51 protein-coding genes, 1 tRNA gene, 1 riboswitch and 1 other annotated feature (1 of these 54 running past the window's edge) are annotated in these 51177 nt (G+C 41.8%); of the genes, 42 read left to right on the top strand and 10 right to left on the bottom strand.

The annotated features are described in order from the left end of the window. Positions 1–125: 125 nt before the first annotated feature. The 3 genes from YK48G_RS13450 to YK48G_RS13440 all read right to left on the bottom strand — a co-directional run bounded on the left by YK48G_RS13450 (position 126) and on the right by YK48G_RS13440 (position 3315). Positions 126–1277: a tyrosine-type recombinase/integrase gene (locus YK48G_RS13450; protein ID WP_203631214.1), complete on the bottom strand. Its 1152-nt coding sequence runs from the start codon at positions 1275–1277 to the stop codon at positions 126–128. A gap of 162 nt (positions 1278–1439) precedes the next feature. Next, on the bottom strand, positions 1440–2201 hold the full coding sequence (locus YK48G_RS13445) for an FxLYD domain-containing protein (protein ID WP_203631213.1): 762 nt from the start codon (positions 2199–2201) through the stop codon (positions 1440–1442). Positions 2202–2445: 244 nt separating this feature from the next. Continuing rightward, positions 2446–3315, bottom strand: coding sequence for a DUF3800 domain-containing protein (locus YK48G_RS13440; RefSeq protein ID WP_203631212.1), 870 nt, complete (start codon positions 3313–3315; stop codon positions 2446–2448). Between the two features lie 1021 nt (positions 3316–4336). On the opposite strand from YK48G_RS13440, the gene YK48G_RS13435 reads away from it, so the two are divergent. The 6 genes from YK48G_RS13435 (at position 4337) to YK48G_RS13410 (ending at position 7901) form a co-directional block, all read left to right on the top strand. After that, positions 4337–4489 carry a hypothetical protein gene (locus YK48G_RS13435; RefSeq protein WP_232365388.1) on the top strand — a complete coding sequence of 51 codons (153 nt, stop codon included), beginning with the start codon at positions 4337–4339 and terminating at the stop codon, positions 4487–4489. Further along, entirely contained in the window at positions 4482–4622 is a 141-nt protein-coding gene (locus tag YK48G_RS13430; protein ID WP_203631211.1) for a hypothetical protein, read from the top strand. Before YK48G_RS13435 ends, YK48G_RS13430 begins: the two co-directional genes overlap by 8 nt. A 178-nt stretch (positions 4623–4800) precedes the next feature. Further along, positions 4801–5016, top strand: coding sequence for a hypothetical protein (locus YK48G_RS13425; protein ID WP_203631210.1), 216 nt, complete (start codon positions 4801–4803; stop codon positions 5014–5016). Between the two features lie 277 nt (positions 5017–5293). After that, positions 5294–6751: a zinc ribbon domain-containing protein gene (locus YK48G_RS13420; RefSeq protein ID WP_203631209.1), complete on the top strand. Its 1458-nt coding sequence runs from the start codon at positions 5294–5296 to the stop codon at positions 6749–6751. A 22-nt stretch (positions 6752–6773) separates the two neighbouring features. Beyond that, positions 6774–7424, top strand: a complete 651-nt coding sequence (locus tag YK48G_RS13415) for a zinc-ribbon domain-containing protein (protein ID WP_203631208.1) — start codon at positions 6774–6776, stop codon at positions 7422–7424. Positions 7425–7445: 21 nt separating this feature from the next. After that, entirely contained in the window at positions 7446–7901 is a 456-nt protein-coding gene (locus tag YK48G_RS13410) for a zinc ribbon domain-containing protein (RefSeq protein WP_203631207.1), read from the top strand. A 146-nt stretch (positions 7902–8047) separates the two neighbouring features. Here YK48G_RS13410 and YK48G_RS13405 read toward each other — a convergent pair whose 3' ends face one another. Next, on the bottom strand, positions 8048–8647 hold the full coding sequence (locus YK48G_RS13405) for a YkoF family thiamine/hydroxymethylpyrimidine-binding protein (RefSeq protein WP_203631206.1): 600 nt from the start codon (positions 8645–8647) through the stop codon (positions 8048–8050). Between the two features lie 15 nt (positions 8648–8662). Next, positions 8663–9235: an ECF transporter S component gene (locus YK48G_RS13400; RefSeq protein ID WP_203631205.1), complete on the bottom strand. Its 573-nt coding sequence runs from the start codon at positions 9233–9235 to the stop codon at positions 8663–8665. 421 nt (positions 9236–9656) lie between these two features. After that, positions 9657–9746: riboswitch (TPP riboswitch) on the bottom strand. A 421-nt stretch (positions 9747–10167) separates the two neighbouring features. Between YK48G_RS13400 and proC the strand changes: the two genes are divergently transcribed. Next, positions 10168–10968 (top strand): pyrroline-5-carboxylate reductase, encoded by an 801-nt coding sequence (gene proC, locus YK48G_RS13395; protein ID WP_203631204.1) that lies wholly within the window; start codon positions 10168–10170, stop codon positions 10966–10968. Between the two features lie 153 nt (positions 10969–11121). After that, complete coding sequence (locus YK48G_RS13390; protein WP_203631203.1) at positions 11122–11826, top strand: GntR family transcriptional regulator; 705 nt, start codon at positions 11122–11124, stop codon at positions 11824–11826. 105 nt (positions 11827–11931) lie between these two features. Here YK48G_RS13390 and YK48G_RS13385 read toward each other — a convergent pair whose 3' ends face one another. Continuing rightward, positions 11932–12267 (bottom strand): hypothetical protein, encoded by a 336-nt coding sequence (locus YK48G_RS13385; RefSeq protein WP_232365387.1) that lies wholly within the window; start codon positions 12265–12267, stop codon positions 11932–11934. 15 nt (positions 12268–12282) lie between these two features. After that, positions 12283–13026 (bottom strand): WecB/TagA/CpsF family glycosyltransferase, encoded by a 744-nt coding sequence (locus YK48G_RS13380; protein WP_203631202.1) that lies wholly within the window; start codon positions 13024–13026, stop codon positions 12283–12285. Positions 13027–13155: 129 nt separating this feature from the next. Here YK48G_RS13380 and YK48G_RS13375 point away from each other — a divergent pair, with 129 nt between their 5' ends. From YK48G_RS13375 to YK48G_RS13325, 11 genes are all read left to right on the top strand, one after another. Beyond that, entirely contained in the window at positions 13156–14613 is a 1458-nt protein-coding gene (locus YK48G_RS13375) for a nicotinate phosphoribosyltransferase (RefSeq protein ID WP_203631201.1), read from the top strand. A gap of 12 nt (positions 14614–14625) precedes the next feature. Then, positions 14626–15453, top strand: coding sequence for an NAD(+) synthase (gene nadE / locus YK48G_RS13370; RefSeq protein WP_203631200.1), 828 nt, complete (start codon positions 14626–14628; stop codon positions 15451–15453). A 426-nt stretch (positions 15454–15879) separates the two neighbouring features. After that, positions 15880–18549, top strand: coding sequence for a calcium-translocating P-type ATPase, PMCA-type (locus YK48G_RS13365; protein WP_203631199.1), 2670 nt, complete (start codon positions 15880–15882; stop codon positions 18547–18549). A gap of 20 nt (positions 18550–18569) precedes the next feature. Further along, on the top strand, positions 18570–18998 hold the full coding sequence (locus YK48G_RS13360) for a hypothetical protein (RefSeq protein WP_203631198.1): 429 nt from the start codon (positions 18570–18572) through the stop codon (positions 18996–18998). Positions 18999–19181: 183 nt separating this feature from the next. Continuing rightward, on the top strand, positions 19182–21353 hold the full coding sequence (locus tag YK48G_RS13355) for a Tex family protein (RefSeq protein ID WP_203631197.1): 2172 nt from the start codon (positions 19182–19184) through the stop codon (positions 21351–21353). 13 nt (positions 21354–21366) lie between these two features. Then, positions 21367–21834: a SprT family protein gene (locus YK48G_RS13350; protein ID WP_203631196.1), complete on the top strand. Its 468-nt coding sequence runs from the start codon at positions 21367–21369 to the stop codon at positions 21832–21834. Between the two features lie 27 nt (positions 21835–21861). Continuing rightward, positions 21862–22740 carry a homoserine kinase gene (gene thrB / locus YK48G_RS13345; protein ID WP_203631195.1) on the top strand — a complete coding sequence of 293 codons (879 nt, stop codon included), beginning with the start codon at positions 21862–21864 and terminating at the stop codon, positions 22738–22740. A gap of 50 nt (positions 22741–22790) precedes the next feature. Continuing rightward, positions 22791–22876, top strand: a tRNA-Leu gene (locus YK48G_RS13340). Between the two features lie 151 nt (positions 22877–23027). Beyond that, entirely contained in the window at positions 23028–23642 is a 615-nt protein-coding gene (locus YK48G_RS13335) for an HAD family hydrolase (protein WP_203631194.1), read from the top strand. Positions 23643–23725: 83 nt separating this feature from the next. Further along, positions 23726–24127, top strand: coding sequence for a PTS sugar transporter subunit IIA (locus YK48G_RS13330; protein WP_203631193.1), 402 nt, complete (start codon positions 23726–23728; stop codon positions 24125–24127). A gap of 73 nt (positions 24128–24200) precedes the next feature. Continuing rightward, on the top strand, positions 24201–24521 hold the full coding sequence (locus tag YK48G_RS13325; RefSeq protein WP_203631192.1) for a hypothetical protein: 321 nt from the start codon (positions 24201–24203) through the stop codon (positions 24519–24521). A 71-nt stretch (positions 24522–24592) separates the two neighbouring features. On the opposite strand, the gene YK48G_RS13320 is transcribed toward YK48G_RS13325, so the two are convergent. Beyond that, positions 24593–25708, bottom strand: coding sequence for an LCP family glycopolymer transferase (locus tag YK48G_RS13320; protein ID WP_203631191.1), 1116 nt, complete (start codon positions 25706–25708; stop codon positions 24593–24595). A 201-nt stretch (positions 25709–25909) separates the two neighbouring features. On the opposite strand from YK48G_RS13320, the gene YK48G_RS13315 reads away from it, so the two are divergent. Together YK48G_RS13315 and YK48G_RS13310 are read left to right on the top strand one after the other, a co-directional pair. Next, positions 25910–26854: an AEC family transporter gene (locus tag YK48G_RS13315; RefSeq protein ID WP_203631190.1), complete on the top strand. Its 945-nt coding sequence runs from the start codon at positions 25910–25912 to the stop codon at positions 26852–26854. Between the two features lie 129 nt (positions 26855–26983). Beyond that, on the top strand, positions 26984–27640 hold the full coding sequence (locus YK48G_RS13310) for a 2,3-bisphosphoglycerate-dependent phosphoglycerate mutase (RefSeq protein ID WP_203631226.1): 657 nt from the start codon (positions 26984–26986) through the stop codon (positions 27638–27640). Between the two features lie 356 nt (positions 27641–27996). On the opposite strand, the gene YK48G_RS13305 is transcribed toward YK48G_RS13310, so the two are convergent. Together YK48G_RS13305 and rpiA are read right to left on the bottom strand one after the other, a co-directional pair. Continuing rightward, positions 27997–29331: a C1 family peptidase gene (locus YK48G_RS13305; protein WP_203631189.1), complete on the bottom strand. Its 1335-nt coding sequence runs from the start codon at positions 29329–29331 to the stop codon at positions 27997–27999. A 234-nt stretch (positions 29332–29565) separates the two neighbouring features. Further along, entirely contained in the window at positions 29566–30252 is a 687-nt protein-coding gene (rpiA, locus tag YK48G_RS13300) for a ribose-5-phosphate isomerase RpiA (RefSeq protein WP_203631188.1), read from the bottom strand. 146 nt (positions 30253–30398) lie between these two features. Here rpiA and YK48G_RS13295 point away from each other — a divergent pair, with 146 nt between their 5' ends. From YK48G_RS13295 to YK48G_RS13195, 21 genes are all read left to right on the top strand, one after another. Next, on the top strand, positions 30399–30938 hold the full coding sequence (locus YK48G_RS13295) for a dCTP deaminase/dUTPase family protein (RefSeq protein WP_203631225.1): 540 nt from the start codon (positions 30399–30401) through the stop codon (positions 30936–30938). 98 nt (positions 30939–31036) lie between these two features. After that, positions 31037–32410, top strand: a complete 1374-nt coding sequence (gene radA, locus YK48G_RS13290; RefSeq protein WP_203631187.1) for a DNA repair protein RadA — start codon at positions 31037–31039, stop codon at positions 32408–32410. Positions 32411–32434: 24 nt separating this feature from the next. Continuing rightward, positions 32435–33610, top strand: coding sequence for a PIN/TRAM domain-containing protein (locus tag YK48G_RS13285; protein WP_373300233.1), 1176 nt, complete (start codon positions 32435–32437; stop codon positions 33608–33610). A 159-nt stretch (positions 33611–33769) separates the two neighbouring features. Beyond that, complete coding sequence (gene gltX / locus YK48G_RS13280; RefSeq protein ID WP_203631185.1) at positions 33770–35263, top strand: glutamate--tRNA ligase; 1494 nt, start codon at positions 33770–33772, stop codon at positions 35261–35263. 160 nt (positions 35264–35423) lie between these two features. Beyond that, positions 35424–36833, top strand: a complete 1410-nt coding sequence (gene cysS / locus YK48G_RS13275) for a cysteine--tRNA ligase (RefSeq protein ID WP_203631184.1) — start codon at positions 35424–35426, stop codon at positions 36831–36833. Between the two features lie 5 nt (positions 36834–36838). Continuing rightward, positions 36839–37249, top strand: coding sequence for a Mini-ribonuclease 3 (locus YK48G_RS13270; RefSeq protein WP_203631183.1), 411 nt, complete (start codon positions 36839–36841; stop codon positions 37247–37249). Then, entirely contained in the window at positions 37239–38012 is a 774-nt protein-coding gene (rlmB, locus tag YK48G_RS13265) for a 23S rRNA (guanosine(2251)-2'-O)-methyltransferase RlmB (protein WP_203631182.1), read from the top strand. The genes YK48G_RS13270 and rlmB overlap by 11 nt, the downstream gene beginning before the upstream one ends. A 20-nt stretch (positions 38013–38032) precedes the next feature. Further along, positions 38033–38578 carry an NYN domain-containing protein gene (locus YK48G_RS13260; RefSeq protein ID WP_203631181.1) on the top strand — a complete coding sequence of 182 codons (546 nt, stop codon included), beginning with the start codon at positions 38033–38035 and terminating at the stop codon, positions 38576–38578. Positions 38579–38776: 198 nt separating this feature from the next. Then, positions 38777–39331, top strand: coding sequence for a sigma-70 family RNA polymerase sigma factor (locus tag YK48G_RS13255; protein ID WP_203631180.1), 555 nt, complete (start codon positions 38777–38779; stop codon positions 39329–39331). Between the two features lie 51 nt (positions 39332–39382). Beyond that, complete coding sequence (rpmG, locus tag YK48G_RS13250) at positions 39383–39532, top strand: 50S ribosomal protein L33 (protein WP_203631179.1); 150 nt, start codon at positions 39383–39385, stop codon at positions 39530–39532. Positions 39533–39558: 26 nt separating this feature from the next. Continuing rightward, positions 39559–39735, top strand: a complete 177-nt coding sequence (gene secE, locus YK48G_RS13245) for a preprotein translocase subunit SecE (protein WP_203631178.1) — start codon at positions 39559–39561, stop codon at positions 39733–39735. Between the two features lie 95 nt (positions 39736–39830). Next, positions 39831–40379, top strand: coding sequence for a transcription termination/antitermination protein NusG (gene nusG / locus YK48G_RS13240; RefSeq protein ID WP_203631177.1), 549 nt, complete (start codon positions 39831–39833; stop codon positions 40377–40379). 23 nt (positions 40380–40402) lie between these two features. Further along, a complete protein-coding gene (locus YK48G_RS13235) occupies positions 40403–41260 on the top strand; it encodes an alpha/beta hydrolase (RefSeq protein WP_232365385.1) in 858 nt (285 codons plus the stop codon). A gap of 119 nt (positions 41261–41379) precedes the next feature. Continuing rightward, positions 41380–41805 carry a 50S ribosomal protein L11 gene (gene rplK / locus YK48G_RS13230; protein WP_013728260.1) on the top strand — a complete coding sequence of 142 codons (426 nt, stop codon included), beginning with the start codon at positions 41380–41382 and terminating at the stop codon, positions 41803–41805. Positions 41806–41906: 101 nt separating this feature from the next. Further along, the gene (rplA, locus tag YK48G_RS13225) at positions 41907–42614 is read left to right on the top strand and encodes a 50S ribosomal protein L1 (RefSeq protein WP_203631175.1); all 708 of its coding nucleotides are present in this window, start codon (positions 41907–41909) and stop codon (positions 42612–42614) included. Positions 42615–42674: 60 nt separating this feature from the next. Further along, positions 42675–42783, top strand: a sequence feature (ribosomal protein L10 leader region). Positions 42784–42809: 26 nt separating this feature from the next. Next, positions 42810–43322 carry a 50S ribosomal protein L10 gene (gene rplJ / locus YK48G_RS13220; protein ID WP_203631174.1) on the top strand — a complete coding sequence of 171 codons (513 nt, stop codon included), beginning with the start codon at positions 42810–42812 and terminating at the stop codon, positions 43320–43322. A gap of 41 nt (positions 43323–43363) precedes the next feature. Beyond that, entirely contained in the window at positions 43364–43729 is a 366-nt protein-coding gene (gene rplL, locus YK48G_RS13215) for a 50S ribosomal protein L7/L12 (RefSeq protein ID WP_203631173.1), read from the top strand. A gap of 256 nt (positions 43730–43985) precedes the next feature. After that, positions 43986–46547: a bifunctional lysylphosphatidylglycerol flippase/synthetase MprF gene (gene mprF, locus YK48G_RS13210; RefSeq protein WP_203631224.1), complete on the top strand. Its 2562-nt coding sequence runs from the start codon at positions 43986–43988 to the stop codon at positions 46545–46547. Between the two features lie 829 nt (positions 46548–47376). Beyond that, positions 47377–48543 carry a galactokinase gene (locus YK48G_RS13205; protein ID WP_203631172.1) on the top strand — a complete coding sequence of 389 codons (1167 nt, stop codon included), beginning with the start codon at positions 47377–47379 and terminating at the stop codon, positions 48541–48543. Positions 48544–48937: 394 nt separating this feature from the next. Further along, entirely contained in the window at positions 48938–49942 is a 1005-nt protein-coding gene (gene galE, locus YK48G_RS13200; RefSeq protein ID WP_203631171.1) for a UDP-glucose 4-epimerase GalE, read from the top strand. Positions 49943–49944: 2 nt separating this feature from the next. Continuing rightward, positions 49945–51177, top strand: the 5' portion of a protein-coding gene (locus YK48G_RS13195) for a UDP-glucose--hexose-1-phosphate uridylyltransferase (protein WP_203631170.1). The gene runs 234 nt beyond the window's last position; the window shows 1233 of its 1467 coding nt (coding positions 1–1233); it begins with the start codon at positions 49945–49947; its stop codon lies beyond the right edge, outside the window.

Genomic DNA, 51177 nt, shown 5'->3' with positions numbered 1-51177 from the left:
ATTTTCTTTGCTTTCGATTGTTATCAGTTGTCACTGATTGTCACCTCAGGGGGAGCCAGCGGGGGAGCCAAAATATCAGTGGCAGCAATGATTGATAGAATTTGACCGAATTGGTATACCCGTAATTAAAATTTTAAATACGCTGCTAACTTTTTTGTGGCTTCATTAGATTCCTTGTGGGTAGTGGCGGTATAGACGTCAAAAGTAGTCTTTAGTGACGAGTGACCTAGTTGTTCCTTTACGGCAATTGGATTGGCACCCGCTTCATAGGATAAAGTAGCGTAAGTATGGCGGAAAGCATGGACAGTAACTTTCTTCAAATCATAGTTATCAATAACATACTTTAACCATACTTGTGGTTTGACGGGTTGAAACATTTCATTCTGTTCGTTAGAGAAAACTAAATTGTCACCAAGCGGGAAACCTAGTGCTTGCAAATACTTTGCCTGCTTCTTTTTCCACTGTCGCAAAATTTGGGTGGTTTTAGGCTCTATGAACACGGTTCGATAGCTCCGTGGTGTCTTGGGCGACTGGACTACCAAACGGTTATTTTCGCCACGAGATTGTGTTTTATTGACACTAATCGCATCATGCTCAAAGTCAACGTCACTCCACTTCAAAGCTAGCATTTCTGATTTCCGCATACCGGAAAAGGCGGCCAATCGGAAGAAGACATATGCTTGTGGATTTATGTCAGCATCTTTTAAGCATTCAAAAAAGTGTTCCAGTTCTTCACTGTCATAATAATTTTCAATATTATGGCGAACCGCATCGTTATTTTTTTTCCGTGGTAAAATTATCTGTTTAGCTGGGTTCACGGTAATCAACTGCATGGAAATAGCATAATCAAGCACTTTAGCAGTGTAATTAATAAACCGTGGGTATTGTGCCAAGCCAGCATTAAACCATTGATTAACCGCTTTTTGGCATTCCATCACGGTTATTTGGTCAACCAGATAACTGCCAAAAATTGGGATGATGTGTAATCTAAAAATTCGTTGTGTAGTCGCCCACGAAGATTCCTTGACGGTATTTTTATATTGAATAAACCACAACTTAAAAAGGTCTTCAAAAGTTTGTTTCTTTTTCTGTGGTTCAAACTCTCCGTCAGCAACTTGGATTTCTAACCTGGCTAGTTGTAAAAGAGCCTCTTTTTCTGATTTGAACCCACGGCGGCGAGTTTTGCGTTTTTTACCGGTTAAAGGGTCGATCCCGATGTACAACTGGAATTCATAAAAAGTTTCATTGTTTTTCTTATACGATTTTATTTTTGTCATAATATTCCTCTTTCTACCCTGGGACGGATTAGTTAAAGGAACCTTTGACGGCATCACCTCCTTTCCTGTATGATATGACTTAGAAGGGTATAGTAATCCCTTGTATATGTATTGTTGGCACATCCTGTACTTTGGTCGGTGGGGGATGTGTTTTTTAGTTGCTTAATCAACTAAATCTTTGACAACATGATAACTGGTAAATTTCTTATCAGTGGTAAATTCAAAACGGTTAGTCTGTCCGTTGTCCCAGTCGTTGATAAAAATAGGTTGAATATCAATGACCGTTTTATTAGCATTTAGCAATTTGACATTTACACTAAATGATTTAAACGAAAAGTCCGTGGTATTTTTAACATTGGCTGAATATGTTTTATAGCTATAGTCATTTTTTGTCTGTTTGAATTTAATTGTTTTTATTAATGAATCGACTTGTTCGTTTTTATTATCCTGGTTAATTGCCTTATCACCATTTCTGGTTAGTTCTGTCAAATCGGATTGGTATTTGGAATCGACTTTCAATTCGTGAATCTTGTTAATATTTAAAATTGCTTTAGTCCGTTTGTTGTATGCCTCGTTCCACAAAGTAATAAATGAATTAGTGTCATACTTTTTGATGCTATTTTTTTGTTCCTTGATGGCGTTGAGGTAGGCTAAAGCTTGCTCATGAAGTTTATTGCTTTTGAACTTTTTGTTATCATAGCCTTTAACTTGCTTGAGTTCAGCATTGACCATCTTGGTAGCCTCATCCTTGCTAATATTGTTTGGATCTTTGATATTATCTGAAATTGCCCAGCGATTTTGTAACCCTCGTTGTAATGCAGAAATGAAATCAGAATCATAATATCTCGTTTCTTTCTTGCCACACCCTCCCAAGACTAATAGCGGAACTAGCAAAAGTAAAACTAAGTATTTCGCCCTCTTCATAGTTAATCCTCCAATAATTCCAGCTTTTAGTGACTTCAGTGTTTGGTCATTCAGAAAACAGAAAAAGCGCAGTATGTTTTTAGAAAACATACCACGCTATATCTCTGGTGGACTAGAATCCACAAAACTCTTATAGAAGATTCCGAACAAAAAGTTCTGAGTAACGCTCGATCTCAAAGAATCCCCTTTAAAGCTCTCGAATAATGATAGCATGTTTTCTAAAAAATAGTCAATTATTTGTTGCTCAATTTCTTAATGAGCTTTTAGCAGATTCGGATGGAATCTGTTTAATACCAAATCGGTTTGGTTGTCCAACTTTACCATCATATCTGCGATTTAATAAGGTTCTTCCCAGTTGATTAGTTTTTTTATTTGCCATTTTTCTAGCAAAATTATTAGGAACAAAATCTGCAATTTGAAGGCAAGGAGAGTTAGATTCCTTTCCAACAAAGTTAATAGTGCCCAAATGCTTTTGAATTACGTAATCCGGCAAAAACATAGTACCTCTGGCTTTAATGTAGTAGAACTTTGATTGAACAAGTAAATCAGCTTTATTCGTATTATTATCTTTTCGACTCTCCAATACGATGTCACCATAACCATCATGTTGAATTAAAAATTGAACATAGTTTTCAATTAAAATTTGAATAGCCATCTCATAACCATAGTTAAGTGGGGGTAGCACACCGTATAACTCTTTAATTCGCATAAAGTCAAATACTGCTCCAGTAATTGGAACGTTATTCGAATTAATGATGTCGGCTAATCCTTTGTACAAATGGTCAACAACTCGGTGTTCTCTGAAAATGATGTATTCTTCACCATACTTGGCCAACAAACGTGGAATTTCTTTGGTCTTTGCGGCTGACTGCACTTTGTGGGCTACCATTTCGTGAAGTACAAATTCTTTTTTACTATTGTCTGGGTAGTAGGTAACGGGGTAATGATCAGAAAAATATTTTGGATAATTTTTTGGCCCCCATAAAGCTACCTTAAGACGGTTTAAATCCGATTTTACGTGCTTACGTTGTGATTTATTAAGAATGATACCAGCTACTGCAAAGAATCGCTCATCAACCATGCTTTCGTCTAAGAAAAGGGTGTAATGTTCCATTGGGACTCCTTTGTATATTTTCAGCTTTTAATGTCGATCAGTGTTTGGACAACCATCAAATGGCAAGATTGTTTCTTACATAATCATGAAGTTCCCGATCAATTACATTGCAAAGATGGCTGAAAAGATCGAAGTAATCGATGAAAACTTGAACAATAATATCTTCTATTTTGGTACCGCTTACAAAATGTGTATTAACATTTGGGTGGCTTGCGTATCAACAGCTAATTCATCCTTTGGATCAGAAGAAATAGAAGGAAACGCAAAAATGTGCATATTAGTATCGTGATATTGAATATGTGCAACATCGTGGCAGATTGTAGCGGTATTTGTCGTGGCCGATACCATTTTAAGTTAATGACGATTTTATTTTGTTTGGTATCAGCAAGTGGGGGAGTGTTCGGAATAGCTTGTCACTAAGTTTTATTGAAATCCCTTCATCAAAAGCAGAGTTCGGTAATTTAGTTATCAATTCATTCATAAAAAACCATTTCCCCAATAATCTTTTTATTATCTCCACATTCTCTTCAGGAATCGGCTTGCCATCAAAAGTTAAGATGGCACCATCTTTGTTTAAATCTACAACAGGCTTCTCCTTATAGTCTCTGTTGTCTGTTTCCCCTGACAAATATTTTAGCGAAACGTTTAAAACATCCGCAATTGCAATAAGTGTAGATTTTTATGGCTGGACTCTCTGGTTGTAACGATAAATAGCAGTACTAAATTATGTGAATAAGTTTTTTGATTTTTGAATATTTAAGAAAGAAGTGAGTTTAAGCGTAGGATAATCCAAATTCCAGTGATATTTGGTTGCCGATTATCATTTCAATTTTCGTTACCTTAATCTTTGAGGCGTTAATCAATTAAAAATTAGATTGGTAATAATCGAAGGAATGATCGGTGTTTCATTGCTTAAAACAAATTATAGCAGAAAGAAGCCGGTCAAATGACCGAAGAAATGGTAATTCATGCAGCAAATTAGATTAAGAAGAAAATCAAAGTTGTGTTACTTGAGCGAGACATGACACAAGTTGAACCAGCCGAATCACTTAACGTAAAACCACAGGTGTTAAATCGAGCGATTCATGAAGACATGTCGCCACGTTCAATTCAGATTCGACAAGAAGTTCATAAAGTTTTGGAAATTAAACAAAGGAGGAAGCGACGTGGCTAAACCAAGATTAGTTTTATACAAAGAAAAGGAAGTCAAAAATACTCGGTTAGTAAACATCGATGCTGACTCACGTGCTCAATTACTGAATTTGAAGCCTGATACCGGATTATCTATTAATTACGAAGATCGTTGAACATTTTATTGCATATGGCATTAAAGACATTGAAATTGAGAGACGTCGTGATGATTAAGGGTTGATCACTGTGGAGCAGTAACTGAACCATGCTACCTGAATTATAAGCAGGACATGGCTTATATCGGCATTGGTAGCTACAATATCTATAGACGCAAACGAAGGTGAGGTAACCACGGTGAAAATTAACCAGCTATTGAATGCAAAAGAGTTAAAAGTGGTGCATAAATATTTACCTAACTTAGATCTTACAGTTGATCTAACAGATGATGGCTTAGCCGATTTTGAAGAACAGCTTGATAATGCTTATATTAATCATGAATTCACAAATGAAGAAATTAACGATATTGGAAGGCAGTTAGAACCAATTGTTGATAAATTGGCTGAATCATAAGAAGGGGAAATTTATAGCGAAAGATGATTGCTTTGTCCTCAGTTCGCACACGTCTTTTGGCGTAATTATCAGCTTTCAAATTTCAGGTTCAAGTTAAAAAAGTAAGCATTATTTCTATAAATCGCCAGCATCCCTGTCCTTTGGGATACCATACATAAGACCCAACTTACTGTATAAATTGTTTCTGTGTTTTTTAGTCATAGCACTGTCGGCAAACAATCTTTATGGTACAATTAGACAATAGTTAAGTTTTTATTATAATTTGGAGGGTATGTGTATGGATTCACAGCATTCTGATGGTGGGGAAGTTCTTTTATTTTGCCCAAATTGCGGGTTTAAGGTTGCACCGACTGATGAGTTTTGTCCTAACTGTGGCTTTAACTTGAAAGCTTATCGGCAAGGCACTCCTCAAAAAACAGCTTCCGTGAACGTTCAAACAAAGACTAAAAAAGGGTTTAGCCGGACAAAAAAGAAGCAGCGCACGAAGCAGCAAAAACGCCGAAATCTTTTGTTGACGGCGGGGGCTGTTGTGCTGCTCTTAATTGTCGGGACGATTGTTTATGGTGAGCATTATTATTCAAAGGCCAGCACACTGAATAGAATTGTTAAAGCAACCAAAAATAACCAGGCTGATTTGCATACATACTTTACTACGAACGACCCGACGTTAAACATCAGCAATTCGACTTTACAACCATTAGTGAAGTATTTGCGTGATCGCCCAGAGGCATTAGCGTCATTTAAGTCACAAATGAGCACTGTCGGCAAGTATGACAATAATCGGCTGGTATATAAACAGAGCGGTCGAAATTTTTTGATTTTTCCAAAGTATAAAATCCAGGTAAAGCCAATTTATGTCTCACTGACTGTCAACAAGAAGAATGCCAGGCTTAAGCAAAATGGCAAGCTGATTGCCACGTCTAATTCAACTCGGTTCACTAAAAAAATTGGTCCACTTGTCCCTGGAACGTATCATCTGGCTAGTTCCGCTAATATTAACGGTCATAAGCTATCAAATAATAATACGTATTATCTTAATAAGAATAATCAACAAATCCCCCTCACATTGAAAACGGTTTCGTTTAGTGTTCATGGTCCGCAGGGGACTGAAGTGGTCATTAACTCTAAGGATCAAGGAAAGATTGGTACGAGTGGCGTCATGGCATTTAAGGATTTCCCTTGGACAGATGAGATTAGGGTACAAGGCGTTTATCAAAACGGCAAGAAGTCCATTTCATCACAAACCCGTGTGATTAGCGACCAAAATAACGATACAGATATCACTTTGCCATTCAAGGGGCTAGTGAGTTATGACGATGCCGATACGTTGTTAAATAATGTTTGCGATGCGGCTACCGGATTAAGTAATGACGGGGATATTGATGACGCGACCGATGATGATGGTGATGATTTGTCTTCGTTCTTTGTGGATGGTGATTCCGATCCCAACTATCTGGGATTTGTAAAAATGGGTAAGGGTTATTATAACGATGATGACATTGACGGCACTGAAATCGAGGCAACTGTTGATTCGATTAAGTTGAGTTCTGATGATAGTAGTGACGTTACCTATGATTTAAAGTATCAATTTGATACGGGGGGCCATTATCACGTTCAGGTTTTCCGATATACGGCTAATCTCGTTAAGAATGGCGATGACAGCGATCAGCCATTACAGATCAGTTCAATATCATCCGGAATTCAAAAAATTAGTGATTATGATAAGGACTATTAATCATAGGTTAGGAGGGTAACCAATGGATAATGAGTTTAAATTTTGCCCTCATTGTGGGGCAAAGGTTAAAGCTGGGGCAAAGTTTTGCCCTAAGTGTGGGCATCGGTTTGTGGAGATGACAACCAATCAATCGAACAATCAAGCTGACGCTGAGCCTACAAATGATGCGCGTAAAAAAAGTAGTCATGGTAATAAATTTTTCAAACATCGAAACTGGATTATTGGGGGCATTCTAGCGGTTGTTTTAATTATTGTAACAATTGCGGTTGCCAGTTCAATTATCACCAAACAACAGGTTCAGGCCAAAAAAGAAGCGATGATTCAGTCTTCTCAGCTTAAAGAAAGCATTAAAAAGAAACGGCAGGCTAAGACCGATGCTACCGAAAAGGAGCTGTCGCACGACGCGGTGGATGTGGTAACGGATTTAATTCAAAATGACTGGGATCTGGATGCGGAATGTGATAGCGTCACCCTGACATCTAGTTATGGTGGCAACCAATATGGTGGGTATGCTGATATTTCGGATGATGATGGCGACCACACTACGGTTGACGTGACTGTGACGGATGTTAAGTATAATGATCATGTTTCCGTTGAAATTGACGGGGACGGTCATGAACAACTAGATGATACATTCAATACGTATGATGACGATGATTATGATTATTATTAAACTCATTTGGAGGACGTAAATATGTTGCGTGAAGTATACCGGATATGTTCGAAGTGTGGCACCAGCAACGATGTTAACGCTAATTTTTGTTTAAAGTGCGGCAACAAGTTAACTTTAGCTGATGAGAAGCCATTATTAAAGCATGGTGGCCGGTTCAGCACAGCGCTTGACCAATTAGCGCTGACAGATGATGAACGCGCGCTGACGGCTGGTATTTTAATCACTAAGGGCGACATTCCTGTGGGAAGTAGGTATGAGGATGCTGTATATGCTGAGACGGCCGTAAAAGTTTCTCAGGGAATTCAAGCAGGTTTTGAAACGTTAGCGAAGCATTTATATAGTACGCTAGCTAGTTTAGAGTTTGATGGGGTTGCCAATTTAACAATTAATGCATCCTTTGTCCCAGAAGCGGATGAAACGATGCTGTATTTGTTGGCCTATGGCGATGGCTTCAAGAAGGTAAAGCAAGATGAGTAGTAACCAAAAAACTGATGAAGCTGGGCGAAAACATTTAATCCCAGTTTCATCAGTTTTTTGGCATTTTGCTAGTGGTAAAAACTTTGTGAGAGTTTGTTAAATTAGGACTGATAATCAGCGCAAATAGCGTTAAATATCATATCGGACTATTTGGTTGAAGGGCTATTCACTGAAATGGTCACTTCCATTACATAATGGCGGATGTGTTCATGGGCATAACTAAGTGCCTGATTGAAATAATCAAACAGGTCGTCAATTGAACCGGACAGCTTAGTTGCATAGTGCATGCCTTGTGGATTGAGCCCTTTTTCTTCGGCCAGATTGACAATTTTTTCAATGTCTTGCATGTAGTCGGCCTCGCCAAATGCATAAAAAGAGTATTTGCAGGCAACCGGTATATTTGGTAATTCACGGTCAAATTTAATCGGCGTGATTTCTTCGTTTAGGTAATGATCAGCATCGGTATCACCGGGGCAGCCCTTTGAAAAAGTAAGTTCGTAAACGGTGTGGACAGAATCTTTATAGGCAAGCTGACAAGCTGCCTTGACAATGTTAACGACATTTTCTTGGCGACCACGGTATGTGGTGCTAAACATGTCCGTTTTTTGCCAAACAGGTAGCTTCAAAGTGGCCAGTTGTTGGATGGCATCAGTGATGATCCCGCTAAACTGATCACTCATGGGATAGATGCTAAGTTTGCAGCCAGTGACGTCAACTGAACCGTCAATATTACAATCAATGTTCATTTTGAGACCTCCGAGTTATGATTTTCGTGTTTCAAAAAGTTGTGCCCGAACAACTAATTTATTAATTAAGCTAACCAGACCGACGGAAAAGATTAAATTCGAGCATAGCCGAGTTAAAAACAATGCCAACATCATGCCAAGTTTCAGCTTGATATAACCGTGAATAAAGAGTGCCGAGCCAAAGGTGATGACGGTCGAAAAGACCGCTGCAAGCAAAAGCGACTTTATATCAAAGCGTTTGTACTTAAAACTAGCAAATCCCAGTTCGCTGCCAAGACCTTGGAAAAAGCCAGCAAATAGTGCTGTAACACCAAATTGGCCACCCAGGCCGCTTTCTAAAAAGGCACCTAAAATCTCGCTAATTAGCGACGAGCCGGGTAATCTAACCACCATAAAGGCAATTGGGCCGCCCATACACCAAAGGCCAAACAAGCCTTCGCCAACAAACGGGCCGAGCCCTAGTGGTGAGAGAATACTATAAACAAGTGTGTACAACCAATCCGAAAAAACAAAAATAAAACCAAATAGAACTGAGATAATGGCAATCGTAATGATATCCTTTAAATGCCATTTTGCAATGATTCCCAAGATTAAACCCTCCTAAATAAAAATGAGCGAAGCGGCTAGAAAGTACCAGGTAGGCTAGGCGTTTCACGGTCATCAGAGTCTAAGCCGACTCAACCAAAAATCCCGGATTTAGATTTCGGGTTGAATCGACTTAAGCGCATACGTAGCTATCCGAAAAGGTGAACGAAGCAAAGCGCCTAGGAAGCGAAGAGTAAGGCTCTTTGGCCACAAATTCCCGGGCTTGGAATTTGTGATCAAAGTGGCTTTACACCCAGCTTTCTGCCTGACGCAGCGACCCTAAAAAGTAATCGGCGCTAAGTGAGGTTCTTATACACCGATTTTGGCTTTGCCTAGCTGACCTCACAAAAAAAGCCCTCAATTCAAATAGAATTGGGGGCCGCCATGTTAAGGACATTAACATTTTTAGCTGGCTTAATCATCATTGCGATGATGTCGAAATCCCTTCGCTGATGTTAATCAGATCAGGTTCAATGGGTATATTCTCAGCACGTTGGCACCCCAATTCTCATCTGCTAAGATTACCGAGTTTTTAAGAGTTTGTCAACTGAACTAATCAATTGCCTGCAATGTTTGAAACAATCAGAGCTGATTCATTAAGCGACGGGCTTTGATCCCAAATTTTCGTTGCTTTTTTCTCTGCAATCAGCTATTGTCAACTTATGTATAGAGCGGAAAGGACAGCTGCACAAAGCAGAAAGCTCCGTGTAAGCATCTTGGCGAAAAATCCCAAGCCCGGGGATTTCCCGCCAAGGAGCCTTACACTCCGCTTTCTAACCGCTTTGCTTCGCTCACTATTTTAGGACAGCTGTGCAAAGCAGAAAGCTGCACCTAAGTCAATTTGCCCAAAAATCCAAGCCCGGGATTTTCGGCCAAGTCGCCTTAGGCTTCGCTTTCTAAGCGCTTTGCTTCGCTCACTTATAAGGAGGATTACCATGAAAATTGGGTTTATTGGTGTTGGGTCAATGGCTCAGGCGATTATTCAGGGATTGCTTAAAGCGAAATTTGTCCCCGCCAAAAATATTTTAGTTCACAGTGCTCACAAAGCTCATTATGAAGATTATGCGCAACAATATGGATTGACCGCCGAAAGGTCCAATCAAGAAGTTGTTGCTAACAGTGATTATGTTATTTTAGCAGTGGTGCCGGCTGTTGTAAAAGCAGTTTTGGCAGAGATTCGTGCCGGGCTTTCTCGGGAAAAAGTCCTGGTGTCAATTGTTTCTGGTATTTCATTGGATCAATTGGCTGAATTGACGCAGGCAGATTTACCAATTTTACGTAGTTTGCCTAACATCAACTCTGAGTTTGGCAGAGGTATGACGGCCGTTGCGGTTAACGAAAACCTTACGGGTGATCAAAAGGACAATGCCCTCGGGATTTTTAGTGCGACTGGTGAACTGAGTGAACTGCCGGAAGCAGCATTTCCAGTATTTAGTGCTATTTCCGGAAGTGCAGTTGCTTATATTGACTTTTTCATCGACGCATTGAGTCGCGCGGGCGTTAAATATGGCCTGAGTAAGGATGTTGCGACTCAAATTGCAGCCCAAACAACTTTTGGTTCCGCAGATGCGCTCATGAAATCCGGGCACACTCCGGCCGAAATGATTGATAAAGTTTGTTCACCCGGTGGCGATACAATTGCCGGGCTCTTGGCAATGGAAGAAGCTGGCTTATTAACTTCAGTTGTGAAGGGGATTGACGCAACTATTGAAAAGTCTACCGGCAAAACAAATTAAGTGACGCCAATGTGACATCTTGGTGTTCAAGGCGGTTGAAATTTTTGTTAGTGATCAAAATGGTCCGGATAAATTGCCTTGGCTATTAACTCGACCTCATAGATTTAATTATTATGTTAGAATAAAGGATAAAGACTAAAGGAGTTGGTACTGGTGGGTTTGCCAATTTATATTCAGATTCATAATGATATAAAGCGAAAAATTGAGGCCGATAAATGGAAAATTGGTGACCGAATCCCTTCTGAACGCGAGCTGTCTACGGAGTTTGGGGTTAGTCGGATGACGTTAAGACAAGCGATTCAAACGCTGGTTGATGAAGGAATCTTGGAGCGCCGGGTTGGTTCTGGCACTTTTGTGGCTAATCAAAAGGTTCAAGAAAAAATGTCAGGCGTCACTGGTTTTACAGATTTGATGTTGGCCCAAGGCAAGCAGCCTTCTAGTAAGACGATTTCTTATCACACGATGGAACCATCCTTAAGTGAAATGGAGAAGCTTCATATCACCCAAGATCAACTGGTGCTTCGAATGGAGCGAATTCGATATGGCGATGAAGTACCAATTTGTTTTGAAGTCGCAACGGTTCCAGAAAACATTGTTGAAGGCTTGGAAAAGTCAGAGGTAACAAGCTCGTTGTACCGAACTTTGGAACAAAAAAAGGACCTGCAAATTGGCAAGGCCCAGCAGACCGTTTCAGCAATGCTGGCTTCAGAGCGAATTGCTGAGTATTTGAATATTAAACGTGGGGATGCGATCTTACGGTTACGTCAGATTACATATTTACAAGATGGGCGCCCGTTTGAGTATGTCCGCACGCAATATGTTGGCGATCGGTTTGAATTTTATTTGGAAAAAGAATAAAGATAGGTCGTAAGGGCGACAATGACCTACTTTAAAACTTGGAAGAGGCTACGGTCGCTTCTATTTTTTTATCCTGATTGCCATTTAAAGCTTCTAAACTATAACCTATTTTCGTGTGGGCTGACTGAAGGCCCGTCGCAACAAATTAGTGACCCAGCTAACTAGAGTTGCCACGAGTGTTAATAAAATCCAAGAGGTCCAATTGTAATAGCCACCGACTAGTCTAAACACGAATAAATACAAAATGAAGTAGCCGGTGTAAAAATAGCCAGGCTTTAAGTTAATAAAGCTAGAAACATAAGCTAGCGCAATGATTCCTAATAGTCCATATGGAAACTGGTTCAAGATTGGTCGATGGGTTATAAAATTATGAACCAGCGGGATCAAAATTGCTGCCAGGACAACGATGATGGTTGCTCGAATAACGTTTTGCCGATTCAACCTCATTACCTCTTTCTAGCGTTTTTTAGTGTATTTTTGTCGAACAATTTGCCACAGGTACTTTGGTAGGACCATTAAGCGACTAATCCGGGTCGGTTCCTTAATGACTCGATATAACCACTCGAGGTGCAATTGCTGCCAAGTAGCCGGCGCTCGTTTAACGGTACCGGTTAAGACGTCAAATGAGCCACCAATCCCCATCCACAAGCCACTCGTGGCAGTCCGATGACGTTGAATAAATTGTTCCTGTTTTGGATAACCGGTGGCGACAAATACCATGTTCGGATCTGTTCGCTTAATGTCTTTGATAATTTCGGTCTCATCAGTGAAATAACCGTCGTGAGTGCCAGAAATAACCAAGCCGGGATAGCGCTTTTTGACAACGTCACGTAGCTTTTGAATGACTTGAGGTTTTGCGCCGACAAAGTACGCGGATTTTTGATGCTGGCTGCCCCAGTCCAATAAGTCCTCAAATAGATCATAACCAGTAATTCGCTCCTTAATTGGCGTCTTTAATAATCGGGCGCCGATGACAATTCCGATACCATCGGCGACCACGTAATCGGCTGATTGAATGAGGGCCGCATAGTCTGGATGGGCATGTGCGTACATCACAATCTCTGGGTTTGCGGTGACGACAAACGTATTTTGCCGCTGAGTAATCCGATTGATAATGGTTGTTTCAAAATCAGATCGAGTGCAATTAATGAAGGGGATTCCTAAGATGGTAACGGCTTTTTGATCAGTTTGACTAGACATAATGACTCCTTATGTGATTGAATTTAAATTGAAAATCCTTCATTTCTCTGGTCAATAGAAAGATAAATGATAGAATTAACATGATTACTTAATTATATAACATCTCACAGGGAAGGATATTGAAACTGTATGTCAGAAAATGATAATTTGACACTCCACACCGACTTTTACGAAATTAATATGATGGCGACTTATTTTGAACGGCACATGGAAAATCGCCATGCGGTCTTTGAGGTGTTTTTTAGGAAGTTACCTTTTGGAAATGGGTATGCCGTTTTTGCCGGACTGGAACACGTGATTCAATACATTGAAAACCTGCACTTTACGGATTCAGACATTGATTATTTAAAGGACGTGACTGATTATCCGGATAGCTTTTTAACTTACCTACGCCATTTCAAGTTTCAAGGGACGATTCGCTCAGTGTATGAAGGCGACGTCGTGTTTGCCAATGAGCCAATTTTTCAAGTTGAAGGAACGCTTTGTGAATGCCAGTTGGTCGAAACGGCCATTTTAAATATGATTAACTACCAAACATTAATTGCCACTAAGGCTTCGCGGATTCGAACCGTTGTCGGCGATGATCCGCTAATGGAATTTGGTAGTCGGCGGGCTCAAGAAGTTTCAGCAGCACTTTGGGGAACTCGAGCAGCGATTATCGGTGGCTTTAACGCAACCTCGAACGTGTTAGCTGGTAAGAAGTTCGGGATTCCAATCAGCGGGACCCACGCCCACTCATTAGTTGAATCATTTGGCAATGACTACGATGCGTTTAAAGCTTACGCGCAAACGCATCGTGACTGTGTCTTCTTGGTGGACACTTATGATACGTTGAAGAGTGGAGTTCCCAGTGCGATTAGGGTTGCCAATGAGATGGGTGATCAGATTCATTTTGCTGGTGTTCGATTAGATTCCGGTGACATGGCCTACTTATCCAAGCGGGTCCGTGAATTACTTGATCATGCGGGTTATCCGGATACTAAGATTTATGCGTCCAATGATTTGGATGAAACGACCATTGCCAGCTTGAAGATGCAACACGCCAAAATCGATGTTTGGGGTGTTGGCACTAAGGTAATTACGGCCTTTGACCAACCGGCATTAGGTGCCGTTTACAAAATGGTGTCGGTTGAAGATAAGCAGGGGAAATTGGTCGATACCATTAAAATTTCCGGTAACGCAGAAAAAGTTTCCACACCGGGCCGCAAGCAGGTTTGGCGGATTACCGATACGAAAGATGGCAAGTCCGAGGGGGATTACATCACGCTGTCAGATGAGGATCCGCGCCAGGAAAAATCAATTTATATGTTCCATCCAAACTATACGTATATTAACAAGACAGTCGAAAATTTTGATGCCGAACCTTTACTAAAAACTATTTACAGTAACGGTAAATTGGTTTATGATCGTCCTAATTTATCCCAGATTAGTGTTTATGCGAAAAAAGAGTTGGCGGCACTTTGGCCGGAGTATCGACGAGAACTCAATCCGCAGAATTATCCGGTTGATTTATCACAAAAGTGCTGGGATAATAAACGGGATATTATTGAAAAGGTTCGCAACTACGTTAAACAAATTAACTATTAACGAGGGATGCACATGAGAGCAAAACAGCAAGAAATTATTAACACTTTAAAGGTCAAGCCAGAAATTGACGCCAATGATGAAATTCGGCGAAGTGTGGAATTCCTAAAGCGTTATCTCAAAAAATATCCATTCTTAAAAACACTCGTCCTGGGCATTTCTGGTGGTCAGGATTCAACATTAGCCGGCAAGCTCTCCCAAATGGCCATTGCAGAACTGCGCGAAGAAACTGGCGATGATCGTTATCAGTTTATTGCGGTTCGGCTTCCATATGGCGTTCAAGCCGATGAATCCGATGCTTTAGCCGCCATTAAGTTCATGAACGCTGATAAGGTCTTTCGGGTTGACATTGAAGCCGCAGTTGACGAAGCAGTTAAATCCGTTGAAGCAAACGGCATTCAAGTAAGCGATTTTAATAAGGGTAACGTCAAAGCCCGGCAGCGAATGATTGCCCAGTATGCCATTGCTGGTGAAATGCACGGCGCAGTTGTCGGGACGGATCACGCTGCCGAAGCGGTGACTGGCTTTTATACCAAATATGGTGATGGTGCCGCCGACATTACGCCACTTTGGCGATTGGACAAACGGCAGGGCAAACAGTTGTTAAACAAACTAGGCGCACCAAAACACCTTTATGAAAAAACACCAACGGCCGATTTGGAAGATAATCGTCCTGCGTTGCCCGATGAGGTTGCGTTAGGGGTGACTTATCAAGATATTGATAACTATCTTGAGGGAAAAGCGGTTTCTCAAAAGGCGGCCGAAACGATTGAAAGTTGGTATGACAAGACAGAGCATAAACGGCATACACCAATTAATGTGTATGATACTTTTTGGCAGTAATTAATAAGTGACATTTTATTAGTAGTTATGTATAATAATGATAATAAAGGGAGTAACCAGCAATTTTTATTGCGATTATCTCGTCAACGTGGAATAGAAATATTTCCGGGATAACTCTTAAATGGTGAGACTTGTGAATTCTTCAGGTGAAGGATCCACAGGTCTCTTTTGTTTATTAGGCGGTGATAAAAAGTTATAAGTGCCTCTGGGAAACATTCCAAACCCGTGAGTTTTCTTCAGAGGAGGCTTACACTCTGATCCCTAAGCGCTTTGCTCCGCTCACTATTTTAGGACAGCTGCGCAAAGCAGAAAGCTCCGTGTAAGCACCTTGGCGAAAAATCCCAAGCCCGGGGATTTCCCGCCAAGGAGCCTTACACTCCGCTTTCTAACCGCTTTGCTCTGCTCACTTATATAAGGAGGAATTCAATGAAAACTAATCAAAAAGCACCATATCAGCAATCCGTTACCGATACGATGCAGCAAATGAAGTCTCAAAAGACGGGGTTAACTACTCAAGAAGTTCGTGAACGTCGAGATCAATTTGGTCTGAATAAATTGCAGGCAAAACGGCGGACAACGCTGTTGGAGAAGTTTATTGCCCAATTTAAGGATTTAATGATTATCATATTGATCGTCGCAGCCATTATTGCTGGCATTGCTGGTGAGCATGTTGATGCCATTATTATTTTGGCCGTGGTAATTTTGAATGCCATTTTTGGTGTTTTTCAAGAATCAAAGGCGGAAAATGCGATTGATTCTCTAAAACAGATGTCAGCGGCAATGGCGACCGTTTTACGAAACGGTGAATCGACCTCCGTCAAAAGTGAAGACATTGTCCCCGGCGATATTGTCGTATTAGAGGCCGGTGACGTGGTGCCAGCCGACTTGCGACTGATTGAGGCTAACTCACTTAAAATCGAAGAGGCGGCCTTAACTGGTGAATCTGTGCCAGTTAACAAGCAAGTAGAGACGATAACCGATAGTGACTTACCCTTAGGCGACCGTAAAAACTTGGGCTTTATGAACAGTAACGTCACTTCTGGCCGGGGAGTCGGAGTTGTGATTGGTACCGGTATGAACACGGAAGTTGGCAAAATTGCTCATATGCTCAATACTACCGAAGAATCGACAACGCCGCTACAAGAGAACTTAAAGTCTTTGGGTAAGATGCTAACAGTTTTAATTTTGGTGATTGCCGTGATTGTCTTTGGCATGGGGCTATTTCGTGGGCAAGAAACCGTCATTAATATGTTGCTAACGGCAATTTCATTGGCCGTTGCGGCTATTCCAGAAGGCTTACCAGCAATCGTGACGGTGACGCTAGCACTTGGTACCCAGCAAATGGCGAAACATCGAGCCTTGATTCGTAAATTACCGGCAGTTGAAACCCTTGGAAGCACCGACATCATTTGCTCGGATAAGACCGGGACGTTGACTCAAAACAAGATGACCGTCGAAAAGGTATTTTTAAATGAGAAGCTACAAGATTCTGCCGATGCCAACCTGGGGTTAAATGACCGCATTGCCCAATTAATGGTGCTGAATAATGACACCAAGTTTCAAGAAGACCAACTAGCTGGCGATCCAACTGAAACAGCACTTGTATCATTTTATTTAACCAAAGATCAGCCAGTTCAGAATTTTGTTGACGCCCATAAGCGGCTTGCTGAAATTCCGTTTGATTCAGAACGAAAGCTCATGTCAACATTTAACCAAATGGAAAATGGCCAGATCATGATGACAATGAAAGGGGCGCCTGATCAGTTAATGCAACGGGTGACGCACATACAAGATGGCGATGACGTGCGTGATATAACCGATCAGGACCGCCAGTTAATCAGTCAAACCAATCACGATTTGGCTACTCAGGCACTGCGGGTACTTGCTTTTGCTTACCGAATGGTCGATGAAGTCCCCAAAGACCTCACCTCAGCCGCCCAAGAGCGCGATATGACCTTTGTTGGGTTGATTGGGATGATCGACCCTGAACGGCCGGAAGTCGCCCAGGCGGTCGCTGAAGCCAAATCTGCTGGAATTAAATCAGTTATGATTACCGGTGATCACCAAGATACCGCCCAAGCGATTGCCAAGCGGTTAGGAATTATTGGCCGTGGAAAGGACCAATCTCAAGATCAAGTGATTAATGGCGCTCAATTAGATGAGATGTCCGATCCGCAATTCGATGATCAAGTTGAGGATATTGCGGTTTATGCTCGAGTTGCCCCTGAACACAAAGTCCGAATTGTAAAGGCTTGGCAGAAAAAAGGGAAGGTTGTTGCGATGACCGGTGACGGTGTTAACGACGCACCTGCTTTAAAGACTGCTGATATTGGTATTGGTATGGGCATTACGGGCACGGAAGTATCCAAGGAAGCCAGTGACATGGTTTTAGCTGACGATAACTTTGCGACGATTGTAACGGCAGTGCGGGCTGGTCGAAAAGTCTTCTCAAATATTCAAAAATCATTACAATATCTGTTGTCTGCCAACTTGGGCGAAGTGATGACCCTCTTTATTATGACCATGATGGGCTGGGAAATTTTGGCACCGGTTCAAATCTTGTGGATTAATTTAGTGACGGATACGTTCCCAGCAATTGCGCTAGGGGTTGAACCAGCTGAACCGGGGATTATGAAGCGAAAACCCCGCGGGCGGTCATCAAACTTCCTGTCTGGTGGGATAATGAGTAATATTTTGTATCAAGGATTCTTTGAAGGCTTAATTACGCTGGCCGTTTATGCCTTTGCAATCATGAATCCGGTGCATTCCAGCGACGCGCTGATTCACGCCGACGCCTTAACGATGGCTTACGCAACGCTTGGGTTGATTCAACTATTCCACGCCTTTAATTCGAAAACCATTCACCAATCGATCTTCAGGGTAGGCTTGTTCAAAAACAAGTTCTTTAATTGGGCACTTTTAGGATCAACGATTTTATTGATTGCAACGATCGCAGTTCCCGGGTTTAACGAAATGTTCCACGTAACTAACCTAAATGTCTCACAGTGGCTAGTCGTTGTATTCGGTGGCTTTATGATCGTTGTGATAACAGAAGTAGTAAAATACATTCAGAGACACTTTTTCCATAAACAATAATGAGCTGGAGGAATGATGATTTGAAACCACAAGATATGACGCGTTACGCTAAAGTTGTTTCTGACGTTATTGATTCAACGTCTGCAAACGGCGAAGACTTGAACGGTGATTTTGAGGTGCTGCGAAAAGCAATTGATAACGATACAGTGAGTGGGTTGACGAGTGATGAGTTAGCCAAGATCAAAGCGCACTTTCAATCAGGGACTGACAAATACCAAGATAATGTTAACAAACTGCAGCAGGCACCAGTCCCAGTTAAAGTTTTGGGCAAACACAAGATGTTGGTTCGACACTACGAAGACTATGCCAATGCTTGTCAAGCAATGACCGACAGTATTAATCCAGATGCCCAAACGGTTAATGTTGATCAATTCAATCAAGCCGAAAAAGATCAAGAAAGCAGTATTGAAAAGGTGTCGAAAATTACAACCAGAATCATGAGCCTTTAACACTGTTTCAGGGATTGATGATAGGCGTCTAAAACAATCAGTCTAATTTATTTTTATTAACAATTTTGGCCACTGGGACATTTCTGTCTTGGTGGCTTTGTTATTGGCTTTTGGCACCCTTATTTTTTGAATGAATTGAACATGATATAATAAAGCTTGACATTATTTGATGAGGTGAAAAAAATGAACGAGACGTTGGCCGAAAAGATCCAACACGAGTTACCAAAAATACGGACCAAACAGATTGTTGAAACCCTTAAACTATTCGATGAAGGCGACACCGTTCCTTTTATTGCCAGATACCGAAAGGAGCGAACCAGCAACCTTGATGAGGTCCAGATCAGAGATATAGAGGCCGCGGCTCATCGCATCGAGACGCTTGACAAACGAAAAGAGGATGTCCTTAAGCTAATTGCTGAGCAGGGCAAATTATCTGATCAATTAGCTGCACAAATTAACGCAACCACGGTTTTGCAGCAGGTTGAAGATCTTTACCTGCCATATAAGCAAAAGCGCCGTACTAAGGCGACAATTGCCAAAGAACGGGGATTATCGCCAGTCGCTGACGCGGCGCTTCAGTTTCAAGCTAATTTGGCGCAATTGGTTCGTCAAGCCGTTAATCCGGATAAGGAGTTGCCGGATGACCAAGCGGTATTAGCCGGTGTTCATGAAATTTTAGCCGAAATGTTTGGCGACCGAGCGGATTTTCGGCATTGGATTCGGCGTAATACGAATCGATACGGGACAATTGTGACCAAGCTTAAACGAGGCGGCCAAGCGCTTGACGAGGCGGGGGTTTATCAACAATATTATGATTTCTCCGAATCGATTCAATCAATTCCGTCGTTTCGCATTCTCGCTATCAATCGTGGTGAAAAAGAAGGCGTTTTATCTGTCAAGATTGATGTTAACGAAGCACCGATTATTTGGCACCTAAAGGCCAATACCGTTGGCAGCCACACCGGCTTGGCAGCTGAAGTTATTGAAAAGGCTGTTTTGGATGCTTATGCACGGTTTATTGGGCCAGCCATTGAGCGAGAAATTCGTAAAGAATTAAGTGAAGTTGCTTATCAACACGCAATTGATATCTTCGGCAAAAATTTGTATCATTTGCTGATGCAAGCGCCAATGAAGGGCAAGGTTGTCATGGGATTCGACCCGGCTTATCGGACTGGCTGCAAATTGGCGGTTGTCGATCAAAACGGCAAGTATTTAGCTAAAACGGTTATTTATCCGCATAAACCGGCGAGCAAAGCCAAACGCAAGGCGGCTAAAGGAGCGTTCATCGATTTTATTAATCAAAATCATGTCGAGATGATTGCAATTGGAAATGGCACTGCCAGTCGAGAATCTGAACAGTTTGTGGCTGACGCAATTAAAGAAATTAAGTCACCAATTTATTATGTAATTGTTAATGAAGCTGGTGCGTCAGTTTATTCAGCCAGTCAAACTGCTCGAGAAGAGTTTCCGGATTTTAACGTTGAGCAGCGGTCGGCTGTTAGTATTGCCCGCCGTATTCAAGACCCATTGGCAGAACTGGTTAAAATCGATCCCCAAGCGATTGGCGTGGGCCAATACCAACACGACGTTCCCCAAAAACAATTGGGCGAAAAATTGGACCAAGTAGTTGAAACGGCGGTTAACCAAGTAGGGGTTAATCTCAACACGGCGAGTCCTGATCTACTTATTCATATCTCGGGGCTCACAAAATCAACCGCGAATAATATTGTTAACTATCGAAATCAATCGGGCCAGTTTATGGACCGATCAGCACTTAAAAAAGTGCCACGATTAGGGCCCAAAGCATTTGAACAATCGGTTGGCTTTTTAAGAATTATTGATGGCACCAATCCACTGGACAATACGGATATTCATCCAGAAAGTTATTCAGCCGCCAAACAGTTGTTGGCTCAAGTAGGGTTATCACTGGATGACCTGGGCAAAGAGATTACAGCTAAAAAGTTAGCCCAGGTCAATCTTGAACAAACGGCTAATTCACTGGCAATTGGACAAGAAACGTTGCGCGATATAATTAAAGGGCTAAGAACCCCTGGCCGGGATTTACGGGATGAGATGCCTGCCCCTCTGTTACGGCAAGATGTTTTGACGATGGCTGATCTTAAAGCCGGCATGAAACTGCAGGGAGTTGTCCGTAACGTTGTTGATTTTGGCGTATTTGTCGATATCGGCGTTAAACAAGATGGCCTCGTTCATATCTCTAAGATGAGTGATCATTTTATCAAAGATCCCAGCAAAATTGCCTCAGTGGGTGATATTGTAACCGTTTGGATTGATTCGGTTGATGCTGAGCGCCACCGAATTCAATTAACGATGGTTGCGCCAAAAGACAAGTAAAAGAAGTGATGAGATGACAAATCATGAATTACAGCAACTCGTTGAGCAAATTTCAGTTCAGTTTTTTGCTAAGCCGTTTAAGCATCACGCCTATTTTAATTCCCGGCTCCGGACTACTGGTGGTCGCTATCACTTAGACAATCATGATATTGATATTAACCCCAAAATGGATGATGGGGCGGCTCATGAGGTGCTAATTGGCATCATTAAACATGAGTTATGCCATTACCACCTCCATTTAGCCGGCTACAGCGGCAAACACAATACGCCTCAATTTAAGCAGCTACTCAAGGCCGTGGGTGGGTCTCGTTATGCGCCCCGGCTGGCATCGAAAGAATCATTTCATATTCAATATCTTTATCGCTGCAATCACTGCGGACTGGAGTATCATAGGAAACGAAGAATTAATGTTGCCAAATATGTGTGTGGCCGTTGTCGCGGTAAATTACAACTGGTTAATTCCTATTTGGAGAAACAATAACTGATTAATCTTGGAAGGAGTTCAATAATGGCAAAAATAATTATTCGAGTCCCCGCAACTTCTGCAAACATTGGTTCCGGTTTTGATTCGGTTGGAATTGCCCTTCACCTCTACTACACCGTGATTGTTGAGGAAAAAACGGATAAATGGAAGGTAAATCATGCGTTGGGTGCGGATATTCCAACGGATGAACGTAATTTAATTGTCCAAACAATTTTAAAGGTAGACCCTAATATTCATCCAAGACAATTGACCGTCATTTCAGACGTTCCGATTGCCCACGGGCTCGGTTCCAGCACAACGGCGGTTGTTGCTGGGATTAAAATTGCTAATGCGTTAGGTGAGTTAGATCTTTCGATTGAAGATCAAATAAACTTAGGAGCCCGCTTCGAAGGCCACCCGGAAAACGTCGCGGCAGCTTTACTCGGGCAGATGACCGTGTCGACTTTTGATGGTCAAAAAGCGATTGCCACTAAGATCAATTTGCCAGACATATCTGCGCTGATGTATATCCGCCCAGACGGCATCAGCGAAGAAGAGAGTCGCAAGCGGTTGCCCAAGACAATTAGTTTTTCGGATGCGATTCGGGCAAGTAGTCGAGAAAATGTCTTTATTGCTTTAGCTTCACAAGGTAATTGGCAAGAAGCAACTAAGCTCATTGAGGGGGACATCATCCATGAGCCGGCTAGAAAGGCGCTGGTGCCAGAAATGGCGACCATTTTAAAAACTGCCCATAAACTGAATATTTATGGTACCTATTTGAGTGGTGCGGGGCCAACGGTTGGAACGTTGGGTAAGCAGGCCGCTTTAGTTGAATTGCGAATTGAATTGCAACAACAAAACCTAAATGGTAGCTTACGATTATTGCAAATTGACCAAGATGGCGCAACTGTTCGCGGCGAATAAAAAAGTATTTGTCAACGTCTGTATTTTCTGCTATAATTTTATCTGTTGATGCGGCCATGGCGGAATTGGCAGACGCGCAAGATTAAGGATCTTGTCGGGAATTATCCCGGTGGAAGTTCGAATCTTCTTGGCCGCATTATTAAAGTCCGGGTTACTATCATTAGGTAGTAATTCGGGCTTTTTTTGAATTTAGGCAGGCAACCCCGTTCTTTTAAAGGCGTGATGAGTTGCCTCTGTGATTGATAGATAAGGTATCATAAAAAATAATGACTAATTGGAGTTGCTGTATGAATTATTTAATATTTGATGTTGATGGAACGCTGATTGATACGGAAAAAATGTACCTGTTGCCATTGCGCAAAACTTTAATTAAAAATGGTTATCATGTGACCTATGAAGATGTTAAAAAGGTCTTTGGGATCACGGCGGCCGATGCCCTTCAGATCTTGGGAGTAAAGGACATTGACCAAGTTTTAAACGAATGGTTTGGACAAATTAAGGATTACCAACAGTACGCGCATGTGTATCCAGGCATTATCGATGCCTTAGTGGCGCTTCACAGTCATAAGGACAATCGACTGGCAATTGCGACTTCTAAATTAAGGGATGAGTTTCATCGCGATGTAAGCCGTTTTGGTCTCGATAAATATTTTGATGCTTTTGTCTTCTCAGACGAAATCAAACGGGGCAAACCGGCTCCTGATATGATTTTGAAGGGCATGGACAAGCTTGGCGCAAAGCCACAAGAATCAATTTACATTGGGGATACGCGTTATGATTTTGAGGCGGCTAAAGCAGCTTCGGTCAAATTTGCTTTAGCTGGCTGGCGAACTGAACAATCGTCTGAATTTAAAGATGTTGACTATTATTTAACGACCCCAGCTGATTTGCTAAAGTTGTAATTGTTATTAACGTGGAACCGCTTTATTGTGGTATATTAAAAGTAACTTGATTGATAGAGAATTGATGATGAAAAGGTGATTTAATGATTTCAATTTTGGTTGCAAGCCACGGTAGATTATCAGAGGAATTGGTCAAAACAGCAGAAATGATTGCTGGCAGACAAGCCCAAATCAGTTGGTTATCGCTTGACTCAAGGGATAGCGTTGAGTCGTTACAGTCAAAGTATAACAAAGCCTTGACTGTTTTTACGGAACATAACGACGTTTTAATTTTGAGCGATATGTGGGGCGGGTCCCCCTTTGAGGCTGCTGGGCGAATCGTTACCGACAATCCGGCCCATATTGCCTTGATTGGTGGCGTTAACTTACCACTCTTGTTAGAAGCGTTCGTATCTAGGAATCGGCCATTAGATCAATTGGTGGATCATTTGATGGTTGTCTCAAAAGAAGCAATTCGACAATTTCAGTTGCCATCTGCTAAGTAATCGAGTTCAGTGGTTGTGTCAATTCATTAAGTCGATAACGGGCATCAAAAAATCGTGAAGGGATTTGTTGGCAATGGACAATTTATTTGATGTATTAAAAATGGTCAGCTTTAATCATATGGATTTCGATGCGTCCCAGGTGGTAATTACTGACTTGGAGGGTAAACCCAACGGTCTGTTAACCGATTTATACCGCGATGTTGTTAGCAAAATCAACCTGTTTATTGACTTGAGAGAAGCACATGATGCAGGGGACGTTTTAACGCTGCTGCGGACGCATACACCACTTCCAGACGATGTGTTGGAAGAATACGGTAAGATCCTAGCAGAACCGCTAATTCGAATTAACTTTGCGCCTCAAAAGGGCCAAATGGAACTTCAAGTTCGCGGATGACAGTAAACAAAAGAACCGGTGATTAATCCAATTTAATGGGTTGATCATCGGTCCTTTTGTTTAGGCATGGATTAATAGCCATTACCCGTATTATAGTTGTTGTCATAGCTGGATGTTTGCTGGGTGTCCGTTGTAGCTACTGAATTATCAGTTTGAGTCTGTGAGTTTTGTAGCTTTGATGATTTTTTAAGTCCGAGTGAAGAGCGAATATCGTTTGATACGCGCAGTAATTCGTTTTGGGGAACCACTTGATAAGAAAGCCCATCAATCATGGCATCTTCGCCTTGTAAGGTCTGAGACTTAATATGATGAGTAGCATCGCCGTACTTAGCCCGGACGGCAACCATATCATCAAAGGTCATATCAGTTTTCATGTTTCCTTTCAGTGAAGATAGGATTGTCTTATATCTCGGCAAGGAAGTGAGGTTTAATCCCTTCATGACAAGCTTCTTGATGATTTGGCGTTGCCGCGCTTGCCGACCGTAATCGCCTCGTGGATCATCGTCTCGCATTCGTGCGTAGTCTAAAGCTTGCTGTCCGTTTAAATGGATCTTTTTACCCTTCACTACATTGGCATGACCATATTGGAAGGTAAGCGGTGGTACAACATCAACACCGCCAACTGCATTGACCATTGTTTCCAGGCCACCCATGTTGATAATGGCATAAAAGTCAATTGGGATGTCCAACAAGTTTTGGACAGTCTTAACAGCGGTTCCGGGGCCACCAATCGTATAAGCCGCATTAATCTTTTCATATGCTTGGGTATCGCCGGGGACAGTTACTTTGGTATCTCTGGCAATACTTGTAAGGTGAATGGTCTGCTTTTTTGGGTTAACCGTTGCGACAATGATTGTATCCGTTCGACCAGTGTCGTGACGGCCCAGGGCACCTGTGTCGGTTCCCAGCAACAAGATTGAAAGCGGTTTGCCTTGTTTAATAACTGATGACACATTTCTAGCTTTTTGAATATGGGTTGAATCGTACGTTTGGTCAAATGTTTTTTTAGCACTTTTCCAAGCACCATATCCCCAAACTAACCCGCTACCTACGATTAAGAGAAAAATCAAGAAAACCGACCAACCGATGATTCGGCGCTTTTTCTTGTTACCTCTCTTATAGTGGGGCTTCTTGTCAGCTCGTCTTGAATATACAGGTTCAAAATCTTTTTTATTGTCTGATGGCATAGTGACTCCTCGTTTACAAAAATTCTTACAAAAGTATATTGCACTTTGCGCCCAAGTAACAAAAAACTCTGGTTATTTAAACATAATTTAACAATTCTGGTCAATCCGAATAAAGCTAACGTAATAAATTATAGCAAAATGTGGATTCTAATTGTGCTATAATGTGTCGTTGTGATTTCTTTTTAGAATTGAGGAATGTTTATGGGGATATTTGGTTCAGCAGTATCAGGTGTTTTGATCATTCTGATTATGATTGCACTTGGATTTATATTAGCTCGAAATGACTGGTTCGACGATAAAATGACAAGTATGTTTGCGCGGCTAGTCACTCAAATTGCCTTACCGGCTTATATGATATCGACGATTATGGGGAAATTTACCGCAGCAAAGTTATTACAGACGCTGCCTGATTTATTCTTTCCGATCGTCTCAATGCTGTTACTTTACATAGTTTCAATTTTGGTGGTTAAGGTCGCTAAGATACCGAAGATGCATTCCGGCTTATTTCGATCAATGTTTTCCAACTCTAACACAGTTTTTGTCGGCTTGCCAGTAAACATGGCTTTATTTGGTCGGGCAAGTCTACCATTCGTTTTAGTTTACTACATGGCAAACACAACTTTTTTTTGGACGCTAGGGGTTTATTTGATCCAAAAAGATGGGGTGGGCGAGGGTAACTTTGACTGGAAGACCACCTTGAGAAAGGTTTTTTCGCCGCCACTGCTTGGATTTATGGTTGGGGTTGTCCTTGTGTTGCTTCATGTATCATTGCCGGGCTTTATTATGCAAGATTTTACCTACATTGGTAACTTAACAATTCCACTTTCAATGATTTTCATCGGGATCTCAATCAATAATGTTGATCTCACCCGCGTTCGTTTTGATCGCAGTAATTTCTTGATCTTATTTGGCCGGTTTTTATTAGCCCCGGCGTTAATGACACTGTTGGTTATTTTCACGCCAATGCCAATTCTGATGAAACAGGTCTTTATCATGCAGTCGGCAATGCCGATTATGACAAATGCACCGGTTGTTTCACGTCTCTATCATGCAGATTCAGAATATGCATCGGTTATGGTTGCTGAAACGACGTTACTAAGCTTAATTGTCATTCCAATCTTGATGGTCCTTGTGCAACAGTTATAATTGGAATTGGCAGCCAAGCTTTGATTGGTTCGTGGATTATTGGTACCATGAACGTGTGGTTTGATCGGTATTGGTTACCGCACTTTAATTTGAGATAAGGAAGATGAAATCGTGCCAACACTCGTAATCATGCGTCACGGAGAAAGTCAGGCAAACCGAGATAATATTTTTACCGGCTGGAGTGACGTTGCCCTTACCCAAAAAGGGGTGGCCCAAGCTCATGCTGCCGGTAAAATTATTAAGGCAGCCAATATTCAGTTTGATGATGTGCATACGTCATTTTTAAAACGGGCGATTATCACTACGAACATTGTTTTGGATGAAGTCGGCCAAAATGACATTGCTGAGCACAAATCATGGCGGCTAAATGAACGCCATTATGGCGGCCTGCGTGGTCAAAACAAATTAGCAGTTAAGCAGCGAGTTGGCGAAAAGCAGCTTAAAATTTGGCGGCGGAGTTTTACCGTCGTGCCCCCTAAATTGACTAAACGTGATGAAGATCCCAGATATGATCGCTATGGTGTCAAAATCCCGTTGGCTGAAAGCTTGGAAATGACCATGCAACGCCTTATTCCCTATTGGGTTGACCAGATTGCCCCTAAGTTATTGGCAGGCAAGAATCAGCTTGTGGTGGCTCATGGGAGTACCTTAAGAGCGCTCATTAAGTTTTTGGAGAACGTCAGTGACGAAGATATCCCAAACGTCGAAGTGCCAAATGGCAAGCCGATTAGGTATGACTTTGATAAGCGGTTGAATATTGTGGCCAAACAATTGATGGCAAAATAACCAGGTTAAAACTGAGCAGGGGATTGTCCCTTATCAGGCGGATTTTGCATAATATCTAAACCAACCACCAAGATTTGTTAACGGCCGCGCATTTGCAGCTTACTGCTAAATCTTATTCGTTTTAGCTGCATTATTAGGCCATCTGATTGAAAATGGGATTTCTGTGTCTGGGAGCAGTTAAATGCACCAATTTGGTTGGCGCCATATTAAAAAGTCGGCCGATCCGTTATGCCATATTGTGGTGTAACGGATCGGCCGACTTTTTTGATAGCGATGGCCCTTGATACGATATTATTCTTAAGGTAACAAATTCTTTAAAATTGACTAGAGTCAAGCCATCAATAGTGTAGGCTTGATTAAGCCAGCGCCCCCATTGGATCCCAAGGCTTCAAGACGATGGGTTCTTGGGCTTGAGCTTTTTGTTGTTCAGCTGAGAGATACTTTTTGTTAATAACAAATTGATAAACGAATTGATCCATCCAGTCATCACTCATTACAAAGTAGCCTTTAGTGCCGACTTTTTCGCCCCAGCTGTTTTCGACTTTCCACTTGGTGGGTTTGCCGTCAACTAAGTCAACGCCGGTAATAACCATTGCGTGGGTCATTAAGCTTTCACTATAGTCTAATCGTTCGGCTTTTGATAGTGAGAGGTCGGTATCCAATAGTTCATCAGGCACATATAGGTTGGTATCCATGATGCCCTTTTTAGTATTGGAACTTTGACCAACATCACTCCCAAACCAAACGGATTCCCCATTTTGAAGTTGCTTAATGGCGAGCTGCTTGAGTTCGTTCATTTCCAAGTTTAAATGTTTAACTTGACGGCCACCAACAACGTTACCCAGCATTTCAATCGTATACGTCTTGTTAAATGGCTTATCGTCTGTTGGGGAATTAATCAATGATATATAGTCTTCAAGGTTGAGGCCAATGTATTTTTTGAAGAATTCCTGTGGCGTGATGTTTTGGTCAATGTGGTAGTTGTTATCTTTATCGCGGTATTCGAAATCAAAGCTGGTTGTAGGTTCGCCCAGAGTGTAGGTTAAGAGCCGATAAATTTCGGTTAACATTTTATCCTTGGTGTTCGCAATCTTACTACCCGACGCTTTGTCAGCTACTAATTCACGAAGAATGGTTGCATCATGGCGCAATTTGAGGTTAAGGTACTTATTTAATTGGGCTGATTTTTCACTACTGAAAGTTTCTGGCATTGCATATTTTGGCACAATGCCATATTTTTCAATCAGCGCGCATAGCATATCCCACTGGCCGCCGTCTTGCTGTGGGGTCTGCATTAACCAAGAAACTTTTCTGGAATCAAGCGGTTTTTCTGCGGTCTTCAAAACATTTTCTAAGAAGTAGTTGGACTTTTCAAACTTATCCCAAAAATTAGTATAGTTTTGAGAAAGTTCAAAGTCATCAGCGACCTTCAATGAATTCATCAAATTGATGCGCATCGTATTGAGGGCGGCAAACATCCAGCAGCGGCCGCTTTGCTTTTGATCGGCTACTTTACCGGTTGATAGGTCGATTGAAAAAACAGGGTGCATGTTGCTCTCAGCAGAAAAGTCCTCACTAGCAGCTAAAATGCCTTGGTGAGACACTGCCCGTTCAATAACCTTTGAATCTTTACGGTCATCAAAATCCTGTTGGAATTGTTTAATTTGATCGAATTTAATTTCTGATGTCAAAAATGATCACTCTCCTTAATAACATGTAAGTTTACTCTCATTATTGATAAATCGCCAGAACTTTGCGGAGAATAAGTGCCTAAAAAGCGACCTGTGGCGGCGATCTTCAAAAATTTGGTAAAATAAAAAAGCCCAAGACAATGATGGACTTCTGTGAACCTTGATTGAATGATCTTTGAGTGACTGCATTAATGAATTCAATTGACGTAAGTTTGCAAGTGCGCATTGAAGCCATTATCGATTTGCCGTTAAGATTTCGGGCCCTGATTCTCGGCCGACAATCACTGTATTCACAATGTCTAAAAACAATCCATGTTCGACGACACCCGTCATTTGGTCTAACTCTAAGGCAAGGGCTTGAGGATCTTTAATTTGATGTAGGTGAAGATCGATAATATCGTTATTGGAATCTGTTTTGACTTTCTTGCCGTCAGAAATTCTAAATTCTGGATTGTATCCCTTTTCTTGAAGCCGTTTGAAGAGTTGCACGCTCCCATAGGGAATGACCTCTAATGGTAATGGGAATGAGCCCAACTGGTTCGTCATCTTGCTTTCGTCGACGATCCACATATTTTTATCGGAATTGATGGCAACAATTTTTTCCCAAAGATGAGCGCCACCGCCGCCTTTAATCCCTTGAAAGTTTTGATCAATTTGATCGGCGCCGTCAATTGTGAGGTCAATGTGATCGACCTCATCAACCCCTTTAGTTGGAATGCCAAGGTTGTTTGCTTGCTTGCGAGTTCGCTCAGAGGTGGGGACGCCAACGATTGAGAGGCCTTCTTCTTTAACCCGTTGACCGAGGGCATCAACCATAAATTTAACGGTTGAACCGGTTCCAAGACCGACAACGGTATGGTCTTGGATGTATTTAACGGCTGCCTTACCAACTAATTGTTTTAATTCGTCTTGATGTGTCATTATGATAGTTCCTTTCGTTTAAATCGTGTTTAAAGGTTTTACTCACCCATATTCTGCGTTTTTTTACGCTTTTTGTCAATCTATGAAAACGAATCGTTTTAGTTTATACTTAGTTGAATATGAAACTTAAAGGAGTTGGAATGAAAATGGAGCGAGGCTTTGAAGTGGTTTCAAAATATGCCAATGAACAGTTAACATTACCATACCGGACAACCCAAAATGCTGCTGGCTATGATTTTCAAAGTGCTAAGGAAATGATAATCCCATCAATTTGGAAACTTAATTTTCTCAAAGTTTTGTGGGCAATTCGTCATGAAACGGCGGTGACACCAGATGAGCTTGAAAAGGCTAAACGGGTTTTGAAACCGTTTTTGATTCCCACTGGGATTAAGGCTTACATGAACCCCAATGAAGTTTTAATCATTGCCAATCGGTCAAGTAACCCGCTTAAGCGTGGGTTGACCATCCCAAATGGCATTGGCGTGATTGATGCCGATTACTATAACAACGAAGGGAATGAAGGCGAAATTTTTGTTCAAATCCTTAATTTTGGTATCCGAGATATTCAAATTGCAAAAGGGGAGCGCATTGCTCAAGGTATTTTCATGCCTTATCTGTTAGCTGATCAAGATGATCAAGCACAAAAGAAAACTCGCAGTGGTGGGTTTGGTTCTTCTGGCCGTTAGTTTTTAAGAGTGCTTAAAATCGGAGAGGCCCCAACTGTTTTTCTAATTAAAAGTGCTAAAATAAATATTGTAGCCTGCGTAAATAAAGGAGAATTGCATTGGCAAAAGTTAAAACTCAGTATGTTTGTCAAAATTGTGGTTATATCTCCCCGCGATACCTAGGGCGGTGCCCGAATTGTAATGAGTGGAATACACTAGTGGAAGAAACGGTTGTGCCCAAGACAGCAGCTGCCAGCTCCACTAGCTTACGGCGCCACGGTATCCATGATAGTCGACCAGAGCCAATCGCTAAGGTAGCCTTCCAAAAAGAGAATCGGTTTAAGACGTCAATGGAAGAATTAAATCGAGTTCTTGGCGGCGGGGTCGTTCCAGGTTCGCTGATTTTAATTGGCGGCAACCCGGGAATTGGCAAGTCGACGTTAATGCTTCAGGTGTCCGGCCAACTCAGTCAATCTGGCAAGATTCTCTATGTTTCAGGTGAAGAAAGTGCCAGCCAGATTAAGATGAGAGCGAATCGGCTGGGCGTTTCCGGTGACCAATTATACGTTTATCCTGAAACGGATATGGATGTTATTAAGAATACCATTAATGAAATGAAACCAGACGCTGTCATTATCGATTCAGTTCAGACGATGCAAATTCCAGAATTGCAGTCGGCAACTGGATCTGTTGCCCAGATTCGTGAGGTAACGGCTGACCTGATGAATATCGCCAAGGGTCAAGGGATCACGGTATTTGTAGTTGGTCATGTGACCAAAGGCGGAGCGATTGCCGGCCCCAAGATTTTGGAACATATGGTTGATACGGTTTTGTATTTTGAAGGTGATTTGCATCATTCCTATCGAATTTTGCGAACCGTTAAAAATCGCTTTGGCTCGACCAATGAACTTGGAGTTTTTGAAATGCGAATGGATGGTTTGCATGAGGTAACTAACCCATCTGAAATCTTTTTGGAAGAACGCTTAAAAGACGCCACCGGTTCGGCCATTGTCGTCTCAATGGAAGGCACCCGGCCAATCTTGGTTGAAATCCAAGCTTTAGTGACGGCCTCGGTATTTGGGAATGCTCAGCGAACGGCAACTGGCCTCGATCGTAATCGGGTATCGCTTATCATGGCCGTTTTAGAAAAACGGGCTGGATTAATGCTACAGAATCAGGATGCCTATTTAAAGGCGGCTGGTGGTGTTAAGCTGGACGAGCCGGCAATTGATTTGGCAATCGCTGTGAGCATTGCTTCCTCATATAAGAATCGTGGAACAAGCCCAACTGAGTGTTATGTTGGTGAATTAGGATTGACTGGCGAGGTTCGTCGGGTTACCCGGATCGAGCAGCGGGTAGTAGAAGCTCAGAAGCTGGGGTTCAAGCGTGTTATCGTTCCAGCCAATAACTTACAGGGATGGACACCACCTAAAGGCATTGAAGTGGTGGGGGTTTCGACGCTCTCACAAGCCTTAAAATTAGCGTTAGGCTAATAAACTATTTTGAGAGAAGGCGATATTGTGAAAAGAAAGAGAATTATTCAGATTGTTTTCACACTTGCTGGGGCCGCGATTGGTGCCAGCTATTTTCCGTTACTTTGGTTGATTTTACAGGTTAGATACGGGACAATTTTCAACAACACCATTACAAACGCAGTCGTTGGTGCCATTATTTTTTATATTATTTCGTTGTTGACTGGAAACTACGTCCTGAAGCTAATTGATAAAGTTGAAGTGCAGCTTACCAAGCAAAGTCCAATTTCCCTGATTTTTGGAACCCTTGGCTTGATTGTCGGCTTGGTCGTTGCCATCTTGATCTCCATTGTATTTTTTAGAACCCAAACGTTCTTCTTAAATACAATGATTCCAATTATTTTAATGTTGGTATTAGGGTACTTCGGTTTTCGGTTGGGAACCACCCAAAACGAGCGCTGGCGACGTGTATTTCAGCTGCGTCGTAAGGGAGAAGCGACAAAGAGTACTGGTGAAAAAATTATCGATAAACCGGTTGATAAAAATTATCATCACTACAAAATTCTCGACACAAATATTTTGATTGACGGTCGCATTTATGACGTTATCAAAACAGGATTTGTGGAAGGAACGATCCTAGTACCTAAGTTTGTGCTATACGAACTTCAATATATTGCTGATTCAAGTGATAGTGTTAAACGGGTACGTGGTCGAAGAGGATTGGACATTCTTAATAAGCTGCAAGAAGAAAATTTGATCCCAATCGAAATTTATGAAAAAGACTATGATGATATTGATGAAGTGGACAGCAAACTGATTCAATTAGCTAAAGATATTAATGGCGTCATTATTACGAATGATTACAATTTAAACAAAGTCATTCAATTCCAAAACGTTCAGGTATTCAACATTAACGCCTTAGCAAACGCGTTGCGCCAAAAGATTTTGCCTGGCCAGAAGTTAAACGTGATGGTTGTTAAGAACGGAACTGAACGGCAGCAAGGAGTTGCTTATTTGGATGATGGTACGATGGTTGTTGTTGAAGATGGCCGCTACTTCTTGAATGATCATATTGACGTGGTCGTGACGAGTGCCATTCAAACCGACGCAGGTAAGATGATCTTTGCCCGTCCAGAACATTCAACGAAAAACATTTCTGAGAATAATGAGGCGGATAAGGCCAAAAATGGGCACAACGATAAGCGAGCAGCTAAGAAATAAGCATTGGAAGTGGGCCCACTGAGTAAGTTAACCCGCTTCTTTTCATTTGAAAACAGTGGCGGTGAAAAGTCGCGTTCCCCTTTATTTTTCCGGGCGTTCATTGTAAACTTTAAACACTGACAAAATTGTCGATTAATTTTAAGAAAGAGGCGTTAGACATTGGCAAACAATGCAATTCGAGTTCGATACGCACCTAGTCCGACTGGACACTTGCATATCGGCAATGCACGAACAGCCATTTTTAATTATTTATTTGCGCGACACAATAAGGGTAAATTTATTATCCGAATCGAGGATACCGATACCAAGCGAAACGTTGCCGATGGTGAAAAGAGCCAGTTGGACAACTTGAAGTGGCTTGGGTTGGACTGGGATGAGGGCCCTGACGTCGGTGGCGACTTCGGGCCTTACCGTCAGTCTGAGCGAAAAGATATCTATGATCCTTTGATTCAAAAATTGCTGGACGAAGGCAAAGCTTATGAATCATATCGAACCGAAGCGCAATTGCAGGCCGACCGGGAAGCGCAAAAAGCCCGGGGGGAAATGCCTCATTACGAATATGAATATGAAGGAATGTCTGAAGAAGAGAAGAACCAAGCCATTGCAGATGCTAAGGCTAAGGGCCTCAAGCCGGTTATTCGATTCCGAGTCCCGAAGGATCGTGATTATGCTTGGGACGATATCGTTAAGGGCAAGGTTTCTTTTAACTCAGATACCATTGGCGGCGACTTTATTATCGCTAAGCGAGATGGCATGCCAACGTATAATTTTGCGGTCGTTGTTGATGATCACATGATGCAAATTAGTCATGTTTTTCGTGGTGATGACCACGTTGCCAACACCCCAAAACAGTTAATGATTTATGAAGCATTTGGCTGGCAGGCACCCAAATTCGGTCATATGAGTTTGATTATTAGTGCTGATACGGGCAAGAAGCTTAGTAAGCGAGACGAATCCGTCCTTCAATTTATTGAACAATATCGTAAATTAGGGTACTTGCCAGATGCCATGTTTAACTTTATTCTGCTTTTAGGTTGGTCACCGGTTGGCGAGGATGAGATTTTCACCAAAAAAGAATTCATTAAGATGTATGATGAAACTCGCCTTAGTAAGTCACCTGCCAAGTTTGATTCAAAGAAACTTGAGTGGATTAATAACCAATACGTTAAAGCTGCTGACGACAGTACGATCATGGATTTAGCATTACGTCAGTTGATTTCTGGTGGCAATATTGAAGAAGATCCCGATGAAAAAACCATTGAATGGGCGCGGCAATTGATCATGTTATATAAGCGTGAAATGAGCTACATGGCCCAAATTAATGATATGGCTTCGGTGTTCTTTGAAGAGCCTGAGGAAATTAGTGGCGATGCGTTGGCTGAGATTTCTAATGAGACCGCTCCCGTTGTGCTGAAGGAATTCCAAAAACGAATTCAAGCTTTGCCGATTTTCGATTCAGTCGAAGTCTTCAAGACAATTAAAGCTATCCAAAAGGACACCGGGATCAAAGGCCGGAAACTTTGGATGCCAATTCGAATCGCGGTTACGCACGAAATGCACGGTCCAGAGCTGCCAGAATCTGTTGAGCTGGTTGGTCGCCAAAAAGCGATCGAGCATATTGAACAAACTTTAAAGCAACTCGATAACGCGTAAATAATTAATTTTATTATTAAATTAATTGGTCTCGTTGAAAATTCAGCGGGACCTTTTATTATAGGTGGTAGTTAGATTGATATAATAGCTGGATTTTATGCTATGATTTTAATATAAACGACTCATAATTTTACTTAATAAGCAAAGAGAGGAAATCGACATGCTGCAGATATTTAATACGCTCACCCGCAAAAAAGAAAAATTCGAACCTGTCACCCCCGGAGTTGTCAACATGTATGTCTGTGGCCCGACAGTCTATAATTATATTCACATTGGAAATGCAAGGAGTGCCATTGCGTTTGACACGGTGCGTCGATATTTAGAATATCGTGGCTACAAAGTGAACTATGTTTCTAATTTTACTGACGTCGATGATAAGATGATTAATGCTGCCCATGAAAATCACACAACGGTCGGCGCAATTGCTGATAAGTATATTGCCGCCTTTATGCAAGATACAGCGGCCTTAAATATTTCGTCCAACGTGACCCATCCGCGGGCAACTGAAAACATTCCAGAAATAATTGATTTTGTTAAAACACTGGTTGATAACGGCTATGCCTATAATGTTGACGGCGACGTTTATTTCCGGGCAAGAAAATTCCCGTCTTATGGTGCCTTACCACATATTGACGTTGACCAACTAGAAATTGGCGCCAGCCAGCATGTCAGTGAAGCAGAAATGGCTAAAAAAGAGGACCCAATTGACTTTGCCCTTTGGAAAAAGTCTAAAGCCGATGAAATTTCTTGGGAATCACCATGGGGCAACGGTCGGCCGGGTTGGCACATCGAGTGCTCAGTAATGGCTACTAAGTATTTGGGCAAAACCATTGATATTCATGGTGGTGGCGAAGATCTCATTTTCCCTCATCATGAAAATGAACGGGCCCAAAGCGAAGCCAACACGCACCAGCAATTTGTTAAATACTGGATGCACAATGGGTTTGTTACGATTGGTGAAGATAACGAAAAAATGAGTAAGTCACTTGGTAACTTTATAACGGTTCATGACTTGCTCAAACAATTGGATGGTCAAGTGATTCGACTGTTGATGGCAACCACCCACTATCGCCGCCCAATTCAATATAGTGATTCTAGTGTTCAAGAGGCTAAGAGCAACTTAAAGAAGCTCCAAACAGCCTTTAATAACTTGATTTATCGCCTGCATAACGCTGAGGAAGGCGATGATCCAAAAGTTGATCAAGAAGTTCGCCAGATTGTCGCTGATTTCACGGATGCGATGGATGATGACTTCAACGTTCAAAATGGGATTGCCGCCGTTTATGAACTGGCTAAATTTGCCAATACTTACAGTGAACGCCAGACAGTCTTTCAATTAAGTGTCCAGTTTGTGATTAATACGTTACGGCAGTTAGCTGGAATCTTTGGCATTAAGCTGGAACAAAGTGAATTAAAAGACGATGAAATTTGGAAGCTCATTCATGAGCGTGAAACGGCTCGAAAAAATAAAGATTTTATTCGTAGTGATGAGATTCGAGAAGAATTAAAAGCCCGAGGCATTATTCTGGAAGATACGCCTCAGGGAACTCGCTTTAGAAAGGAACAATAATTAATATGGCTGACAACTTTTCTCAGCTCAACGGCATTGCGTTGGCTTATATGGGCGATGCAGCCTATGAAGTATACATTCGCCGTCATTTAATTGAGCAGGGGCTTACGCGGCCGACCCGATTGCAGCATGCCGCAACTAAATACGTATCTGCTAAAGCGCAAGCAGCACTGATTGACTTGATGCAGGCTGAGGAGCTTTTAAACGATGACGAATGGGGCTATTTCAAACGGGGTAGAAACGCAAAGAGTCACACTCATGCAAAGAACACGGACGTCATCACTTATCGGATTTCGACCGGTTTTGAGGCGGTCTTTGGTTATCTGTGTTTAAGTGATCAAAACCAGCGAATGAATCAGATTGCCGATTGGTGTATTGAACAAGTAGAAAGTGGGAATTTGAAGCATGAAGAATGATCAATCAGATCAGGAAAATGAAGAATTTATTATTGGCCGCCACCCGGTTGTCGCTGCCCTAAAGAGCAATCATCCGGTTAATAAGTTATTTATCCAAGTCGGGATTAAAGACGATGACAATATTATTTCAGAAGTGATGAAGTTAGCTCATCAAAAACGGCTTGTCATCTCGAAAGTACCAAAACAAAAGCTGGATAAGCTCGCTAACCATCAGAATCATCAAGGAGTCGTTTTGTCAACGGCGGCCTTTAAATATGCTAGTATTGACGATCTCTTTGCCAATGCTGAGCAAGCGGGGGTTTCTCCTTTCTTTGTGATTCTAGATAATATCGAAGATCCGCATAATTTGGGATCAATTATTCGAACAGCTGATGCGGCTGGGGTAAGTGGCATTATTATTCCCAAACATCGAGCTGTTGGATTAACAGCGACGGTTGCCAAAACGTCGGCTGGTGCTATCGAGCGGGTACCAGTCGCGCGGGTGACCAACTTATCAGCCACCGTCAAAGAGTTGAAACAACGTGGAATGTGGATTTTTGGTACCGATGTTGCTGGTACTGATTATCGAAGTTGGGATGCCAAGGGAGCTGTTGCCGTGATTATCGGCAACGAAGGCAAGGGCATTTCACCGTTGTTAAAAAAGCAGGTTGATGAGATGCTGACCATTCCAATGGTTGGTGACATTCAAAGTTTAAATGCGAGCGTTGCTGCTAGCGTTTTAATCTATCAGGGGTATAATTCACGACATCCATTGGGAAAATAAACTGAGAATTGGTGAAAAACATGAAAGAGGATCTGTTAATAGTTGATGCTTACAATATGATCGGCAATTGGCCGCATTTAAACAAATTAAAGCAGGCTAACCGATTGGAAGATGCCCGGGACCAATTGTTAGCAGAACTGTCTGAATACAAGAAATATCGGGATATCAACATGATCGTTGTGTTTGATGCGATGTATGTTCCGGGCAATTCCAAGAGCTTTCGAAAATTTGATATGGAGATTGTGTGGACGAGCAAAGATCAAACCGCTGATAGTTATATTGAAGCGTTGGCTCGTCGCAGGCAGGATCGTTTTACCCAAGTAATCGTTGCAACAAGTGATCAAGCAGAGCAGTGGACGATTTTTTCTGGTGGGGCGCTGCGGATTCCAGCCAGAGAATTGTTAGCCGATATGAAGCGGGCAAAGCAAGAAGTAGATTTAGAAGCGCGAAAACTGACGGATCAATCACAAGTGATTCGCCATTCACCGTGGAATCCAAAACAATTGTTGGCATTAGAGAAATTACGTAATCAATTAACCGATGATCATAAGCCGTCATCCAGTTAGCCATGACGTCTGCTTTTGGTCGATTAAATTAATTTGATGGAATTTGTGATTATAAAAATATTTCTCTCGTGATATTTTGAAATTGGTATAGGGAAGATTCCAGGGTGGTGAACCCGGGTTCGCTTGTCAGTGGATAGTGCCTTTTGTAATGTAAGTGCCAAGGTTAATGACACATACAATTACAAGGGGAATCCAAATATGATTACTGAAGAAGAAATTGCAATCATTAAGTTGGCTGGTCAGGGGGATAGCGAAGCGTTTGCGAGGTTATTTAACCGCTATCATCCAGTTTTGCGAAAGATCCGCCGGCTTTATTTTATCAGCGGAATGGACGCAGAAGATATTGAACAGGAAGCCCGGATCGTACTTTACCGTTCAGCCCAGAAGTTTGAACCAGGCCGTAACATTTCATTTGGCAGTTATTATAGCCATAACCTTAAGAACCGGGTTTTTGACTTGATCCGAGCAAATAACGCGAAAAAGCGGCTGCCGATTGATGCGCTTAAGTCAATTGAGGCAAATGAAAGCTTTTATGAAGCAACCGTGGCTGATCTCGCTGCTTGGAGCCCAGAACACCTGGTGATTGTTGGCGAAGAGCTTTTACAATTATATAAGAGCTGTTCCCGCCTTGAAAAAGAGGCTTTTGCTAAAATGTTGCCGAATAGTGACCCAACATTCAAAATGGCCGCCCATCGATCGATTTTAAATGCTTTTGAACGTTGCCGGCAAAAGTATCTGGACAGGATAAATTGACGTAAGTAAAATAGCATGCTAGAATTACTATGCCTGTTAGGAGGTGCCGAGATGGCACAGAAAAAAGTTGCATTGGCTTGTTCAGTTTGTGGATCACGGAATTATACGATTCCCGCTAATTCTAACCGAACTAAGCGATTAGAGCTTAATAAATTTTGTAAGTATTGTGGTAAGTATACTTTACACAAAGAAACACGATAGCTTATGCAAAGTTAGGAGTTAACAAATTGAGATTTGCAAGATTTTTAAAAAGCGTTGTTGATGAGATGAAGGTCGTTACTTGGCCAACCGCTAAAGAAAATCGGCGTGATACCAGTACAGTTTTGGGAACTTCAATTATAATGGCGATCTTTTTAGGCGCTGTGGATTGGATTGTTCAGTGGGCGCTTACGTTTCTGGCATAGCCAATTCGAAGAAAATTTGATATAGTTATGTTGTAAAAACCTGCAAACAGTGTCAGGTTTTTTTATTTGACATGATTTTTAAGGAGATTATAAATATGGTTGAGTCAGCAGAGAAACAATGGTATGTGTTACATACTTATTCTGGTTATGAAAACAAGGTGAAGTTAAACTTGGATAGCCGGAAGGAATCTATGGGGATGCAGGATTATATCTTTAGGGTAGTGGTCCCTGAACAAGAGGAACACGAAGTTAAAAATGGCAAAGATGAAGAAAAAATGGAAAAGACCTTTCCTGGCTATGTCTTAGTTGAAATGATTATGACCGACCAAGCTTGGTATATTGTTCGGAACACACCCGGAGTAACTGGATTCGTTGGGTCTCACGGCCAAGGTAGTAAACCAACACCATTGTTGCCAGAAGAAGTGGATCTGGTCTTGAAACGAATTGGCATGAGCTCAAGGCACGAAGAATTGGACGTTAATGTTGGTGATACCGTTAAAATTGTTGATGGGGCCTTTACTGGCTTAGATGGCAAAGTGACTGAGATTGACAATGAAAAGATGCGTCTGAAAGTTAATATTGAGATGTTTGGCCGAGAAACCAGCACAGAACTGGAATTTGACCAAGTGGATCCAATCCAATAGCTCACAGCAAGTAGGTGGTTCAGGTGATTCAGGGTATTGGCCTCGGATTAATCATTATTTTGGTGGGAGTTGGCTATGCTTGTTGGCGATGGTTTAGCGCTCTGGGTCGTCCCCAATCGGCGCAGACTCAAGTTCAAGCAGAGAGTGAACTTAACGGCGTGCCAACGATTTTTTTACCGGGTTATTTTGGCAATCGTTTTTCGTTTGGCTTTTTGTTACGGCGACTGGTTGCTGCCTATGCAGCCAATAAATCAATGGTGATTTTTGTTGACCGCCATGGAAAGCTCAAGGTTATCGGCGATTTAGCTGATACCCGCAGTTTGGTTCAGGTTGTTTTTCGCGACAAAACGTCTCGGCCTAAACAGCAGGCTGAATGGTTAATGACGATTTGTGAGCTTTTGGCCACTCAGTATGGTGTCGCTGCGGTTAATTTGGTTGGCCATTCAATGGGGTGCATTACAATTTTTTGGTTCTTAACGCACCACCAACAGGCAATGCCGCTGGCCATTAAACGGGTCATTACAATTGCTGGGCCGTTTAATGATTCAGAAATTGCTAAAAGTACGGGTGAAATAGATGCTTACCCAATTAATGCCACCGGCCCACAAGAAAAAACCGCTATCTACCGCGCGTTAGCCAGAAAGGTCATGATGATACCTAAGGGAATTAAATTCCTAAACATCGCTGGAACCATTAGCACCGATCAGCAAAACGATGGTCAAGTGTCGCTAAATAGTGCTTTTTCATTAAGATACTTATTGCGAGATCCGCTGATTTATTATCGGGAATTGGTTATTCGTGGTAAGCGGGCAACTCATCGACTGCTCCATGAAAATCGGGTGGTCGATGCTCACATTGCCAAATTTATTTGGAACGCATAATTTGCCTTGTTGAATACAGGGTTTTATGGTATATTGAATTGGTATGTTTACGCATACTGACGTGGGAGGAGAAATCTGCATCTCCAATTACCACACACGGACTTAAGGAGGTATGTCTCGTGGCTAAAAAAGTAGCTAATATTGTTAAATTGCAAATTCCAGCGGGCAAAGCAACACCTGCCCCTCCAGTTGGTCCTGCTTTAGGTCAAGCAGGTATCAATATCATGGGATTTACAAAGGAATTTAATGCACGAACTGCTGATCAAGCAGGCATGATTATTCCTGTCGTAATCACTGTGTATGAAGATCGTTCATTTGACTTCATTACTAAGACTCCACCTGCTGCTGTGTTACTCAAAAAAGCTGCTGGTGTTCAAAAGGGTTCCGGTGAACCAAACACTAACAAGGTTGCAACTGTTACTAAGGACCAAGTTAAAGAAATTGCCGAAACTAAAATGAAAGACCTAAACGCAGCTGATGTTGAAGCAGCAATGCGTATGGTTGAAGGAACTGCACGTAGTATGGGCTTTACTGTCGAAGGATAGTCTGACCATTTCTACAGTTCAGGACTTTAACGATGATGCACTGTTTCACGTCGCGTGGGAGGTTTATCCGTTATAACCACAAAGCAAGGAGGAAAACACACATGGCTCGTAAAAGAGGTAAAAATTACAAGACAGCACTTGAACAGGTAGATCAATCAAAAGCATATCCTGTGACTGATGCTGTTGATTTAGTTAAAAAAATTGATTTTGCAAAATTCGACGCAACTGTTGAAATTGTTTTTAAATTAAACGTTGATACGAAGCAAGCCGATCAACAATTACGTGGTGCCGTTGTTTTACCTAATGGAACTGGTAAAGAACAAACGGTTATCGTATTTGCAAAGGGCGATAACGCCAAGGCTGCAAAGGATGCTGGTGCAGACTTTGTTGGCGATACCGACTTAGTTGAAAAAATTCAAGATGGCTGGCTTGATTTCGATGTTGCCATTGCCACTCCAGACATGATGGCACAAGTTGGTCGTCTTGGTCGAGTTCTTGGACCAAAGGGCTTGATGCCTAACCCAAAGACTGGCACGGTTACAATGGATGTTGCCAAAGCCGTTCAAGAATCCAAGGCTGGTAAGGTAACTTATCGGACTGATCGTGACGGTAACGTTGCCGTTCCAGTTGGTAAGGTTTCATTTGGAACTGACCAACTTGTTGGTAACTTAAAGACCATTACTGATGTGATTGTAAAAGCTCGTCCGGCTTCTGTTCGTGGCGTTTACGTTAATAACGTTTCAATCTCATCAACATTTGGCCCCGGCGTCAAGGTGGACTTAGATTCATTTGATGCGATTAAGGCTTAATAGGTTTTGATTTATAAAGAATCCCTAATTGACGGCTACTGCAAGTTTGTGGTAAGCTACTAGTTGCTGATAAATACGCCTAAGACTCAGGTGGCTTTTGCCTTAATATCCTGCCGAGGAATTAACTTTCTCTATGTCTTGGTGGGCATAGGGATTTTTTATTAAATCCCAACTGAAATTTTGGGAGGTGAAATTTTGAGTAAAGAAACTGTTGCAATTAAATCAAAAAAAGTTGACGAGGTTACTGATTTATTGAAGAATGCTTCATCAATCGTGATTGTTGACTATCGTGGTTTAACCGTTGCCGAAGTCACTGATTTGCGTAAGCAATTACGTGATGAAGGCGTTAAGATGGAGGTTATCAAGAACAAGATCTTGGATCGAGCATCTGTTAAAGCTGGGTTTGAAGGCTTAAAAGATACGTTTGCTGGTCCAACTGCCGTTGTGTTCTCTTCTGAGGATCCAATTGCCGGCCCAAAGATCGTTCATAATTTTGCCAAAACGAACGATGCGCTTCAAATGAAGGGCGGCGTGATTGATGGTGAAGTTGCCAGTCTTGATGAAATTAACGCTTACGCTGCATTGCCTAGTCGTGAAGAATTGTTATCAACTCTTGCTAACATTCTTCAAGCACCTGTTCGTAACTTTGCGTACGGTGTTAAAGCAATTGCTGACAAGAAACAATCTGACGATGGCGACGCTGCCTAAGTTGGAATTAATTAATCCAATTATAATGGAGGAAAAATATAATGGCTTTTGATAAAGATAATATTATTGATCAATTAAAAGATGCTTCAATTACTGATCTTAACGACTTAGTTAAGTCAATTGAAGATGAATTTGGTGTTTCTGCAGCTGCTCCAGTTGCTGCTGCGGGTGCTGCTGGCGGCGATGCTGCTACTAAAGACTCATACGATGTTGAGTTAACTGAATCAGGTGACCAAAAGGTTAAAGCCATCAAGGCTATCCGTGACATCACTGGTCTTGGCTTGAAGGATGCTAAGGGTCTTGTTGATAAAGTACCTTCAGTTATCAAGGAAGGCGTATCAGAAGACGAAGCTAACGAAATCAAGGAAAAACTTGAAGCCGTTGGTGGTACGGTAACTCTTAAGTAGTCAAGCTTAATTCGAAAGTCTCAAATTAGTGTACAATCACTAGTTTGAGGCTTTTTTATATGGTCACCCGCCATTCAGCACGATGTTAATGTGGCAAATTGGGCTAGGCTTAGGTAATTCTTAAGTTTGCTACAGTTAAGGTCGCTGATTGTTGCTCTTAGTTAGATTAATTGGCATAATAAACGAGAATGACATTTTGTGGGGTGAGAGTGTGGTAAATGCATTTGAAAGGTTCAAACAATTTATTAACAAACGGATGACGCTCATCAAGCTCATCTTTGTGTTCTCGGTGTTAATCTTTGTTGTGAGGCAGTTGGCAAAAATTATTCGAGAAGTGAATGGGGAGCAGTTTAAAACGGCCCTTGCCAGCCAGTCAAAAGAATCTTTGTTATTAATGCTGATCTTTGGGTTTGTTTCAATTCTGCCGATGTTAATTTATGATTTTTCAATTGTTAAATTTTTACCAACTAAATATTCGCCGAGTTACGTTATTCGAAGTGGTTGGGTTGTTAATACGTTTACCAACTTATTGGGGTTTGGCGGCTTATTGGGGGCTAGTCTTCGGGCACATTTTTATGGTAAGGGAGCAACCAAGAAGCAAATTCTTTACGCAATTTCCAAAGTCGCGTTATTTCTCGTTTCAGGGCTATCGCTTCTTTGCTTGGTTTCGTTGATCATGATCTTTGGCTTTGGGATTGGTACCACATTTGCCCATTACTGGATTTGGTTAGTAGGCGGGGCTGTCTATTTTCCAGGGGTATTGATATTTACTAAGCTTAATCAGGCTAATTTTTTTAAAGATTTAACGACGCAACAAGAACTCACGATGACAGTTGGCTCATTTTTAGAATGGGGGAGTGCCTTAGGGTTCTTCGTGCTAATTGGTTATTTGATGCATTTACCAATTAATTTGTCGCTGGTTATTCCGATTTTTGTGGTTGCCAACGTTGCCGGGGTCGTTTCCATGATTCCTGGTGGGTTAGGGTCTTTTGATATCTTTGTTATTATTGGCCTTGGCTTCATTGGGGTGACGCGAAGTGATGCTTTAGTTTGGATCTTATTATACCGGTTGTTTTATTATTTATTGCCATTTATTGTGGGGGTTGGTCTCTTCATCCATGATACGGGGCACAAACTGAATGAATTTTTAGATGAGTTACCGCGTATTCTAATCCAACGAGTTGCGCAGGTGTTTCTAACGGCGTTTATGTATTTTTCCGGGATTATGATGCTGCTATTTGCGACGGTACCCAATGTCGTGATTATGAACCGATTATATGTTCGATTAGTACCATACTCAATCTTCTTTGTGAGCCACATGATGAACATTATTGTTGCATTTTTATTGATTGGTTTGGGCAGCGGCATTTGGGCTCGCACCAAGCGGGCGTTTTGGCCGACCGTGGTTGTCGTCATCTTGTCAATAATCAACACTTGGTTTAATGAGGCGTTTACGTGGCGGATGATTACGATTTTCGTGGTGATTTTAGTGACTCTTTGGCTATCTCGTGGGGTACTTTATCGTGATCGAATGGCAAACTCGTGGGGGGCGCTTGTCCTCAATAGTTCTATTTTTATCGTGACGTTTGTTGGCTACACTTTGATTGGTATTGCGGCTAACCGCCACTCGCCACTACACTTTGATGCGGCCTATCTGTTTCCATCAGAAGCAATTTGGTTAGTGGGATTTATTGGGTTATTAATTGCGATGTTGGTATTGGTGGCCACGAATCTTTATTTAACTGCAAATCGGCCTGGGTGGTTAAAGCAACCCTTTGATGAAGCTCGGGTTAAGGCAGTCATTCAACAATTTGGTGGCACTGAGGATAGTCACTTGGCGTTTTTAAAGGATAAACAGATTTATTTTTATCAAGAAGATGGCGTTGATCAAGTCTTCTTTATGTACAAGCCAATTGCTGATAAGTTATTGATAATGGGTGAACCAGTTGGCAATCCTGAAAAAGTTGAGGCGGCCATCAATGACTTTATGGTAGCCGCGGATAAAAATGGCCTAAAATTACTCTTTTATGAAATTAATCAGGCCCTTACAATGGGGCTCCATGAGAATGGCTTTGATTTTATCAAAACAGGTGAAGACGGCTTAGTTGACCTCGCTCAATTTACGCTAAGCGGTAAACGTCACCGTGGCGAGCGGGCTTTGATGCATAAATTTGACCGGGAAGGCTATCAGTTTGAAATTATAAAGCCGCCGTTTAGCCCAGAATTGATGCAGAAATTGAGACAAATTTCTGATGAGTGGCTGGCTGGTAAAGTTGAAAAGGGCTTTTCACTAGGATTCTTTGATGATGATTATCTAAATCAAGCACCGATCGCGGTGATGAGAGACGCTGATGATGAGATTGTTGCGTTTGCTAATATTATGCCGGATGGCAATCAGGTCACCACTTCAATTGACTTAATGCGGTCATCGGCCAAAGCGCCCTCGGGAATTATGGATGGGATTTTGATTCATTTATATGAGGAATCGCTTGAGAAGGGCTTTAAATACTTTGATTTAGGAATGTCGCCCTTATCCAACGTTGGGATGTCTAAGTTTAGTTTTACACAAGAGCGGATTGTTCATTTAATTTACCAGTATGGGTACAAGTTCTACCGGTTTGAAGGCTTGCGATCATATAAAGATAAATACGTTGATAAGTGGGAGCCCAAATATATCGCTTATTATCGTGGCAGTTCGCTGGTCTTTTCGGTTCTCCAAGTATTGTTAGTCGTTAACCGGCCACGTAACCAAACCGTTAGCCGAACCCCCAAGTTATTGGACTTTATCTTTGATACAGAATCAAGGGGCCGTGAATAAAGTAGTGACATTAGTCAAAAATCGTCAGCCTAGTCTCTTCAACTAAGCTGACGATTTTTGCAATAGATCGGTTATGATTGATTTTGAGGCGTAAAGGAAGACGCAATTTTTTCAATGGGGATTCTTAGTTTTTGGTCCAAACTACCAAACGCTTAAAAAATCGGTGACTCTGGTAGAAAGTAATTCACCGGGTGTTCAGGTAAAGGTCGATAAAAGAGTGAAAGCTAGCATTGATCATTAGAACCTTTCATTGGTCGAACTTATCACGTAAGGAACTGTCAAATTTGATGCTAACCACGCCACCAAGCATGATGCGAGATGTAATAGGCCTTCTTATGGGTGGTGATAAGAAAAAGCCAATTATCCCGGAAATATAGCATCGTATTCGTATAAGAGACCTGTCATTTCAGTAGCCAACGTGATTAAATGCCACGAGTCCCCAGCGAGTTTAAATCTGATTGTCTTGGGTCATCAGATGCCTTCTCATGTTTATTAAAAGTGAGCGGAGCCAAAGAGCCTAAATTGGAAGCTAACGATTAGGTTCAATGTTAGAATTACTTTGATGGTTGCTCATTTAGTGTAAAAATTTACTGAAATTTACTGTATTAGTATCCAAATGGTCAAAATTCTAGTCAATCGCTTACATATCTTGTGAAAAATCATTACCAAGCTTTAAATAATTTAGGAGATTTGACCATTTGGCGGCTTAAATTGAGACTAATAAATTGTGAAACGATTGGTTAAAAGATGGTTGACAATCATTGAAAAATGCGTTAAATTTTATTTGAGTAAAGTTTACTAAAATCTATTATATAGAGGGATGAAATCTATGATTGCAGAAGAAGTACAAACCAAATTCAAACAAAAATTTGGCTATGATGCATCTCGTGTCTTTTTCTCGCCCGGACGAATTAATTTGATCGGTGAGTATACAGATTTTAACGGCGGCCACGTCTTTCCGTGCGCAATTAGCATGGGAATTTACGCTGCTTATGGGAAGCGTGATGATAACCGGGTTCGAATGTACTCGGCTAACGTTGCGGATCAAGGGATTGTCGAATTTTCGTTGGACGATTTGGCTTATGACAAAGCAGCCGGATGGGCTAATTACCCCAAGGGCATGATGTTGGAAATTATGAATCAGGGTCATCAATTTAGCCATGGCTTTGATCTAGCCGTTTATGGGAATTTGCCTGATGCTGCCGGGTTGTCATCTTCAGCGGCCATCGAGCTGTTGACCGGTGAAATTGTTAACGATGTTTTTTCTTTAAATATCAATGAGCTTGATTTGGTTAAATACGGTCAGTTAGTTGAAAATAATTATATTGGTGTTAACTCTGGTATTATGGATCAATTTGCGATTGGGATGGGCAAGAAGGAACAAGCAGTCTTACTTGATACGAATAACCTTAAGTATGAATACGTTCCCGTTAAATTAGGCGATAATGTGATCGTCATTATGAACACTAAAAAGCATCGTGAATTGCAGGACTCTAAATATAATGAACGCCGGGCCCAATGTGAAGAAGCCTTAAGGCGATTACAAACGAAACTTGATATTAATTCATTAGGCGATTTAACTGAAACCGAGTTTGATGAGCACACTTATCTGATTAATGACGATGTTTTGATTCGTCGAGCTCGTCACGCCGTGTTTGAAAATCAGCGGACACTGCAAGCTAAGAAGGCACTAGTTAATAATGATTTGAATCAATTTGGCCATTTGATTAATGCGTCGCACGTGTCGCTTCACTATGACTTTGAGGTGACTGGAAAAGAACTTGATACTTTGGCCGAAACTGCTTGGAAACAGCCTGGCGTAATTGGGGCTCGAATGACTGGAGCCGGCTTTGGTGGCTGTGCGATTGCAATTGTTGATCGTCATCAAGTCGATGCCTTCAAGCAAAACGTTGGTCAAGCTTACGAACAAGTTGTTGGCCACCCAGCTGAATTCTATATTGCAGAAATTTCGGATGGACCAAGAGAAATTAAGTAACTAGGACAGCTGTGCAAAGCAGAAACTTCCGCATAAAACATCTTGGCCAAAAATCCAAGCCCGGGATTTCCGACCAAGATGCCTTATGCTCCAGTTTCTAACCGCTTTGCTCCGCTCACTTTTGTAGGACAGCTGCGCAAAGCAGGAATCTGCGTGTAAGCACCTTTGTGAAAAATTCCAAGCCCGGGAATTTCCCACAAAGGAGCCTTATACTCCGATTCCTAACCGCTTTGCTCCGCTCACTTTTGTAGGACAGCTGCGCAAAGCAGAAAGCTGCACCTAAGGCTACTTGCCCAAAAATCCAAGCCCGGGATTTCCAGGCAAGTAACCTTAGGCTCCGCTTTCTAAGCGCTTTGCTCCGCTCACTTTTATTAATTAATAGGAGGAATTTAAAATGGCAATTTTAGTATTAGGTGGGGCAGGTTACATTGGTTCTCATACCGTTGATCGCCTGATTGCGAATGGTTACGACGTTGCGGTTGTTGATAACTTGGTAACCGGCCATCGAGCTGCAGTTAATGACAAAGCACGGTTTTATGAAGGCGACGTCCGTGACAAAGCTTTCATGAATTCGGTGTTCGACAAGGAAATCATTGATGGGGTCATTCATTTTGCTGCCTTTTCAGTTGTGCCGGAATCAATGGAAAAGCCATTAAAGTATTTTGATAATAATACTGGTGGGATGATCAGCTTGCTTGAAGTGATGCATGATCACAATGTTAACAAGATTGTTTTCTCATCAACGGCGGCTACTTATGGTGAACCTAAACAAATCCCAATCAAAGAAACCGATCCACAAGTCCCGACTAACCCATATGGTGAAAGTAAATTAGCCATGGAAAAAATTATGCATTGGAGCGACGTTGCCTATGGCATTAAATTCGTTGCTTTACGATATTTCAACGTTGCTGGTGCTAAACCAGATGGTTCGATTGGTGAAGACCATCATCCAGAAACTCACTTGGTACCAATTATTTTACAAGTTGCCTCGGGTGAACGGGATCAATTAACGATCTTTGGCGATGATTATGATACGCCAGATGGGACCAACGTTCGGGACTATGTTCATGTTGTCGACTTAGCTGATGCGCACATTTTAGCCTTGAAATATTTGCAAACAGGGCATGATTCTGATGCCTTTAATTTGGGATCTTCAACTGGATTTTCAAATAAACAGATGTTGGATGCGGCCAGAGAAGTGACTGGCAAACCAATTCCAGCCAAAATGGGCCCACGGCGGGCTGGTGATCCAAGCACGTTGATTGCTGCCAGTGATAAAGCCCGCAAAGTCCTTGGCTGGAAGCCCCAATTTGACGATGTTCATGAAATTATTAAAACTGCCTGGAATTGGAAGCAGACGCATCCAAAGGGTTATGACGATCGGAAAGGAAATGCATAGGCATGACACAATCAGCTGTTGAAAAATTTACCGATTTGATCATCAAATCGGATTCACCTTACACCAATGTTGATCGAATTTACGTGACCAACCTGATTTTTCGCCTGATTGGTGATGGTTTTGGTGAACCAACTCAAAGCACGGAAGCGGTTGATCTTGCCAATGAACTTGTTGATCTGGCAATTGAGCATGGAAAGATTGAAGATTCAATTACTAACCGCGAAATTTTGGAAGACCAACTAATGGATCTGCTTACGCCGATTCCGTCTAAGGTTAATGAGATTTTTTGGACAAAATATCAAAAGTCACCTGAAGAAGCAACCAATTATTTTTATGGGTTAAGCCAAAATAACGATTATATCAAAACCCGGGCAATTGCTAAGAATATCTCATATCTTGCCAAGACAGACTATGGGGATTTAGAAATAACGATTAATCTGTCAAAACCAGAAAAAGATCCCAAAGCAATCGCCGCGGCTGGCCGCAAGAAGTCAACAAGTTATCCGGTGGGGCCACTCGCAATTGAAAACGAAGGGTATTTAGGACGACTAGGATATCCAGCTCGAAGTAATCACCGGGTAATCCGAATGATGATTAACGGTGAGCCGTGGGGCTTCCAATATTCGCCATATGCGTATTTTGGCGAACATGCGATTTTTCTCAATCAAAAGCACGTTCCGATGTCCATTGATCAGCGAACGTTTGTTAACTTGACGGATATTATCAAACAATTGCCGCACTATTTCGTTGGTAGTAATGCAGATTTGCCAATCGTTGGCGGATCATTGTTAGCTCAAGACCATTATCAGGGTGGCCGCCACACTTTCCCAATGATGAAAGCTGGAATTGATCGGCCGATCGACCTCGGAATTGACGGTTTGACAGCTGGAATTGTGAAATGGCCAATGGCAACAATTCGTCTACTCAGCAAGGATGCGAATCAAGTCGTTGATGCAGCAACTAAAATTGCCAATACTTGGCAGACTTATTCAGACGAGTCAGTGAATATTCGCGCATATACGGATAACACTCGGCACCACACAGTGACGCCCATTGCTCGAATGAATGGCGATCAGTTTGAAATGGACATTGTGTTGCGAGATAATCAAACGTCCGCAAAGTATCCTGACGGGATTTTTCATCCACATCAAGATGTTCAACATATCAAAAAAGAAAATATTGGCTTAATTGAAGTGATGGGGCGAGCAATTTTGCCTGCCCGTCTGAAAACAGAA

The organism is Lentilactobacillus fungorum, assembly GCF_016860605.1.
GTDB lineage: Bacteria > Bacillota > Bacilli > Lactobacillales > Lactobacillaceae > Lentilactobacillus > Lentilactobacillus fungorum.
Note: the sequence above shows the minus strand (reverse complement) of the source record. Positions and strands in the feature narration are given on the sequence as shown.

Bases quoted from the DNA above. Each gene is read 5' to 3' on its own strand.
- YK48G_RS13450 (WP_203631214.1), bottom strand. From the start codon at position 1,277: ATGACAAAAATAAAATCGTATAAGAAAAACAATGAAACTTTTTATGAA.
- YK48G_RS13445 (WP_203631213.1), bottom strand. From the start codon at position 2,201: ATGAAGAGGGCGAAATACTTAGTTTTACTTTTGCTAGTTCCGCTATTA.
- YK48G_RS13440 (WP_203631212.1), bottom strand. From the start codon at position 3,315: ATGGAACATTACACCCTTTTCTTAGACGAAAGCATGGTTGATGAGCGA.
- YK48G_RS13435 (WP_232365388.1), top strand. From the start codon at position 4,337: ATGACACAAGTTGAACCAGCCGAATCACTTAACGTAAAACCACAGGTG.
- YK48G_RS13420 (WP_203631209.1), top strand. From the start codon at position 5,294: ATGGATTCACAGCATTCTGATGGTGGGGAAGTTCTTTTATTTTGCCCA.
- YK48G_RS13415 (WP_203631208.1), top strand. From the start codon at position 6,774: ATGGATAATGAGTTTAAATTTTGCCCTCATTGTGGGGCAAAGGTTAAA.
- YK48G_RS13410 (WP_203631207.1), top strand. From the start codon at position 7,446: ATGTTGCGTGAAGTATACCGGATATGTTCGAAGTGTGGCACCAGCAAC.
- YK48G_RS13405 (WP_203631206.1), bottom strand. From the start codon at position 8,647: ATGAACATTGATTGTAATATTGACGGTTCAGTTGACGTCACTGGCTGC.
- proC (WP_203631204.1), top strand. From the start codon at position 10,168: ATGAAAATTGGGTTTATTGGTGTTGGGTCAATGGCTCAGGCGATTATT.
- YK48G_RS13380 (WP_203631202.1), bottom strand. From the start codon at position 13,026: ATGTCTAGTCAAACTGATCAAAAAGCCGTTACCATCTTAGGAATCCCC.
- YK48G_RS13375 (WP_203631201.1), top strand. From the start codon at position 13,156: ATGTCAGAAAATGATAATTTGACACTCCACACCGACTTTTACGAAATT.
- nadE (WP_203631200.1), top strand. From the start codon at position 14,626: ATGAGAGCAAAACAGCAAGAAATTATTAACACTTTAAAGGTCAAGCCA.
- YK48G_RS13365 (WP_203631199.1), top strand. From the start codon at position 15,880: ATGAAAACTAATCAAAAAGCACCATATCAGCAATCCGTTACCGATACG.
- YK48G_RS13355 (WP_203631197.1), top strand. From the start codon at position 19,182: ATGAACGAGACGTTGGCCGAAAAGATCCAACACGAGTTACCAAAAATA.
- YK48G_RS13350 (WP_203631196.1), top strand. From the start codon at position 21,367: ATGACAAATCATGAATTACAGCAACTCGTTGAGCAAATTTCAGTTCAG.
- thrB (WP_203631195.1), top strand. From the start codon at position 21,862: ATGGCAAAAATAATTATTCGAGTCCCCGCAACTTCTGCAAACATTGGT.
- YK48G_RS13335 (WP_203631194.1), top strand. From the start codon at position 23,028: ATGAATTATTTAATATTTGATGTTGATGGAACGCTGATTGATACGGAA.
- YK48G_RS13330 (WP_203631193.1), top strand. From the start codon at position 23,726: ATGATTTCAATTTTGGTTGCAAGCCACGGTAGATTATCAGAGGAATTG.
- YK48G_RS13325 (WP_203631192.1), top strand. From the start codon at position 24,201: ATGGACAATTTATTTGATGTATTAAAAATGGTCAGCTTTAATCATATG.
- YK48G_RS13320 (WP_203631191.1), bottom strand. From the start codon at position 25,708: ATGCCATCAGACAATAAAAAAGATTTTGAACCTGTATATTCAAGACGA.
- YK48G_RS13315 (WP_203631190.1), top strand. From the start codon at position 25,910: ATGGGGATATTTGGTTCAGCAGTATCAGGTGTTTTGATCATTCTGATT.
- YK48G_RS13310 (WP_203631226.1), top strand. From the start codon at position 26,984: ATGCGTCACGGAGAAAGTCAGGCAAACCGAGATAATATTTTTACCGGC.
- rpiA (WP_203631188.1), bottom strand. From the start codon at position 30,252: ATGACACATCAAGACGAATTAAAACAATTAGTTGGTAAGGCAGCCGTT.
- YK48G_RS13295 (WP_203631225.1), top strand. From the start codon at position 30,399: ATGGAGCGAGGCTTTGAAGTGGTTTCAAAATATGCCAATGAACAGTTA.
- cysS (WP_203631184.1), top strand. From the start codon at position 35,424: ATGCTGCAGATATTTAATACGCTCACCCGCAAAAAAGAAAAATTCGAA.
- YK48G_RS13270 (WP_203631183.1), top strand. From the start codon at position 36,839: ATGGCTGACAACTTTTCTCAGCTCAACGGCATTGCGTTGGCTTATATG.
- rlmB (WP_203631182.1), top strand. From the start codon at position 37,239: ATGAAGAATGATCAATCAGATCAGGAAAATGAAGAATTTATTATTGGC.
- YK48G_RS13260 (WP_203631181.1), top strand. From the start codon at position 38,033: ATGAAAGAGGATCTGTTAATAGTTGATGCTTACAATATGATCGGCAAT.
- YK48G_RS13255 (WP_203631180.1), top strand. From the start codon at position 38,777: ATGATTACTGAAGAAGAAATTGCAATCATTAAGTTGGCTGGTCAGGGG.
- rpmG (WP_203631179.1), top strand. From the start codon at position 39,383: ATGGCACAGAAAAAAGTTGCATTGGCTTGTTCAGTTTGTGGATCACGG.
- nusG (WP_203631177.1), top strand. From the start codon at position 39,831: ATGGTTGAGTCAGCAGAGAAACAATGGTATGTGTTACATACTTATTCT.
- rplA (WP_203631175.1), top strand. From the start codon at position 41,907: ATGGCTCGTAAAAGAGGTAAAAATTACAAGACAGCACTTGAACAGGTA.
- rplL (WP_203631173.1), top strand. From the start codon at position 43,364: ATGGCTTTTGATAAAGATAATATTATTGATCAATTAAAAGATGCTTCA.
- mprF (WP_203631224.1), top strand. From the start codon at position 43,986: ATGACGCTCATCAAGCTCATCTTTGTGTTCTCGGTGTTAATCTTTGTT.
- YK48G_RS13205 (WP_203631172.1), top strand. From the start codon at position 47,377: ATGATTGCAGAAGAAGTACAAACCAAATTCAAACAAAAATTTGGCTAT.
- galE (WP_203631171.1), top strand. From the start codon at position 48,938: ATGGCAATTTTAGTATTAGGTGGGGCAGGTTACATTGGTTCTCATACC.